The following is a 57671-nucleotide window of genomic DNA, read 5'->3' as shown; positions in this document are numbered from 1 at the left end:
TGATTGCTACAATATCAGTGAATTATGCAAAAGGGAGGAAAGGGCTATGGTAATGGCTGCCGTTTTATCAGAAAATGTTTCTCTAGAAGACTTTATAGCCTGTCCCGCCGATGATATGGAATGGGTGGACGGGCAAATCTCGGAGAAAAATGGCATGACAGCAAAACACAGTCTAATTCAATCCAAACTAGATTATTCTTGGAGAAGTTATAAGATATCTAGCGGACAAGGCGGCGAAGTGTATACAGAAGTTCCTTGCCGTACTGACAGGCGAGTGCGCCGTCCTGATGTAGCTTATCTGACTGCTGAACTTGTTGCTGAATATGGCGATGTTCCTACTTTGCCTCAAAGTCCGCCGTTAATTGCAGAAATAGTTTCTCCTACTGATATTGCGGAAGAAATATTTTTGAAAGCACAAGAATATTTAGATTCGGGTTGTCTGGAAGTTTGGATTGTTTTTCCCGAAAGTCGCTGGATAATGATTGTGACTCAAACTCAAAAGTTAAGTTTTAACTTGGGTTCTATAATCAGCACTCAGCTAGTGTTGGTGGGTTTTAGTGTTGCGGTTGATGAGTTGTTGGCTTGAAGGCAAAAAATTAATTAGGTATAAGTGCTTTGTGGCACAGTTCCGCCGTGAGGCTTGTAATAATTTGTGAAAAAGTCCTTGACAAAATGCCGTAGCTTGCGGGGCGGGACGCCATCGCTCGCCCCAGCCAATTAATAAAAAAAATTATCAATAAAAACAGCAGTTGTAAATTTGCACAAAAGCACAAACAGCGGTAAAATACTCATTGCTTTGTTTGCAAATCTAGCGTAAATTCCGATCGGGAATTAAAACCAATAATCGAAATATGTCTCAAACTTACACCGTTGAATTACTTCACCAAGGCAGCACCTATACCGTAGAAGTGCCGGAAGATAAACCAATTTTGCAAACTGCGATCGCCGCTGGGATTGATTTGCCGAACTCTTGCAATTCGGGGGTTTGTACTACTTGCGCTGCTAAAGTTATTGAGGGTCAAGTTAAGCAAGTTGATTGCATGGGCGTTAGTCCCGAACTTCAGGCCGAAGGTTATGTGTTACTGTGCGTTTCTTTTCCCCGATCGAACTTGAAGATAGAAACCGAAAAAGAAGACATTGTGTACGATCGCCAATTCGGTAAATCCTAGGACTAAGCTAAAATTGAGCTAATTACCGATCACAGTAAAACCACTATGGATCGCCCGATGACTACCCATTTCATTTCCGCAGAAGTTGACCTCCACGATACCGCCGAAGAATTGCACTCGGCGATAGAAATTGAACTGCAAAAGCACGGCGAACCCCTGCGGTGGGCAGTCACAGACGTGGATGTCGATCGGCAAAAGGCTGTGGTAGAAGGCTACGTGCTCGTGGAAGCATCCCCCGCAACATCGTGAACCCCCGCCCTTTGACAGTGGTTTTGATAGTCCCCACAGGCGTAGGAGCCTCGATCGGGGGCTTTGCAGGAGATGCGCTGCCGGTGGCTAGGGCGATCGCCCAAATTTCAGACACCCTGATCACTCACCCCAACGTCCTCAACGGCGCTCAACTTTATTGGCCGATACCTAACGCTCTCTACGTTGAAGGTTACGCCCTTGACAAATTTGCTGCCGGATGCTGGGGCCTGCAACCGGTACATCAAAATCGCATCGGCTTAATTCTCGATGCCGGCATTGAACCAGACTTGCAGTTGCGACACTTGCAAGCGGCTGATGCAGCGAGAGCTACACTGGGTTTGAATATAACTGATTGTGTTTTAACCGATCGCCCTCTGCAAGTAGAATTGCGTATTTCTGAATCAGGGGCATCCTGGGGGACGATCGGCAATCCCGACAGTTTATTGCGCGCTGCGGAAAAATTAATCAAACAAGCAAGAGTAGAGGCGATCGCAGTTGTGGCCAGATTTCCCGATGATGAAGGCAGCCTCGCCCTCGAAAACTACCGCCGCGGCAAAGGAGTTGACCCCCTCGCCGGCGCGGAAGGTGTGATCAGCCACCTCATCGTCAGGACGTTTAAAATCCCCTGCGCCCACGCCCCGGCGCTGTCTCCACTTCCCCTCGATCCGCACCTGTCCCCGCGATCGGCTGCTGAGGAAATCGGCTATACTTTCCTACCTTGCGTGCTTGCCGGCCTGGGCAAAGCTCCCCAATTTGTCACTCCTACTGTGGGACAGGCATCTTGCCTGTCGCAGGTATTGGGCGGGCAAGATGCCCGCACGCAGGTATTGGGCGGGCAAGATGCCCGCACGCAGGTATTGGGCGGGCAAGATGCCCAACCCCTACTCCCCACAAGAGAGAAATTCTATGCAAACAGGCGAGATTTCCAGTCCCAGGATTTGTGGGCCGATCGAGTCGATGCGGTGGTGATACCCGCCACAGCCTGCGGCGGCAGTGCTATTCTGAGTTTGAGTGGGCGATCGTCGGTACAAATCATCGCTGTGGGCGACAACAAAACCCAAATGCAGGCGACTCCAGAAAAACTCGGAATCAAAGCTTTGCAGGTAAACTCATATTTAGAGGCGATCGGAGTTTTGGTCGCTTTGCGAGCCGGCATCAGTCCAGCTTCCTTGGGTGCAGACATCTCCTCCCTGCGTTGTTTGTCTGACTAAACCCAACAAATCTCAAATCTCAAACCTCAAACCTCAAATCTAAAAGTGATTAAGTGGCAGAAAAAATTCCCGAAAATCCTGAAATTGAACCCTTGACGCGCACCCAAGTTTTAGTAGCAATGGGCGTGACAGCAATTATGTTGCTGGCGGTAGCTAAATTGTGGTTGCTATTTGGATCGGTATCGCTTTTGCCAGTCAAATTGATAGGAATCGACTTGCTCAAAGGATGTGCGATCGGACTGGCAATTACAGGCGGTAGTGCGATCGTTTATCACCTCTGGCCGGGTTATCGCCGGAGTGCTGATGTTTACTTGGAAGTAGTGCTCAAACCTTTGTTTTGGCCGGATTTGATTTGGCTGGGACTGCTGCCGGGACTTAGCGAAGAATTGCTATTTCGAGGCGTGATGCTGTCTGCTTTAGGATTGAATGTTACCAGTTTAGTTTTATCGAGTTTTTGTTTCGGCATTCTGCACTTGGGAGCCCTGGATCAGTGGCCTTATGCTGTTTGGGCAACGGCTGTCGGATTGCTGTTGGGTTACAGCGTTTTAGCTACTGGGAATTTGTTAGTGCCAATTACGGCTCATATCTGCACGAATTTGATTTCTAGCTGTGTTTGGAAGTGGGAACACAATCTCGTGAAGCGTTAGCTCGATCGCAATTCCAAAGCGATTGAAATCGCGCCTGCGCGGGATATAGCAATAAATGCCAACGCGCAAGGGGGTTTTTAGATTGAACGAACCGCGAAGAGGCTAAGGGCGCGTTCGGCGAAGCCGTTCCCGTTCCCCGCAGGGGTTCGGTGAAGGGTAGGGTAGGAAGAGAAAGAGTTCACAGAGGTGAAAAGGTTTTAACCGCCGAGTTTTATCTGTGTTAAGGCAGTTTGTAGCTGCTCGATCGCACAATCAATTCACCTTGACTGGGGTTGCGGCTGAAGATAAAAGCTCCTTCTTGAGTTTCGCCGGTTGACAAAAAATCAATTTGTTGATCGCCGGATTCTACAACTTCGCCATTTACGCGCAATTCGGCAATAATTTGCACTGATTCAGCCGTTTCGCCGCCAGTGTTAGTTACTGTAAACGGTACGTAAAATTGCCCTTGATTTTCGCGAATAGGCGTGTTGCGAGTGACAGAAATAACCGGAGGTTCCTGCTTTTTAGTCACCCAGTTGTAGATTACGAGTCCGGTGAGGGTAAAAAGGATGAAGCAGGCGATCGCAAATGTCGCCCATTCAGCAAAAGTTCTTTTTTGCGGCTGTTCTTTGTTATTACTTTCACTCATACCGCCAACCTCCCCGCCGCGCCGCCAATAGTCGCCGGCAATCCCAATACTAACGTATAGTTCAACCAAATCGACCACGGGTCGTCTAAACTGAGTTTTTGGAAGAAAAACATCATAAATGCAGAAGCCACCAGCGACACTAAATAGGCCATGACAGTTTCGCTGAGGGGACGCTGAAAAATCCCTTGCTGCTGCTGCCGTTTTGCTTGATAAGTAAAGCCTGCTACAAATACAATACCGTAGGAAATTAGCAGGGAAGCGGCGATAATTGCTAATTGCCAAGGCGGCGAAATACCTGCCGCTAGCATGGGAATTTCGTCAGTTGGGGCGATGTTGAAAGCAATGATCATCGCGCCGATTAAAGTAGCGCCGATATCTGCTATAGTTGGATTAATAGTAGGTTCCTTTTCGCTGTCTGAGCTTTGATAGCGATCGCCGCTCAAGAAACCGTTGGCCAGGGCTACTCCCAAGGCAAACGGCAGGCCTTCAAAGATGATTTTCCCCAAAGTTTCTTGCAGCGGAGTCTCCAGGGTAATTTCCCTGAGCAAAAACAGGATAAAAGCCGCGCAGACAATGCCAATGGCGATCGCTTCTACGGTATCGATTGCAGCATCTAGCCAGCGGATGTCTTGAGTTTTGCGAAAACCTTCAGTGCGAGTCAGCAAGAAAACGATGACAAAAGTAGTTGCGATCGCGATCGACATTTCCGCTGGTTTAGTATGCGAACCGATCCACCAAACCTCCATCGTATAAAGCAGGGGAATCCCGAATAAAAAGCCACCCGATGCACCTCGAATGATGTCGTTTAGTTCATTTGACCACTGATTTTTACGTTTTTTTGATTTCTTCATTTTTTAGTGAAAACGCACCTCAAAAAAAGCAATCTCTATTTTGACATATTTCAACTGTTATCGTAGATAGCATCTGCACTCAACTTTGTGCATAAGCGATTAAACCTCTCATCGTCGCTTTGATTAATTCCGCAATCTCCTCTTGGGTCTCAACAATATCTACTTGATACATAACTCGTACCTCCTTACTGTTAATTTACAATATCATTCTAACTCAATTATACAACTCCTCTTCCTTCACATAAACAGACTGTAACTGAACCCGTTTAGCCGGACTCGCCGCAATAATTGCATCGATCGCCTTCGCCAAATAAAGGCATGAGTGTCCAACAACAGCCTCATTCCATATACTCCTTAAATTCTTCTAGCGGTTCGTCAAAATCACAGGGCAAACGCATCTAAATTGCCGGGAGAATAGTAGTAGTGTTTTGAGGAATAGCCACCGCTATCGGCAGTCAAATCTCTTTTCAATAAACTACAGCTATCGATAATAGTCGCAACAAGCACGGTAAAATTCCCGCTTGTTGACATGATGCGTTTGCCCTGGTCAAAATCATCGGACATCCAAACCATGCCTTTAGCACTTCCTGCTTGCCGATTCGGTTTAGCTTGTTTGGTAATTCCTACTAATTTTACAACAGGCTGATTATCTTTACTAATCTCAACTTCTTCACCTATCATCGCCGCTTCGATTAATTCCAGAAGCTTCTCTTTAGCCTCAACTATGTCTAATAAATACATAAATTGGGCTTCCTTAATATCAATTTAGGAATGACAATTAAATAACTTCCACAAGTTTGTGTGATGGGCGGGACGCCCGTCTTTTTTGGACGGGCGGGACGCCCATCCCACAATAACAATTAAAATTGTAAGTTATTTAATTCGCGCTCCTTACAACATCACTATTCTAACTCAATTCGATAAATCTTCTGACTCCAAATCCACAGGCTGAAACTCCAAATCACCTGGCTGCAACTGAGCCGGAGTAGCCGGAATCGCTGCAATAATTGCATCAATTACCTTCGCCACCGGAATAATCTCCATTCCTAACTCTGGCACCGGTTGATTCTTAGGAACGATCGCCCTTTTGAACCCCAACTTAGCCGCCTCCCTCAGCCGCAACTCTAATTGCGAAACCGGTCGCACCTGTCCCCCCAAACCAACTTCCCCAAGCAAAACAGTGCGCGCATCGATTACCCGATCGCGAAAACTGGCCACAACGGCGATCGCAACTGACAAATCCGCCGCCGGTTCGTCCACCTTCAACCCGCCCACCGTCGCCAAAATCACATCTAATTTAGATAAAGGAATCCCCACCCTTTTCTCCAAAACAGCTAAAATTTGCTGCAATCTAGCATTGTCCACACCAGTAGTAGTGCGGCGCGGCGAACCGAAACTTGCAGGGCTAACTAACGCCTGAATTTCCACTAAAATCGGTCGAGTTCCTTCGCAAGTAACAGTCGTCGAAGTACCAGGAGAAAATTCATCTCTATTCCCTAAAAATAACTCCGATGGATTATCTACTTCTCGCAAACCGTTGGCTACCATTTCAAAAACACCCATTTCGTGAGTCGCCCCAAAACGGTTTTTCATCGCTCGCAAAAGTCGATGAGAAGCAAAGCGATCGCCCTCAAAATACAGTACAGTATCTACCAAATGTTCCAAAACCCTCGGTCCCGCCAAAGCTCCATCTTTCGTAACGTGACCGACAATAAATAAAGTAATATTTTCCCTTTTCGCAACCTGCATCAAAGCAGATGTACATTCCCGCACCTGAGCCACCGAACCCGGAGCTGATGTTAAACTAGCAAAATAAATAGTTTGGATGCTATCAATTACCGCCACATTCGGTTTCAGCGATTCCAACTCCCGCAAAACAACCTCTAAATCCGTCTCTGGAAGCAAATAGAAATTCTCCGCTGAATTGTCCTCAAAATCTGTTTTAACTTCCCCGTTACTGCCAGATTTATGTCCGCCATTAGTTGACAAATCAACCGGATTAGCTACACCTAAACGCTGCGATCGCAACTTCACCTGCTGGCCGGACTCCTCCGCACTGACATACAGTATCCTATCCTTGCGGGCCAACATATTCGCCACCTGCAACAGCAGCGTCGATTTCCCGATTCCAGGTTCCCCGCCAATCAACACCAGCGAACCCGGAACAATCCCGCCTCCCAAAACTCGATCGAGCTCCCCGTAACCAGAAGGCCAGCGAGACTGAGTTTGGTCGGAAATCTGCGATAATCTGAAAGATACCCTTGGTTGACCCTTCGACTTATCAGGGGGCGAACCGCCCACTGTCTTAGTTGTCACCCCAGTTAAACCAGCCCGCGGCACACCAGCAGTAGGTTGTTCTAACTGCTCGTCAAAAGAATCCCACTTCTGACAGCTCGGACATCTGCCAAAATATTGTGGTGAATCATAGCCGCATTCCCGACAAATATATTGTATTCGAGGCTTAGGCATTGTTTTATGATAAATAGTCACCCTTAAAATTTGGAAAAGTCTGAGTTAAAGCAATTATCAAGCTTTCAGACCGATCCCCACACAGGATTCAATTTGTGTCTTCTATGATAGGGTACAAAAAAATAACATTATCTGAAATGTAACTTAAGGAGTGCTCGGTAACTTGGAAAATCATAAAGAAAAAATTCTGGTAGTCGATGACGAAGCCAGTATCCGCCGCATTCTGGAGACTCGCCTTTCCATGATTGGCTACGATGTCGTCACCGCTGCTGACGGCGAAGAAGCTCTCGAAACATTTCGCAACACCGAACCCGACTTAGTGGTTTTGGACGTGATGATGCCGAAGCTAGACGGTTACGGCGTCTGTCAGGAGTTGCGTAAAGAGTCAGACGTGCCCATCATCATGCTAACTGCTTTAGGAGACGTAGCCGATCGCATCACCGGTTTAGAATTGGGCGCCGACGATTACGTAGTCAAACCTTTCTCTCCCAAAGAACTCGAAGCCCGCATCCGTTCGGTACTGAGGAGGGTTGACAAAAACGGCGCATCGGGAATTCCCAGTTCAGGAGTCATCCACGTCACCAATATTAGGATTGACACCAACAAGCGCCAAGTTTACAAAGGCGACGAACGAATTCGCCTCACGGGCATGGAATTCAGCCTGTTAGAACTGCTTGTCAGCCGTTCGGGAGAGCCTTTTTCGCGATCGGAAATTTTGCAGGAAGTCTGGGGATACACGCCAGAACGCCACGTAGACACCCGCGTAGTGGACGTTCACATCTCGCGGCTTAGGGCAAAGTTGGAAGACGACCCCAGCAATCCCGAATTAATTCTCACCGCCCGCGGCACAGGCTATCTCTTCCAGCGAATTGTTGAAATTGGAGAAGTAGGATAAATTTGGTCAGTAGTCAGTAGTCAGTTGGCAGTTGGCAGTCGGTGAAGTACCAACTACCAATTACCAATGACTAATGACTAATGACTAATGACTCATGATTACTGACTAATGACAAAATCCGATCCAAATAGAGTTTTGCGGCAATTGCCCTTAGTTGCAGGAGGGTTAGCAGGTACGCTGCTAATGGTAAACCGCTTGCTGACAGAGCAAATTACAGATTCTCAAGCTCGATCGGACGCTTTGGGAGTAATTATCAGCGCTTTGCTGATTTTAACAGGTTTGCTGTGGCAGCAGGTGCAAGCGCGATCGCCCGATTCCGTAAAACTTATCGGCGAAGAAGGTTTTGAATTTGCGCCGGATTTGCCGGATGCCGTGAAAATAGAATTAGCCTGGGCGTCGCGTTTGCTGTTGACAAATACCGCCACAAGGTCGATCGTAATTGTGTATCAGGGAAAAGTCCTATTGCGCCGCGGTATTTTAGGCATCAATCCCGAAGTCAAACCAGGGCCGATTTTGCAGCGAGTGCTCGACAAAAACAAACCAATTTATTTAGTAAATCTCAATATTTACCCTGGGCGAATTGAATTTGACTATTTGCCAGAAAATACTCAAGGAGTTATCTGTCAGCCGATCGGCAGCCAAGGCGTTTTAATCTTAGGTGCTAACGCGCCCCGCAGCTACACCAAACAAGATGAAAACTGGATTGAAGGCCTTGCCGACAAACTAGAAAATACCATCAATCAATTTTAGATTTTAGATTTTAGATTTTAGATTGTGGATTTTAGATTGTGGATTTTAGATTGTGGATTTTAGATTGTGGATTGTGGATTGCACAATGCCAGCTCTGTCAAGGTGCGACCCTCTTCGAGGGCTGCGCTAACGACGAATTTGCCCCGTCAGAGGTGTTGGTTATCGGCAATAAACAAGATTTATTACCGATATCTTTTGAAAAGAAGAAGAGGGATCGCTCCCCCAACGAAATTTCCAGAGTTTGAGGGTCTTCTTCACCACTCCAGAGCGGGCTGCGTGCACAGGGGGCATCTTAGTGCTCAACAACGCTCTCCGGGTGCGCTGCATCTTAGTAGCTCCAAACTCTCAACTCAAAACTCAAAACTACTACCGAGCCCAATCAGTACCGCGCCAGATCGTAAAAAACAAAACACTAGAAATCAGCGCGCCCAGCAGCCACTTAACAGCATTTTTAAATAACCCCAAGCGCTGACTTGACCGAACCGCAGCACTTTGCGTCTGTAACTGTTCCTTAGCCGGAGTAATTCTCGAAAGAATTTGCTCTTTCAATTGCTGTGGGTTTTGTGCATCCGCTTGTACCCCCAAACGGGTAAGTTCCCCCGCCAAATTCCTTAAATCTTCAGGACTACCCTTATTCAGCCGTTCTTCCACCTGCTGCAACTGAGCTAATTGTTGGTTTGCTTGAGTAGTAATTTGCTGGTTGTTTTGGTTGTTGACGTAGATAGTGCCAAAAATTCCCAAAGGCAACATCAACAGAAAAACCAGACCTAGCAGCAGACATACCCAAGACAAAACCTTCAAAAAAACCTCTTCCAAACCTCTGCGGTCGTAACCTTCGCCAAAAAATATCAGCGCCATTGCCAGTAAAGGAACGGGCACCCGTTCCACTACTGCCCCAATCGTTTGCAATTCCCAGAGACGATTACCAAAATTGGCTGGTATCAGAACTGCGATCGTATCTAATACAGACAAAATTAATAGACCGTAGCCAATCCAACGCAGTCTGTAGATAGAAAAACCTTGTTCGCCTTGTACGTCATTCATAAAATAATCAGAGTTGTTGTTAAGAAAAATCTCTCTTGACCCCGCCCAAGAACGGATACAAGTCCCCGACAACAGTCGTGGAGAGTCAAAAATTTTAGACTTTTGTTCCAGCTTCCAGATTCACCTGTGGAGTAAATCTAAAAGCTAAAAGCTAAAAGCTAAAATCGACTGAATCGAGTCAAGGCTCAGGGAATCGCGGCTGCCACCACTGATACCAAGAAACCCAAGCATTCTCTAGAATTTTTTTGGCATCTTCTGGAGTTGTTTTATCCAAAGGCACAGACATCTGAGTCCATAAACATCGCCGGTCTTGAATATTTCCTCTACCCAACAACCAAAACAGAATACGGTTTGGCTGCCAATCGCGAGTATTTCGATTATATCTAAACTGTTGGGAAGTTACTGTAGCACTGCCATTAGGATTGATACACGAACTCAAATACAGTCGATCTTGCTGTTGCAAAATTCCGTGAAACCCCGCGCCTTGAATGTTTGCCAATGCTAGTTTACCAGGAGACGACTTGAGAACTGTATGTCCCCTCATCATATTTTCCACTGCCCCAATGGTGTCTACCGCATAGCGCATCTCTATTTCTAGAGCCATGCTATTTTTTTGATATTCATATTTCCTGGCAGCTTTGAATTCTGAATTGTCGCTAAGTTCGATCGGCGCGCTCTTGTTTAGTTTCCAATCGGCTAAAGGCACCGACTCGGGAAACTCAAACGGGGTGGCCACAGGCTTGCCATCCGAGGGATAGAAAACCAATTTTCCGGCAACCAAAAAAACCCCTCCCAAAGTAACAGCCAACAGAGAAAGCCTAAGTGGTTTCCAAGAGGTAATAGCCATTAGCAATTCTGTCCTTCCTTATTTGGGGGTTGGTCTTTCAAAATTGCAAACCAGCAGAATAAACCGAAAATAAATACAGCAATCATCGAAAAGATTACCGAACCAGTTCCTTCGTGCCAGTATTTAAATGCTTCGGGTTGAGATAGCGATACCAGCACGGCCATGAGAGCAACTCGCGCAGCATTCACTACAAATGCACTAATTATTGCCACGAGTGGCACTACAATTTTCTGACCCACCGTTGTTGGAAACATCAGCAAGAAAATCACAGCCATTCCTAACAATTGTAGAATCACAGTCGACCCCGAACAGCCGTGATACACTTCTACGCTTCCCTTTTCCAGGATTAGGAAAACCCCTTTCCGCAAAACTTCAACTCCTAGATAGTGCAGGATAAAAGCTGAAAATTTTGCTGTTAATGTGGCTAGATCAACGAATAATTCGATCAATCCGGGAGGAATACCTGCATAGCCAAGAATTAGAAGTTCCTGCCAATATTGTTTCAGTCCTTTTGTGCCCGAAGCCAGCAATGCGAGACTGATTCCAGACAAAAAAGGCGCTGTTCTGATAAAGAAGTCGTATCCAGATATCGACGAACTTTTGAGCAATATTAAAGCAATTAACGATGCCCCAAAGAAGCTGGCGAAAACTCCGCTTTCAAAAGTTAAGGATTCGTGCCTTTCCCAAATGAGAAATGCCACGACTCCCCAAAACAGTAACATTGTGCCGAATAGGTCAGTGAAGTTTGTTCTAGAAGTCAGAGTTACGTGTATGGCAATCAAACCGGAGGCGATGCCTAACAGCCAGTATTTAGGTTCTTGGACGTGCTTGAGCCAGTTGATTTCGGTCATTGCTACTTTCTGTTTTTAGTAAAAGTTTCTCAAATCCTTACTTAACCTGGTAACTCTATACAAATTATCCGCCAGAAACACTTTAATTTATGCCTTTGGGATGATTGTTAACTAAATCTTCACAAAAATTGACAAAAGTAAATGTTTGTGATATTTACCTCCACCTAATTAAATCAGAAGTTAGGCGCTCATACCAAAGAAAGCGGGTTTTTTAACTCGTGGCGATCGCACTTAACGAAAGATTTTCCTTTCTCTAACCGGGTTTTTGCGCCGGGAGTTTAAATGTAAAGTTTGAAGGCAAGACAGAAACCTTTCTGGACGCACTCTTGAGCTGGAAAACCAGTTTTTTACTGGTTCTGGTTTTTTGTAGCCGGTGCGTCCAGGAGGAGATTAGTTAGAGTAGACTTTCCGGTAGTAAGTTTGATATTCCTCCGAAAGCAGGGGTTCCCACCACTCTCGATGGGCTAAGTACCATTCTACAGTCTGTCGCAAACCTTCTTCAACTGTTACTGAGGGAGTCCAACCTAACTCTGTTTGAATTTTGGTGGCATCAATAGCATAACGCCGATCGTGCCCGGCTCTGTCTTTTACAAATGCGATCAATTGTTCGCAAGGACGGGCGGGTAAATCAGAAGCTAATTCGTCCATTAGCTGACACAGCATTTTTACTAAATCGAGATTTTTTACCTCGTTGTTGCCGCCAACATTGTAGGTTTCCCCAGGCTGACCACGGTGAATAACGGCATCTAAAGCGCGGCAGTGGTCGAGAACGTAGAGCCAATCTCGCACGTTTTGACCGTCGCCGTATACTGGCAGCGGTTTGCCCAATAACATATTGATGCACATTAATGGAATGAGCTTTTCTGGGAAGTGATAGGGGCCGTAATTGTTGGAACAGTTGGTGATAATTGTCGGGACGCCGTAGGTGTGGAAGTAGGCGCGGGCGAGGTGGTCGCTGCCAGCTTTGGAGGCTGAGTAGGGACTGTTGGGCGAGTAGGCAGTTGTTTCTGTGAAGGCTGGGTCATCTGGGCCGAGACTGCCGTAAACTTCGTCGGTAGAAACGTGGAGGAAGCGCATTTGTGCTTTGAGAGATGCCTCATCAATTGCTTCAAAATGCTTGCGGAAGGCTTCTAACAGTGTGAAGGTTCCGACAACGTTTGTTTGAACAAAGGCTGCGGGCCCGATAATTGACCTGTCAACGTGGGATTCTGCGGCAAAGTGCGCGACTGTGATGATGTTTTCTTCTTTGAGCAAGGTATCGACTAAGGTACGATCGCAAATATCCCCCTGCACAAACCGAAAATTTTCGCCTCCTTCCAAAGTTGCCAGGGTTTGTCTGTTTCCGGCGTAGGTTAAAGCATCGAGTACCACTACTCGATCGCCCGGATAGCTTTTGCACCAGTGATGGACAAAATTCGAGCCGATAAATCCAGCCCCCCCCGTCACCAACAATCGGCGAGGGTATCGCTCAATGCCTTGAGTCGCGTTGTCTGTCATAAAAATAAGAGTTATTCCAATAACTAAGCCTTTACAAAAGTAGCCTTAAAAGTAGTTTGTCACCAAGTGTTTGCCGCTCTGTAATTAAATTTTCTACTGTCTCACCTCAGATTTTCTTATTTGGGCGCGATCGAAGTATTGCTTCACAAAACTTGAACTTTTATCAATTTCTGAGCCGAAACGCTTACAGAGCAAGCATTGCAAATTTTTAAGCTGGCAAATTTAAATTTGAATTGCGTGAGGCTATAGCTGACTTTTGCGATCGATCCGCGATATGGGCGGCGTGCTGAGTTGATAGATTTGTAAAGAGCTGTTACCATTAATTTTTTAATTATCCTTTACAATCTCCACAGCACCATGAAGAAGTTTCAAGTGTTAGCTGGCATTGCTTCCGTCGTCGCGATCGGCAGCAGCATCGCCATAGGTGACGCCGCATCTGCTTTCCCCTGTTCCTACAGCAAATCTGGCGCGGCTAAATCTGGTTCTGCGACAACGCTCCTAGGTTCCGGCGGATCGGAGCGCATTAATCCGTGGAAATCGTACAAAACAGCAGCTCTCGGTTTCCTAGGTTTGGCTGGAGTTTTTGGTGGCGGTGCGGCCTACATGAGCTACCGTGCCGGCAAGCGTGCTTCTGCTGCTTGCGCTGCGATGACCGATAATTTTGAAGTTTTTGAAGAGTCGATCGATCCGATGGCAGATGCAGGTGTTTCTGGACACATGGAAGTTCCGGCGTTGCTCGATTTGGCGGCGGCGGGTGCTGTAGCTGAGTCAGCAGATGCGGTTGCAGTCGTTCGCGAACACCCCGAAGCTCCGGGCGGTGAGCTGGATTTGCCGGTTTCGCCAGTTGCTGAGTTGAGTTCTGAAATTGCGATCGAACAAGTCCAAAGCGCGATCGTCAAATAGTTATCTCAAACCAGAGTATTCGCTTAGCGCACCTCCAATCTTGCAAGATTGGAGGTTTTTTGAGTTGAAATTATCTACCCCTACAATTTCTTGTCCGGGCGATCGCGAAGCACTGCAAACAATAGACAGAGGAATCGATCGCACCAATATCATATTCCGGCTCAGCAAACGAGCGCTGAATTAATATCAATTAAAAAAACTCTTGCTACCATCATCAATCTCATAGCAATTATTAAAAGTCGCTGCTCTCCGTCAGGACAAGGCTGTGCGGTTTTCCTACTGTATTTGAACTGTATTTGATCCGATTGAAAACTGCTATAAAATTAGATGAGTCAAAGCGATAGAGTAGGCGGCCGGGGCGATCGCTAAAAATACTCTTCAGATCAATCCGAGGGTAGACGGCAAGAGTTCAAATCCCCTGCTATCGTGGAAAATATAGCCCTACAGATGTTATTATGAATGCTTGGCGCGATCGATTCAATCAATTTACAGGTCAAACTAGATTGGCAGTTTGCCGGGTGTTCGTTCACCTAACAGGCGAAGATGTTGCACCGCTGTTAGGAGTTCTCAACCGCACCGCCAGACAAGCAATTGATGCCGATGGCGACATAGCAGTTTTAGGAGAAGGTCTTGTAGAAATTTGCAATCACCTGTTGCAGTACGACAACTACTGGCAAGCAGCCGCCAATGAAGGCGATGTTTTTTGGAATGAAGGCGAAGCGGGCGATTATGTGGATGAACTTTTCACTGATTCAGCCGATCGCTATCTCAGCGAGCCTCAATACAGTACATCTGTTTATGATAAAAAATCCCCCTTGTCTTTGCCGGTAACTAGAAATATCGTAGTGATGCTGACAGTTGCGTATGAAGGCGAAGTTCCTGCTCTAGAAACTGACCTCGCTGACATCAGCGCGCTGAAAGTCGGTTTAAAAGCCCTGATTAATTTACATTACCAAGAAAGGCTCCGAGCTGTGCAAGTTCACTTTTCTCCCGCACAGTTGGGTGACGAACTTACCAACGACCAAGTGTTGGTCAATTTCCCCGAACTTATTCCCCTTTAAGGAAGGAGTAATTAGTTATTAGTTATTAGTTATTAGTTATTTGCGGTGCCCAGAGCGGAGTCGAAGGGTTATTTGCTACCAATGCGCGATGCCCGATGCCCGATGCCCAATTCCCAATTCCCAATTACTATTTATGATGCTGCGAAAACTGACAATTTATTTAATGGCTTTAACTTTTTTGTGGACGGCAACGGGCTGCGGTTCTCCTCGCACACAAACTTCTACCAATCCTGCTGGCAATCCAAATATTAACACAGTGCGTCCTGCACCAAATAATAACTTGAGTCAAGGTCAATATCCTGTACAGCAAGCTACCTACGACGATGCTGATGGCGAATACAGTTTGATGTTGCTGAATACTCCCCCCGGCAGTCCCCCAGTTTACCGCACTAGGGATTTGCAAATGGCTCGCTTAACAAATGAAGAAATATCGGCAGGCAAGAAAAGTTATCTAAATGTGGATAACAATCAAGCGGTTTTGCATTTGACAGAAGATTTTAAAATTGAGTACGTTCACAACGTTACCGAAACAGTTCCTAATCCTCAAACAGGTCAGCCACAAACCGTAGTAGTGCGGCAGCAATCTGGCTTCTGGGCACCGTTTGCTGGGGCTATAGCCGGTCAGGCGATCGGCAGTTTGTTATTTAGACCACGATATTATATGCCGCCAGTCTATCAGCCGGGGATTATGACAGGATATGGCGGGTATGGTAATACTTACAACCAAGCTGTTCAGCAGTATCAAACTCGCTACCGAACTCCGCCTCCGGCTGTGAGAAACCGTCAAGTTTTAAGGACAACCGGCCGCTTGCGATCGCCCACATATAACCAGCCAGTAAGACCCTCAGTACGTCCCAATGGCAATCGATCGACCGGTTCGGGTTACGGTGGCAGCACTTTGAGGCGATCGCCACAGCCACGTCAAAATCAAAACAAGCGGCAGCCAAGTTTTGGTAGTGGCAGGAATTCTCGTCAACCGAGTCGGAATCGCTCTTTCGGGAGTAGAAGGCGCTGAGTAGAAGATTGCAAAAATCAGCAACTGACATCGCTAAAAGTTGATTTTATCTATCCTCCCGATTCCACGCCGCCGCAGGTATTGAGAGTGAGAACTTTGGAATAATTGATTTAGCCTTCTCTGTTTCCCCCAGACCCAAAAAATATGTGATTTAATTTCTACAGTGATATGTAGGTGACAATATGTCTTCTTCACAACCCCCGTCAGGGGAAAGAAATCCTCTAGGATTGGATGAATTGATTGCTATCTTGGTTGCCTTCGGCACGATGGGAGCAATTTTATTTTGGGTAACAGGTAAAAATCCCGATCGATTGAATGCCAGAAATTGGCAATTTCCAGCCGTTTTCTCTCAGCCTGCTGTTACGCCCGCGAGTCCGGGAATATTAACGCCCGAATCGCCAAGTTCGGATTTGCGATCGCCCGCTACAACCCCCGTTCCGTCAAAACCGGATGTCGCACCTGTGGCACCTTTAGGGCCGATTTTACAGCAAACTCCTCCGGTGGGTGTAATCGTTGTTCCTCCCCAGCCAATTGCGCGATCGACTCCCGATCCAGCAATTACCAAACCGAAAGCCGATAAACCAAAAGCCGATAAACCCAAAGTTGGGCCCGTTAGATTCTCCGATGTTCCAGACAAATATTGGGCGCGTCCGTTCATTGTCGCTTTAGTCGATCGGAAAATCTTTACTGATTTCACTGACAGCAAATTTCGTCCCGACGAACCGATGACGCGAGCCGAACTAGCGCGCTTGATTCAGCGAATGTCCGACGACAAAAAGCCGATCCGAAAACCAATTGATTTTAAAGACGTAAAAGACAAAAGTCCTGTCGCTCCGGCGATCGACCACACCGTCAAAACTGGATATCTTAAAGGATACCCAAACAATGAGTTCCGTCCCGACAAAAATATTCCCCGCGTGGAAGTCATCGCAGCATTGGCGAGCGGTTTGAGGCTGAAACCATCAACAAAAGCAAGCAAAACTTTACAACTTTATACAGACAGGACAAAAGTGCCGAAATGGGCAGTTAACAAAGTAGCAGCAGCCACGGAAGCTGGCATTGTTGTCAACCACCCGAAGCGCGCACTTTTGCAGCCTAATAGAACAGCAACTCGCGCTGAAGTAGCAGCTATGATTTACCAAGCTATGGCCAAAAAAGGTCAAGTGCCTGCTAAGTCTTCTGAGTATGTTGTGCGACAGTAAAACGTAGCAGTCATGTTGAGTGAAGCGAAGCATCTCACATTTTAAACGTAGTTGTCATGCTGAGTGAAGCGAAGCATCTCAGAGATACTTCGCTAACCGAAAGGCCGCCAGGGAATTAATTCCCTGGCTAATATATAAAGTCCTCTGAAGAGGACTAACTAGCTATTCAGTCGTTTTCAAATCACGGGAAAAATATGTTTATTTTGCTCTTTAAAATGTAGGATAATTTTATTATAAAAAAATCTGTAAACAGTGAACCTTTCAGATTGCACATCAATATCCATTAGCTATCCTTTTGAGGCACTTCAAACTACATGAATATAAGAATTTCTACGGTTGTAATTGACAACTTTCGCGGTATCCCTGGCAAACTAACAATAGATTTTGAATCTGGCTCAAACAACCAACCCAAATCACTGATTCTGTTTGGTGATAATGGCACAGGAAAGTCTAGTGTTGTTGATGCTATTCAGTTTGCCATTCAAGGAGAAATAGGTAAAGAAAGAAAACTAACATCTCTAATATCGCTTTCTAGCCAATATTTACCACTTGTGCAAATTACTCTATCAGACGGTCGCATAATTTGCAGAAGTCTTGTATCATCTGTAGACGAAAAGAGCAGAAGTCTTGTATCATCTGTAGACGAAAAGATTAAAATATCTAACAGTAATAGAGACAAAGATTTCTATGTTGCTCCCTTTGTTTTACGTCGATCTGATATTTTAAATTTTTTAAACACGCCTGACGAAAAACGCCAAATTGTATTTTTTGATTATAGATTTACAAAAGACAATATTCAAGATGAAATTCAAAAAAACAGTGGAACATTTGGAGAAGAGAAGCGTGAGCTTCAAGAGCAAAGCCTAGCAAAGAAAAACAAAAGACGAAAATTAGTAGAAAAACTTGCAAAAAAAATAGGATTAATTGTAGAAGACATACCTTTAGAACAAAAAGACTTTAGTGATTTTGTTCGCGCTCAGATTCATGCTGGTTTGACAGCAAAGGAGCGTATCAACCTTAAAAAAGGTGATACTGGCTATGCCGATCCAATAGTTCATAATTTGGTTAAAGAAATACGAGAAGTTACTCAGCAGATAAAAAACATTCAACAAGAAAAAAAGAAAATTCAACAATATGAAGCTAAATTTGCGAGAGAGTCGATTGTTAAAGAGGTAATATCAAAAGCTGAGAGCAGAATTACAGAGTCATTCCAAGCCATATCAAGATGTGATTTCCTAGATAAGATTGAGTTGTTATGTGGAGATATATCAGCTACTTCCCTTTCTATTAACGTTCATTTAAAAAATGGGAGGTGCTGTTCTCCTCATCATATTTTTAGTGAGGCAAATTTAGATCTTTTAGTTCTCCTTGTTTTTCTTTCGCTTGCTAAAGAAGCAGCAGAAAAGACACAAGCGAAATTTTTAATTTTAGATGATGTTTTACAGAGCGTTGATTCTACTATAAGAGTTTCAATTGTTGATTACCTTCTCAAAGAGTTTTCAGATTGGCAATTAATATTTACAGTACATGATAGACTGTGGAGAAGCCAATTATGTGATTTGTTTCGTCGTAATAATCATGAGTTTATAGAAAGTGAGATTGTCAGATGGAATTTTGATAACGGCCCCACTGTATTTAATACATCTAAAGACATTGATTACTTCTTGCTGGAAGCTATTGAAGCGGGTCAAGTTGTTAATATTTGCTCGCAAGCAGGATTATTACTTGAGGAAGTATGTGATAAATTAAGTTCGATTTTACCTACTTCTATTATTCGTAAAAAAGGAGATAAATATACTTTAGGAGATCTTTGGCCTGGTATATACAAAACCCTTAAAAAAACAAATATGAAGGTTGTAGTGGATGAAGTTGACAAATGGCTACATCTTAGAAATCTTGTAGGCGCTCATTATAATGAGTGGGCTAGATCGCTTTCTTTGCAAGAGGCTCAATTATTTGCCGAAGCCGTGCTTCACATTTTCTGGGAGGTACGATGTAACAAGTGTTTTAGATGGATTGAACCTTTAGGTAGTCAAGGTAAGCACTGGGCCTGTCGTTGTAAGAAGTTAAATGTGTCAAAAGAGTAGATAGGCGTACAATTCGCAATTTCAATATGAGTTGGGATGGTTGGGATTGACTCTGTTATATTGGTTTCGGATGCCCGGCCGAATATTATCATAACTACCCAACGCAGTCAGTGTGATCGTCCTCGATCGCGATCCACATCGCGAGTAGCGCATGGGTAGGGTGCATCAGATCGTAAAAACCTGTTGAAATCGAAATAATCAATTTCTGACGCACCCTACTTTCGCTCAGGATGACATAATTTCGTTACACTGCGTAAATCCCAATTAATCTTGAAACACCATAATGCTGCCCGAATAGCAAGCTACCCAAACCTGATTAGTTTCCGGATCGTAAGTAATCCCGATCGGGCTAGAATTAACCTTCACTGTTTGCAGCACTTTCATATCGCTCGTCCTAACTTTGCTAACAGTATTCGAGAAATAATTGACCACATAAAGCAGTTTTCCCTGAGCGGAAATCGTCATGCTGCGAGGTGCTTTTCCCGTCCTAACTTTGTCCACCACTTTACCAGTTTTTAGGTCAATCTTTGCCACATTTCCTTCACCGTTTAAAGTTGCATAAAGATACTTTCCGTTGGGATCTATCGTCAAATGACGCGGCGCATTGCCAATATTCCTCAGCCATTCTACCGAAAAGTCGATGAGATTCACTTTTGCGATATCGGAAGAACCCATGATGGCAACATAGGCATTTTTTGAGTCGGGAGTGACAACAATACCGCGAGGATATGCACCCAGTTTCACGCGCTCGATTTCGATATTTTTATTGATATCAACTACGCTCAAATCCCAACTGCACCAATTGCTAGCAAGCGCGAAGCGATTGTCAGGCGAAACAGCATTGAATTTCGGAACTGCACCGACAGGAATTACCTTTTCTATGTTCAAAGTTTGGGTATTGATGCGGTACAGAAAACTTTGGTCGTGTTTGGCCGCTGGAGAACACCTGTCGGTTCCCGGATTCCTAAACCCCGAACCGTACATTTTGTAGTTGGAGACGTAGGCATATTTGCCATCGGTTGAAAAAGCCGCTTCTACGGGAGAGCCTTTATAATTGCCTTTGAATTTAGAAAAGCCGAACTTCGACAAGTTTACTGTATCGGGAATAGTCTTGACTAATTTAAAGTTCCTGTCATAAACTGTGATTGTGTGGCGGTACATCATGTTTTGAGCAAAAAACAAGCCATCTCCCGAATAAACTATTGATTTGGGCGAGATGTTGCCGTAAATTGTTTTTTTCAAGGTCATTTTTCCTTGAGTGTTGTCGGGAGGATTTACTAGCCTTTGGGGTTGTGATCCACTTTCTTTCTCCTCGGAATTTTCAGTTTTAAAAGGTGGCAGAGATGGTTCTTGAAATAGAGGTTCTTGGGGCTGAGTTTTAGTTTGATCTTCTAGTTCGTTTGTGTTATCTGTGGCGGTAGGAGATGGCGAAGATCGATCGACATTTGGCGCGATTTTTTCCGCAGCTTCCATACTCTCCTCTTCCGGCTTACCTTTCAGCGCTGACAAGGTTTTAGGGCCAACAATTCCGTCAACTTTCAGGTTGTTCTCTGCTTGAAACTTTTTCACAGCAGCCTGGGTGAGAGAACCGTAAAATCCTGTAGCCTTACCGCGAAAATAGCCTGCGTTTTGTAGAGTTTTCTGAAGTTGGGCTACTTGGGGGCCTGAATCACCTTTTTTGATGGCGAGTGCGGGATTGACTAAATTTAAAATTGTGAGAGCGATCGTAAAGAAAAGTAAAGGAGCAGAGGCTAACTTTAGGTGCATTTTTGAGTTAGTTCTTTGAAGCAGACATCTTGTACCATTTTCATGAACAGGCAAGATGCCTGTTCCACAAGAGTTTAAGTTGTTGTTTGTGGGGAGTAGGGGTTGGGCATCTTGCCCGCCCTTGAAAGCCTGATTTGTAGCCGTTTCCCAAGTTTTAGCTAAATGTAGGTAGGCTAGTCCGTCCATAGTTTTTACCGGGTATTTTTGGTGCTATGATACACCAGTTAATACCATTTTAGATTTTAGATTTTAGATTTTAGATTTTAGATGGGGAATGACTTATGGAATATGGGTTTGCAGCTTGCCGACCGTTGCATTCTTTTTTCAAACTTGTATAACATTGATTAAAGGAAAAATCTTATAATCAAACTTAGGGTAAAATATCCTAGCAGTTTTGAGAGCAGTTTTTAATGGTGCAAGCAAGTAGGAGCGATCGACAATGTGGAGTGGGGAACAAACAACCGCAGAATCAACGACAAAAGAATCCCGCCAGACTTTGCTGTGGGAAGGTGACGGGGGACTATGCCAGCGGGCTTGGGTAGAAATCGATTTAGCAGCTTTAACTCACAATGTAAAACAGCTTAAAAAGCTCTTATCTCCCCACACGGAACTGATGGCAGTTGTGAAAGCCGATGCTTACGGGCATGGTGCTGTTGCAGTCAGTCACACAGCATTGCAAGCAGGTGCTAGTTGGCTGGGAGTGGCGACAATTCCCGAAGGAATAGAATTGCGAGAAGCTGGGATAGAAGCGCCGATTTTGCTGTTGGGGGCAACCCATACAGCCCAACAGGTAAAGGCGATCGCCCATTGGCACTTGCAACCGACTATTTGTACTGCCAAACAAGCCCTAATTTTTTCGGAAGTTCTCGCTGGTCTTAACCAATCTTTGCCAGTTCACGCTAAGTTGGATACGGGAATGTCTCGCTTGGGTACGCCCTGGCAGGAAGCAACAGAATTTGTGCAATTAGTCAAGCGGTTGCCAAATTTAAAATTAGCCAGTATTTACTCTCACTTGGCGACTGCAGACAGTCCCGACCCCACAGTTATGAGAGAGCAGCACCAGCGGTTTCAACAGGCTATCGAGCAAATTAAAATAGCAGGAATTAACCCCCCTCGCCTCCACTTAGCAAACTCTGCTGCCGCCCTCGCTGACCCGGATTTGCACTACGATTTAGTGCGAGTCGGTTTAGCTACCTATGGTCTTTATCCAGCTCCTCACTTGCAGTCGAGATCCAATTTGAAGCCCGCAATGCAGGTAAAAGCTAGAGTAACCCAGGTGAAAACAATTGAAGCAGGAACCGGGGTAAGTTACGGCTATCAATTTATAGCTCAGCGGCAGACACAGATTGCCGTAATTGGTATCGGCTATGCAGATGGTATTCCGCGCAATCTTTCTAATAAAATGCAGGTTTTAGTCAGGGGTCAGTTCGTGCGGCAAGTGGGCGCGGTGACGATGGATCAATTAATGCTGGATGTAACTGATATTCCCGATTTAGAAGTCGGCGAAGTGGTGACGCTGTTGGGCAAAGATGGGGAATATCACATTAGTGCTGACGATTGGGCCTCGACTTTAGGAACTATTTCGTGGGAAATTCTCTGCGGTTTTAAACACCGATTGCCCCGCGTAGCAGTACACTATTAACAATAGTCCGGCAGGGGTTTAAACCCCTGCCTCATAGCTAAAGTCGGTTTAAACCGACTCAAGAGTTTGAAGGATAAAATTATCGACTTTACGAATGAAAAATAAATAAGGTGACTAATAGAGCAATAGTTTACCTTGGCTCAAGGCTTCAGGGGTTTAATTGTGCAAGTTATTGATTTTTCATTCCTTAGTCCTATTTTAGAGGACTTCCGCTATGAGACAGGGGTTTTCAACCCCTGTCGGACTCTCGTAATAAACGATAAAAATGAGACTGCAATTCTCAATTTTCCATTCCCAATTCCCAATTAACATGACAGTTATTCAGACGTTTTTACCAATAGCCCAAACATTCTATTCTCAGCTAAATGCAGAAAGAACACAAGCCTTGGAAGTAGCCCAAGAATTCTCGAAAAAATTCGTAGAATTGGGGTTTAAAATTGTACCTCAACTGCTGTGGGCGATCGGCATTTTGTTAATTACGCGATTTGCGATCGGCTTTGCGGGCCGCGTGACTCGCCGTGCACTGAGTCGCACCGAAGCCACGCTGCGGAAATTTTTAGTTCAAGCTGCTGAAATTACGATTTTGGTAGTGGGAGTAGTCGCCGCTTTGAGTCAGTTGGGAATTCAAACTACCAGTGTGGTTGCGGTGGTGGGCGCAGCGGGTTTGGCGATCGGTTTGGCGTGGCAAAATACTTTGTCGCACTTTGCTGCTGGGGTAATGTTGATTAGTTTGCGGCCCTTTGAAGTCGGGGATGGGATTGAAGCTGGCGATGTTAAGGGAGTGGTGGACAGCATCGGGATTTTTTCAACAACGGTGGTGACAGACGATCGCATAAAAATTATTGTCCCGAACAATCAGTTGTTTAACGGTACACTGAAAAATACAACGGCAATGGGAACGAGGCGAGTAGACTTGAAGATTGATATTGGCGATCGGCCCATTCGTCCAACTGTAGCTGAGTTATTAGAAATTGCCCACTCTCACCCCCTGGTGTTGGAGAATCCGCCCCCGACTTGTTTGGTAGCTGAGATTACTCCCGATACAACTATTTTATCTCTCCGACCTTGGTGCGCGTCGGTGGCCTACGAACAAGTGCGATCGCAAGTTCAACAATACGTCAAAGAGGCAATGGATGCCGACAAAAATCAAGAACAATAGATATAAATCTCAAATCTAAAACCCAAAATTGATCCGAGGTATTTCCCATGAGCAAGTGGTATCCGCAGCAAATTTTGCAAGAACCCGGTGTCAGAATCACCGCAACGGAGAAACAAACAATTCTCAGCAAATTTCCGCCTCCCGACGAAAACGGTCAAATCTATGGCGACGGAGTTTTTGAAGGCGGCGGCGTGCGCGGAGTTGCGTTTTTAGGAGCACTCAGATGCTGTAGCGATTTAGGCATCCGCTGGCGAAAATTGGCCGGCACTTCGGCAGGTGCAATTACTGCAGCAGTATTGGCAACCGACTTGTCAATTGATGATTTAGAGGAAATTTTAGGACAGCTCGATTACAGCATATTTTTAACTAAAAAAAACAGTCCTCTAATTTTAAACGGCGACCCCGCAGACGACTTGCAATCTCCTGCTTGGACGCTGCTTTTCCTAACAGTTAGCCGTCAGATGGGAGAATATTCGGCGCAACCGTTCCGGCAGTGGCTGGAAACAATGCTGGGTCGAGGTAACTTGCACACTTTTGCCGATGTCAAACAAATTGTAAAAGAGCGGGAATTAAAAGTAGTAGTATCCAACCTCAGTCGCGGTGAAATGTTGGTGCTGCCCGACGACTTACACCGACGTGAATCGACGGATTCCGATCCTTTGTACGAGCAGTTGCGACTCCAAAGTGCTGAAGATTTTAGCGTGGCTGAAGCCGTTCGGTTGTCGATGAGTATTCCCCTATTTTTTGAACCTGGAAAACTCGGCGATGACTTAATTGTAGATGGCGGAATTTTGAGCAATTTCCCCCTGTGGATTTATGACAAACAATCCGTCGGTGCGACTCCTGCTATGCCGCGCTGGTTTACCTTTGGGTTTCGATTAGTCGATACCGGAATTGAGACTAAAGTTAAGATTGATACTCCGCTGTCGATGCTGGCGGCGATGTTCCGAACGATGATGAAAGCAAGAGACCGCTATCACCAGCGGGAAATGGATAAAGGCAGGGTGATTAATATTGATGTGACTGAAGCTGGGGTGACGACGACGGACTTTAATCTTGATGGCGATCGCAAGGCTCACCTGTACCGCTTGGGGTATTTGTATACTAAGAGGTTCTTTTTGAGTTCCAATTTTAGTTGGGAAAAGCACTTGAAGGCGAGGGGCTTTGGGGAATAGGCTGGAGGTTGAGGTCGCGAAAAGTATACAGAGTAAGGGATTGAGGAATTTTTAAATTAGGGGTTGGCAAAAATAAGATGTGTGTGCTATAGTTAGTTACTGTCATCTTGGAGAGGTGGCTGAGTGGTCGAAAGCGGCAGATTGCTAATCTGTTAAGGGTGTTAACATCCTTCGAGGGTTCAAATCCCTCCCTCTCCGTTTTAGAGCTTCTAGGAAAAAATTCCTTTTAATCAAATTTTGGGACGGGCTAGAAGCCCATCCAACAAAATTTTATTGTGGGATGGGCTTCTAGCCCGTCCCAATTATTTTTGCAGTTCAAGTCTAGTCTAGCCGCAATAATCAACTACTAAATCTAATTCAATGTCTTCATCGCTTCGACAAATTGCCGCGAGATAAATGGCAAAATTTCTTCATTCTTGCTATTCTCTTTCCCCTCGGTAAATACAACTAACAAATACGGCCGCAAACCCGATATTTCAATATAAGCAGCATCGTGACGCACTTGACTTGTCAGTCCCGCTTTTGACCACAATTTTGCTGATTCTGGCAATCCGCCACCTAAAAAACCCGTTACTTGATTTTCGGGATCTGCCTCTAATTCTGCTGGGTCTAAACTGCGTTTCATTAAACCCATCATTTCTTGTGATGCTTGGGCAGAAACAGCTACGCCGCCGATTATAGTGTGCAGCAAACGCGCCGCTGCATTTGTGGTCAGCATATTTCTATTTTCCATTAATTCTCCCAGAACTGCTCGCTCGCGACCGTAGGGGCCGTCACACCAGGTTTTCTGATTGACGTTAATATTTTCTAATTCTGGCCAATCCAATGATTGAAAGTAACGGTTGACGATGTTTCGCTGCTGTTTCCAAGTTTCAAAGGGGCCTGGTGATAATTCTGGGCCGCTGGTGGTGCCGGTGAGGGCGTCTACTACTAAACCGGTGGCGTCGTTGCTGGAATCAACTATCATATCTCGGACGGCGCGTTCTAATTCTGGCGATGTTTGAATCATGCCTTTTTGCGCCCATTCCCAGATGGCAACGAGGTAGAATAATTTGACGATGCTGGCTGGATAAATTCGTTCGGAAGCCCTGGCGCTAAAACCTCGCGGTTGATATTTCCAAAATTCTTCTGGACTGAGGGCGCCGCCTGTATTGACTCGCACCGGCGGATCGTAGACTATCCACGTAATGGCGATACGATCGCCACTTAATCCTGTAAATTCTGACAATGCGGAGTTTATAATGCTACTGCCGAGGGTTTCTAATTGTTCGTCTTTGTGAAAAAATGTCATGGTTAATGGCTGACGCTTAACGGTTAACGGCTAGCAGCTAATGGCAATCTATCGTTAAATGCGAACAATAAATGCGAACAATTAACAGCAAACAATGAGCAATTAGCAATGGCCAATTATCAATTATCTGATGTTGTGGAGTACCGGGCGCGATCGCACATAAATATTTACGATTCCCCAAAGTGCGATCGATTGGCAACTCAAGCAGCGCTGGGGCGACATTTGCGCGTTGTTGACCCCCCCCAGCCCCCCCTTATCAAGGGGGGGAGAAATGCCATAGACTCGGTTGTTGAGGGGGATACAACGGCTGTGATGGTGCGACTGTGCGAAGACGATTATCCGGGATGGCTGGATATTCGAGATGTTGAGTTGCTCGATGTGGCAGAAACATTATATCATCCTCTGGTGCTTTCTGAGGCAGAAGTTAGGGAAAAATTGCCACTTGCAATTACTTTTGCTCGTGAGGCTATGAACCAATCCAATTATTATCTTTGGGGCGGTACAGTTGGACCAAATTATGATTGTTCGGGATTGATGCAAGCGGCTTTTGTGGCCGCCGGCATCTGGTTGCCTAGGGATGCTTATCAGCAGGAAGCTTTTACTAAACCTATTAGTATCAGTGCTTTAGATACATCTTGCACCCTTCTTAGCAACGGGCAAGATGCCCGTTCCACAACACATCAAGTTTCTTGTGGGGTGGGCATCTTGCCCGCCCATGAAAAACCTATTGACAATGGTGCAAGATGTCAGTTAGAACCGGGAAATTTAGTGTTTTTTGGTACGCCAGAAAAAGCAACTCATGTAGGATTGTATCTCGGAGATAATCGCTACATTCACAGTTCGGGGAAAGCACAAGGTCGCAACGGTATCGGTATCGATGTTTTGTCGGAGGATGGCGATCGAGTCAGTCAAGCTTATTACCAGCAATTGCGGGGATATGGTAAAGTCGTGGCAAGTTATCAACCTAGTTAGTTGTTAACGGTTGACTGTTGATATTATCGAATAAAAAAATGGACGCTGCATTATTTTTGGAAAAATTGGCGAGACAGCAAGCTGAGGCTGAGGTTGTTCTCGATGTTTCGGTGGTGGTGCCGGTGTATAATGAGGTGGAAAGTTTGCCTCATTTGATTGAGGCGATCGCCTCTTCTATCCAACCATCTGGCCTCAGCTATCAAATTATTTGTGTAGATGACGGTTCTAAGGACGGTTCGGGTGCACTTCTCCAGCAGTTAGCCAGCACTCGCGATGACCTTTGTGCTGTAATTTTGCGCCGCAATTACGGGCAAACTGCGGCCATGTCGGCAGGTTTCGATCGCGCTCGCGGTCGTGCTATTGTTACCCTAGACGGCGATTTGCAAAATGACCCGGCTGATATTCCGCTGTTGTTGGCCAAGTTAAATGACGGCTACGATTTAGTGAGTGGCTGGCGGAAAAATAGGCAGGACAATACTATCAGCCGCCTGATTCCTTCTAAAATTGCCAACTGGCTGATTGGTCGCGTTACAGGCGTGACTTTGCATGACTACGGCTGTTCTTTGAAAGCTTATAAATCCGAGTTGGTAGCAGACTTGAATCTCTACGGGGAATTGCACCGCTTTTTGCCTGCTTTGGCGTTTATTGAAGGGGCGAGAATTGCAGAAATGCCTGTGCGGCATCACGCCCGCCGTTTCGGTCAAAGTAAGTACGGGATTTGGCGGACTTTTCGGGTGTTGATGGATTTGTTAACTATTTCTTTTATGAAAAAGTTCCTGACTCGACCGATGCACGTTTTTGGACTTTTGGGACTGAGTTCTATGACGTTGGGAACGGTTTTAGGAATTTATTTGACAGTCTTAAAATTGGGTTTTGGTCAAATTATTGGAAATCGTCCTTTGCTGATTTTGGCGGTGGTTTTGCTGTTGACTGGCGTGCAGTTATTTTGTTTTGGCTTGCTGGCGGAAGTGATGATGCGGACTTATCACGAGTCCCAGGGAAAGCCGATTTATCGAGTGCGCGAGGTATTTGGTTCTAAGTAAGGGGTTGATAAGCTGTGTTGCATCTAGATTGCCTATGGTATTAGAGAGGGAGAGGGGGAGAAGAGGAGAGGGGGAGAGGATTTGACGATTTTTGAGCGGGACTCGAAATATACAATTTAAATGCACAACAGCTTACCAATTATACTCGGCGATTGAAATCGCTACTACACAAACAAAGTCCGCGCAACGCGAGACTGAAGAAATAGGAAAGTTTTAATACCAAATCAGGGTTTAAAACCTGCTTTATCTCTTAGTCCGCGGAGGCGGACTTCGTTTGTGTAGACGCGGTTTCAACCGCCGAATGATCTTTCTAACTCATCACTTTTTGAGCTTGTCGGAGAGATGTAATAGTTGCGATCGCGTGTTGGGAGACAGCATCTATTTCAGCAGCGGTATTGAACCTCCCAATGCCAAAGCGAATTGAAGCGTAGGCTAATTTGTCCGATCGCCCGATCGCTGCTAAAACATGAGATGGAGATATTTTCGCCGAAGTGCAAGCAGATCCCGAAGAAACTGCCGCCGCCGGTTGCAAACCCAACATCAACGCTTGACCGTCAACCCCGGCTACACTAATATTGAGATTCCCCGGCAATCTCTTAGTAGCGTGACCGTTGAGAAAAACATCGCCCAATTCACTCAATTTTTCCCACAAACGCTGCCGCAAATTAACCACTCGTTCTGTTTCCGACTCCATTTCCGCAATGGCTAATTCTACTGCTTTGGCAAACCCAACTATTTGCGGCGGGTAGAGAGTTCCAGATCGCATTCCCCTTTCGTGGCCTCCTCCGTGCATTTGTGGCGCTAGCTGCACTCTCGGTTTGTTGCGGCGCACGTAGAGAGCACCGATCCCTTTTGGCCCGTAGATTTTGTGGGCTGTCAAGGACATTAGATCGATATTCATCTCCTCTACGTCGAGGGGAATTTTGCCGATCGCCTGTGCCGCATCTGTGTGGAAAAGAATGTCATTTCCCCGACAAATTGCTGCAATTTCTGCGATCGGCTGAATGACGCCTATTTCGTTGTTAGCCGTCATCACTGAAACTAAAATTGTCTCGGCGCGAATCGCTTTGATCAAATCGCCTATATCAATCAGCCCGTCGCTTTTCACCGGTAAAACCGTGATGTCAAACCCCAATTTTTGCAAATAGGTACAGGGGTCGAGAATTGCATTGTGTTCGGTTTTTACTGTGATAATGTGCTTTCCTTTACTGAAATAAGCTTCGGCGATACCTTTGATCGCTAAGTTATTTGCTTCGGTTGCACCGCTGGTAAAAACAATTTCTTCGGGAGAAGCATTGATCGCTTCTGCTATGATTTGTCGTGACTGTTTTACCGCTGCTTCTGCTTCCCAGCCGTAGACGTGGCTGATGCTGGCTGCGTTGCCGAATTGTTCGGTGAAATACGGCAGCATCGCATCAAGTACCCGTGGATCTACGGGGGTTGTGGCGTGGTTGTCGAGGTATATAGGACGTGCGGACATAGTGCAGTTTTCGCTGAAAAAAGTGTTAGGTTTATTGTAGACGAGCCCCTTGTTCTACTACAAAACTTTATAATTAACATATATTTGTAAAGATTTATGCGAGCTGACATTCAGGGATTAGAAATTACTGTAGGTGAGCTCAAGCACCTCACAGGCGCCGGGCCCGATCGCGTATACCGGCCGCCGACAGCGACTAAGTTTGCCCGCGAAGCTTTGAAAACTGTCGGTTTAATTGTTTTGGTTCTAATCAGTTGTTGGCTGCTGGTTGCGATATTTCCTAGGGCGTATGTGTGGTGGTTCGTCCTTCACTTCGCTGCGATAGTTGGTTTAATCTTGGAGGATGCCTGGAAAATTTGGTGCAGTCGGCAAAACCAACATTTAATCAATCTTTTTGATGATGTCGATCGCTATAATGGTATAATCAAAGCGATTGAAATTAATGACAAGATAGAAGATGCTGGCAATGCGGAAGTCAAAATCGGCGATCGGGCAAAAGTCATTCAAGCCTTGCAGCTAATCAGAGACGATTTAGTTCGAGCTTTGAAAACCGAAAGAATTCTCAGGGAAAACAAAAAATTTGTCGCTACTAACTCCGAATTGTTTGCCAATAATTTGAGAACTTTGAATGCCCTGCAAATTAGCGATAAATCGAGCCAGCCGGGGCGATTGCTCAACGAAGCTTTGCAAGTAGCCGTGGGAGTTCAAGCAGAAATGAAAAAGTTGCAAGATCGAAACGCTGCTAATTTTAAAAATGGCAAAAGTTAGTAGCGTGCACTGCTGCGTGCGCCTCTTACCCAGTAGCAATATGCAGCTTACTGAACCGCAACAGGCAGGATGCCTGTTCCACTCGAACTCAAAGACATTTTTAAAATTATGAATTAGGAGAATTGTTGAAAAAATATCATAATTATTGTAAATTTTTACCTATTACGTAACAGGTAAGGATATCTTGGAAAGGTGACGTTAACAACCAGGTCAGTATGTCTTCTGCCAAACCCAAGATTATAGTTCTCGACGACGATCCGACAGGTTCTCAAACCGTGCACAGTTGCTTGCTGCTGACACGTTGGGACGAAGACACCCTGCGTTTGGGGCTGCGGGACAAGTGCCCGATTTTCTTCATACTGACAAATACTCGATCGCTAACTCCCGAAAAAGCAGCCTCCGTCACCCGCGAAGTGTGCCAAAATTTAAAAAAGGCGATCGCCAGCGAAAAAATCGAAGACTTCCTAATAGTTAGCCGTTCCGATTCTACCCTGCGCGGTCACTATCCCATCGAAACCGACGCGATCGCCGAAGAACTCGGCCCCTTCGACGCCCATTTTCTAATTCCCGCCTTTTTTGAAGGAGGCAGAATTACCCGCCACAGCGTGCACTACCTAATAGTTAACAGCGTCCCGACACCAGTACACGAAACCGAATTTGCCAAAGATTCAGTCTTCGGGTACAGTCACAGTTACCTGCCAGACTATGTAGAAGAAAAAACCAAAGGTCGCATCCCCGCTGATGCAGTCGATCGCATTTTACTCGGAGACATTCGCTACGGAAGTTTAGATCGACTGATGGATATGACAGACAACCAATGTGCGGTTGTTGACGGCCAAAGCCAAGGTGATTTAGACAAATTTGCCACACACATTCTCAATGCAGTCAGTCAAGGAAAAAAGTTTTTATTCCGCAGCGCGGCGAGTATTTTAACATCCTTAGCTGACCTCGGCCCGCAGCCAGTAGCAGCCGACGAAATGGCAAAATATGTGAGGGATGGCAAACCGGGTGCAGTAATAGTTGGTTCCCACGTTAAAAAAACTACTGAACAATTGGAGCGCTTGTTAAAAGAACCCAATATAGTTAGCATTGAGATAGATGTATCTCACTTGTTAGAAGATTCACCAGAGTATCGCACCCAAATGCTCGATGAAATTCTCGAAAAAGCCCGCACTTCTCATGCCGATGGTAAAACGCCTGTAATTTATACCAGCCGCAAGGAACTCGAATTTGACAATGCAGAAATTAGGTTAAAATTTGGAGAGGCGGTTTCTGCTTTATTGATGGATATCGTGCGGGGACTGCCTGCCGATATCGGGTTTTTGATTAGCAAGGGCGGTATTACTTCTAATGATGTTTTGAGTACAGGTTTGTCGCTGAAAAGTGTCAGGCAAATCGGTCAAATTATTGCCGGTTGTTCGGTGGTAAAAACCGAGGCAGAGCATCCTCTGTTTCCCAATTTACCTGTTGTTTTGTTTCCGGGAAATGTGGGGGATAGCCATGCTTTGGCTACGGTTTACAAGCGGCTGAGCAAGTAGTAGAGCTCGTTGAATCTGAGATGTTGCACCATTCTCAATTACTTGTTTAGGAACAGGCTTTTCGGCCTGTTCCACAAGAAAATTCACTCTTTGTGGAACAGGCCGGACAGCCTGTTAAGCGAGAATGGTGCAAGATGTGAGTTGAATGGCAGATTAACGCAGATGAATGTAGCTTCAAGTCAGGGAGACTGTTCATCTGCGGTTCGTCGATGGGGTTCAATGCTCGATCGAACTTTATGGCAACTGCCACTGCACGACCACTTCAAAAAAAATCTCTAGCCTTCTTTTTCCTTGCCAAATCCACCCAACTATGATATGATAGAGAGTCGGTCTGTAACTCAAGCCGATCGCCCCATCTCCAAATCCCCCCTCAGCAGTCGCTCTCCAAAAAATCAAATTTAGGAAAAAAATTTAAGGCTGAACTCTACATATAGAGCCAATAGCACCAGAGCTACTGCTATCAGTAGCGTTTCCAGCTTGTATCAGCCTAAATTTTAAAATTAAGTAGAAATTTTCACATAGTAATTTTTAGCTCAAAGGATTAGCATATAAGGGTGACAGAACATTATCATCCCCTAAACTCATTAAAAGATGGCCATTGGTTCAAGCTGATCTGTGGGGCGAGCTTTCAACACCTGCCTGCTGTACGGAATCTCACCTTGGCTTACACCTTAGCAGGCGCTGACTGTATCGATGTCGCGGCAGATCCCGCCGCCGTCGCCGCAGCGAAAGAAGCCCTACAAGTGGCCAGCGACTTACAGGCAAGAACCCAAAACCGCAGGTTTGGCGGCAAAGGGTTGCCGTTGCTGATGGTGAGTTTAAACGATGGGGAAGACCCGCATTTTCGCAAAGCCGAATTCAACCCAGCCGATTGTCCGGCGGACTGCTGGCGGCCGTGCGAAAAAATATGTCCAGCCGAAGCAATAGTTTTTCAGAGTGCTGGCAGTGGTTTTTCCGGGGTGATAGACCAGCAATGCTATGGCTGCGGTCGCTGTCTGCCGATTTGTCCGAGCCAACTGATTTATACTCGTTCTTACGTGTCTGCTCCCGCCGCGATCGCACCTTTAATATTGCAATCAGGTGCGGATGCCCTAGAAATCCACACGCAAGTAGGCAGAGAGGCAGATTTTGCGCGACTTTGGTCGAGTATAGCTCCCTGGGTCGCTCAACTCAAGGTAATAGCAATTAGTTGCCCCGATGGAGACGGTTTGATTGATTATTTGCGGACACTCTATCAAATAATTTCCCCCCTTCCTTGTCCCCTAATTTGGCAAACGGACGGTAGACCAATGAGCGGAGATATCGGAACAGGAACTACTAGAGCCGCAGTCAAACTCGGTCAAAAAGTTTTGGCGGCCCAGTTGCCGGGATACGTGCAACTTGCAGGCGGCACTAATGCTCACACTGTCAGCAAGTTGAGAGCCGAGGGACTGATGAAGGATGGCGGGAAAAATTTGTCAGTTCCCCCTGTCCCATACATTGCAGGTGTAGCTTACGGTAGCTATGCCAGGGTTTTGCTATCGCCAATTTTAGAACAGTTAGAAACAATGCAGACCGATCGAGCCTATGCCGTTCCGGTGGCAGTCGCGCTGCCAGCAGCCGGAGTTCCAACATCTCGGCTACCTCAGCTCGAAGCCGTCCCAGAACTTCTCTCAGAGGCCGTGAGTTTAGCTTGTTCTCTAGTTTCCCAGATCAAAGAATTTTAGTCATTGGGAATTGGGAATTGGGAATTGGGAATTGGGAATTGGGAATTGGTACTAATGACTAATGACTAATGACTAATGACTAATGACTAATGACTAATGACTAAAAAGTTGAAAACGTCACCGAACACATCGAGGCGAATGCAGATTACAGACGACCTCAACAGATTATTAGACATCGTGCCAGATGAGATCCGGCAGCCCTTAGAGCAGCACCCGCAGCGCAACAATCTCATTGAGATTGTCATGGATTTGGGCCGCCAACCAGAAGCTCGTTTTCCATCCTTGGCCGAACCTCTTTCCCAAACGCCGGTTTCCAAGGCACACATCAACTATTGCATCGAGCGAGTCGGCCACTTCGGCGGCGACAACCGAGCCGGTATCGAGCAAACCCTGCACCGAATTAGCGCCCTTCGCAACCGCAGCGGCGAGATTATCGGCTTGACGTTGAGGGTGGGCCGCGCTGTGTTCGGGACGATCGGCATTATCCGCGATTTGGTGGAAACCGGTCAGTCAATTTTGATGCTCGGCCGCCCCGGGGTTGGCAAAACCACGGCCCTGCGCGAAATAGCCCGCGTGCTCGCCGATGACTTGGAAAAACGGGTGGTAATCATCGACACCTCCAACGAAATTGCCGGAGATGGAGATATTCCCCACCCAGCGATCGGCAGAGCTCGCAGAATGCAAGTTTCCCGCCCCGAGCTGCAGCACCAAGTCATGATCGAAGCAGTGGAAAACCATATGCCGGAAGTGATCGTGATTGATGAAATCGGCACGGAGCTCGAAGCTTTGGCGGCTCGGACGATCGCCGAAAGGGGCGTGCAGTTGGTCGGTACCGCCCACGGGAATCGGCTCGAAAACTTGATGAAAAACCCGACTCTGGCAGATTTAATTGGGGGCATCCAAGCGGTGACGCTGGGAGATGACGAAGCAAGGCGGCGCGGTTCTCAAAAGACGGTTTTGGAGCGCAAATCACCGCCAACTTTTGAAATAGCCGTCGAAATGCTGGAACGCCAGCGCTGGGTAATACACGAGCGAGTTGCAGATTCGATCGACACTCTGCTGCGGGGACGCGAACCCAACCAGCAAATCAGAAGTGTCAGCGAGACGGGAGAAGTAATTATCGAGCGCGACTCAGCCGCTCCCCCCGCCCGGTTTCCGGGGATGCCAGCTTCCGGTGGCCCGGCTGCGGTATCGGCAATCCGGCCCGTCACACCGATCTCTGGGTGGCGGAGTGCTGGCAAAATGGTGCCGATGCCCGCTCCAGGCGAGAAATTTGCTGCTGCTACTAACAGCGCGCCGGTTGCTGAAACTCGGTATTTCGAGCAACTGCTCGAAGAATCGCTGTCCCTGGAACCAGTACCCCAGCAGCGCGGACGTTATTCCCAAAACGTCGGCCCTAACGGCGAAGATTTGCCCCTCCACGTTTATCCTTACGGCATACCTCGCCACCAGCTCGAACAGGTGATTTCGACGCTGAACCTGCCGGTGCTGCTGACGAAGGATATTGAGAGTGCTGACGTGGTTTTGGCTTTGCGATCGAACGTTCGGAACCAGTCGAAATTGAGGCACTTGGCCAAAACTCGCCAAGTTCCCCTGCACACAATTAAGGCCGCCACTATTCCCCACGTAGCGAGAGCTTTGCGGCGCCTGTTGGACATGGATGACCCAGCTACCCCGGAAGTGGCAGACCTCGCCTTATTCGCCCGCAGCGGTTCTTCTGACGAGCTCGAAGCTCTCGAAGAAACGCGCTTAGCAGTCGAGCAAATTGTCATTCCGAAGGGACAGCCGGTGGAACTCCTGCCCCGTTCTCCCAACGTCCGCAAAATGCAGCACGAACTTGTGGAACACTATCACCTGAAATCCCACAGTTTTGGGGAAGAACCTAATCGCCGCCTGCGGATATATCCAGCTTAAATTGGGAGATTAGTGCCTTTGAAGGCAGAAGGTGGAAGGCAGAAGGGATAATTTTTTCCTGGGTTCTGTCTTTGACCTTTTGCCTTTTTCCTTTAAGTAGCTGGCAAGTTTCTGATATGATGTGGTGTGACAGTGTTCTTTTTCAGGCGAGCGGCTAAATTCTCAATTTCTAATTTCCAATTCCCCAATTTCCCATTACCAATACTTCGACTACACGAGCTTACAAGTACCCCAATTCCCAATAGTTCAGCTACGCACTTCCCTTCAGCTCCCTTCGGCTTTACGAACGGACGAGCTGCTGGCTAGCAACTATGCTCAGCACAAACTCAGCACCAGATCACTAAAAGTTGCCACTTCCCAAATTATTAAATTAATCTACCTGAGTTGACATGAATGATTCCATAGTTCAGCTATTTATCAACTTAATTACTACGGAGATTGGGGTGCGAATTAGGTCCCAAGATCGATCGGGTTTGTCTCATAAAGTCCTGACTCGGATGAGAGCCAAAAAAATTGCAGAACCCGAAAAATATTATAAACTTTTAACCGCCCAAACTTGGGAAAGTAAAAATGAATGGGCAGAATTAGTATTGCTATTAACAACAATTGAAAGTTATTTTATGCGAGATAAAGGACAGTTTGCTCTGTTAAAAAGAGTAATTTTTCCTGAATTGATAGAGCAGAAAAGAAACTTGCACAAGACCTTGGGAATGCAGCCGACACTGCGAATTTGGAGTGCGGGCTGCTCCACAGGTGAAGAACCTTATTCTTTAGCTATTGTTTTAAAACAGTTGATTCCCGATTGGGAGCAATGGAAAATATTAATTTTAGGTACAGATATCAATGAAAAAGTAATCAAAAAAGCGCCCCAGGGAGTTTACAGTCATTGGTCGTTTCGCTTGGTTGAACCGGAGATACAAAAGCAGTATTTTCATCAGAGGCAAAATGATTGGGAAATTAATCTAGAATTGCGCGAAAGTGTCAACTTTAGCTGTTTAAATTTAATCACAGATGACTTTCCTAATATTTACCAAAATCTTTATAACATAGACTTAATTTTGTGTAGAAACGTTTTTGTGTATTTTGAACATAAGTATATTTCACTGGTACTGAAAAAATTTTCCAAGACCCTGAGACCGGGAGGATATTTAATGACCGGTCACGCTGAAGTTTACGGTCAAATTATGAACGAGTTTCAGCCTAAGATTTTCCCGGAGTCGGTGGTGTATCAGCGTCGGGATGCAGTACAGGAGGAAGGCTGTCAAATAGAGTCTAGGGTTGCGACGGTAGGGGAAGCCAACTCGGTATTTCGGGAATTCCCCAAAGCAGATACTATGGGCGATGATAGTGGTGAGTTGCTAACAGGGCAAACAATGCCACCTAGTTTTACTACTAACAGCAATTTTTCCGAGATTCCGCCCGTATTAAACATAAGTAATCCGCTGGGGAAGATGCTGCCCTCTCCCTATCTGGAGGACGGCTTGAGGAACAATGCGGTGTCAGTTACACAAAAAATAATAGCAGAAACTACTCCAAATAAAACGCCTCAAATGCTAATTTTAGAGGCTAAACAATTATTTAAAAATCAAGATTATGCTGAGGCTATCAACAAGGCACAAGAGGCAATAGACTTGCAGGGGCCTAATTTTGATGCTTATTTTTTAATCGCTCAAGTTCAGGCAAATTCCGGCAATTATTCTCAGGCAATAGAATACTGTAATAGAGCTAGGAAAGTAGAGCCTGGATCAGTATATACTGATTATTTACAAGCTCAAATTGCTGAAGAACAGGGGCAATTGGAAACTGCAAAAAATTTATTAAAGAGGACTATTTATATGTGTCCATCTTTTGTTTCAGCTTATATAGAACTAGGGAATATATACAATAAAGAAGGTCAAGTAAAAAGAGCTCTTAAAATGTACAATTCATCTTGTGAAATCCTGAAAGCACTACCGCCCAACACTCCCATAGCTTCACAGGGTAAAATGACAGCTAGTCAAGTGCTGATGAATGTAAAAAAAAAATTGTTAAACTTATACAGTAAAGAAACTGTACACTAAAATATGGAAACTAAACCGTATCTTATCTTTGAACAGAACGGTTTTCTCTGCGGTATAGAAGCCTGCTACGTTCGGGAAATTTTCTTTCTGCCGGAGTTGACAGCAATTGCAGAAGCACCTCAAGATATTGTTGGGGCGATCGACCTTCGGGGCGAAATTCTGCCCGTGATGGATCTGAATCTTCGTTTTGGATACGTTTGGCAAGAGTATTCTGTGACAGATAGTACGATCGTCATAGAGTGGCAAGAATCGAAACTCGGTATAATTGTCAATCAAGTTCGCGAAGTTAAGGAACTCTCAGAAGATGCCATCACTCTGCAGCTATCTTACGGACGAGAGAATTCAGAAGCCTCTCATCATTTTGTAGCTGGACTGGCCCGCTGCGAAGACGATATTATCATGCTGCTGAATCTCGATCACTTAATTCGATATTCTCCCGAAAAGTCAGAGGAAAGCTGGCCTGTTTCTCCAAGCAATGCAGGTAATGAAGAAAGAGGAGGTGAGGCAGACAGGGAAAATTTACAGTGGCAAATAAATGCAAAATTGTTAGGCGCAAATCCTAAAATTTTGAGCAAGAGTCAAGTTTTTTGTCCACAGGCTACGCCGGAAGAAAAGGAAATTTTTAAATCGCGGGCTAATAATTTGAGGCGGCGAGGCGAGGAGGAAAATGATGCTGCAATTAATATGTCTTTGGCAGTGTTTGCTTTGAATGGCGAATACTTTGGTATTCATTTGGATCTAGTCCGCGAATTTACTGACATTGGTCAAGTAACTCCGGTTCCTTGCACTCCAGATCGCATAGTGGGAAATATAAATTTGCGGGGAGAAATTGTGACGCTAATTGATATTCGCAGTGCTTTAAATATGTCTTTCAATATGTCGGAGGCTGCCAATTATCTCTCTAAGGCGATCGTTGTTGAAGTGGCGGATTTGGTCGCTGGTATAGTTGTTGACGAAATATTAGATATTATATACTTAAATGTGTCGGAAATTGCTGCTGTTCCGGCAGCGCTGCATTCTGCCAACCGCGAATATCTACGGGGGACAGCTATTTACGGGGAAAAAATGATGGCTATTCTGAACTTGCAAAAACTGCTGACAAAAGGAGGAGTAGTTGTTGATGAAGAGGTTTGAATCCAGTAAAGGACTTACGCAAAGCAGATGTGTCATGAGTCAAGTGAAGCATCTGGCTTGATAGTTCATTTCCTTCGCAATCGCAATCCAACGCAGAGATCAGGACTGATAAGGATTGGGACTCAGCATGAGAGAATTATCTTGAAATGCGTCCAGGACTAAAGAAGTTAGTTATACCACAATACGGTTGAGTTAAGCTCGATCCCTCCTAGCCCTCCTTCTCAAGGGAGGGACAAGAACTTACTCAAAGTCTCCGTAACGATGCGGGGGATGCGAGGGGGATCTCTGAGGAACACATAGTTTTAACCAAACCGTATTGAGTTATACTAAATGCGCTTTTCAAGCGAGATTTGACTAAGCAATCTAATGCGTGTATGCACGTGCTTAAATTAAGGAGAAAAATATGTTTTCTAAGTTAATCAAATTAAATATTAGAAATAGAATGCTGCTTGCATATGTAGCACCAGCAACTATATACTTGGGTTTTCCTCTGCTAGTTTATACAACTACTAATCAGGTATTGAATAATTTTCAAGAAGTAGAAAGAATCGAAAATGTTATCAGATACGCAAATGATATGTCCACAGGTGCTGAACAAATGGTACGGGGAATGCGGGGGTATTTCATTAATAAAAATCCGAACTTTTTACAAGATTTTCAGAGCGGGAGAGAATTAGCTCTTCAGTCGGGTAAGAGTGCGGATTTGAAAATCGAAAATCCTGAACAGAGAAGTCGTTTAGACAGGATGTTAGATCTCTGCCAAGAATATTATGATGGTTCTAACCAAATAGTTGTTTTAGTACAACAAAATAAGAGAGCCGAAGCATTGGCTATATTTAACACAGGAAAACAGACAAAATTTGTGGAAGAATTTGTGACCCTAAATAAGCAATTTCGCGACATAGAAGTAAAAGCCATTAATCAAGCTACAGAAAGAACGAAGCAATCTTTAGTTTTCTTGCTCTCGGCATTGGTATTTGGTTCTGTGTTTTTATTGGTGTTAGGTGCGGTTATAGCTTGGCTGATTTCGTCAGGCATTGCCCAAACTATCGATCGCGCAATTAGCTCGATCGCCGCTTCTTCCACTGAGATTGCAGCCACCGTGGAAGAACAGGAACGCATGGCAAGTCAGCAAGCAGCTTCAGTAAATCAAACTACTACTACAATGGACGAATTGGGAGCCTCTTCCAGGGCAACATCACAGCAGATAGAAACAGCAGTGGTTCAAGCAATGCAAGCTTTGAATTTAGCTGGAGGTGGCACAAAAGCTGTAGAACAAACTTTAGAAGCAATGGCAACTCTAAAAACTAAAGTTCAGGATATCCAAGGACAAATTATAGAGTTGAGCGAACAAACAGATCACATTGGTAATATCTCAACTGTAGTTAGCGATTTGGCCAATCAAACTAATATGTTAGCACTCAATGCTGCTGTTGAGGCAGTGCGGGCGGGAGAACACGGCAAGGGTTTTGGCGTGGTGGCGTCAGAAATTCGCAAACTTGCCGATCGCAGTAAAAAGTCAGGAGCGCAAATTAATCTATTAGTTGCTGATATTCAAAAGGCGATTAACTCAACAGTAATGGTGACAGACGAAGGGACTAAAACAGTGGAATCGGGCGTGAATATTGCCTCAGAAACCGCAGCGGCATTTGCAGGAGTTGCCAATGCCATTAACAATGTGGTTTTGAGCTCTCAGCAAATTTCGCTGAACGCCAAACAGCAATCGATCGCGATCGAACAGGTAGTGCAAGCTATGAACTCTCTCAATCAAGCCGCAGCCCAAACCGCTTGCGGTATCAGTCAAACTAAAGTAGGTACTCAAAAATTGAATGAAGCAGCCTTAGATTTGAAGGCAGTTTTGTAGGAGAGCAATGAATTATGAGGAGTTCCCAAAAAAGGCGAAATATATCCTTAAAAATTAAATCAATTGCTTTGGCGATCGGCATCGCTACAATTCCAGCCATACTAACGGGAGTAATAACTTATTTCTGGGCAAATCCCAAGCTAATCTCAAATCAGCAGTGTAGTTAGTTGTGATTTGTGAGTTATTATTTGGGAGTTGGTATTTTTTATTTACTACCAATTCCCAATTTCCTATACTTCGGCTAAGCGAGGGTACAATTTCCCAATTCCCTATACTTAGACTATGCGAGCTTACAATTTCCCAATTCCCTATACTTAGACTATGCGAGCTTACAATTTCCCAGTAACCACTTCCCCGTAACCAATGATGAACAAATTTTTCCAGAAAATGCAGAACCGACTGCTCCTCCTCCTAATTTTAAGTACATTGATTCCAGTATCTATTGTTGGTTGGTATGGAATTTCTTCTTCAACAGAAGCACTACAAAATTTAGCATTAATAACCCTTAGTGACAGTGTTAATTCTACCGCTAATCAAATGATTAACAAATTTGAAAATCTGAGAGCAGATATTTTGTTTCTCCGAAAAACTCCCCCAGTTCAGGGAATGATTAGAGCTCGAGAAGGAAATGGAGTAGACAAACAAACGAATTCAACTTATAAAGATTGGGTTTATCGAATGCAACTCACATTTTTATCCATGATGGAAGCTAAGCCATATTATATGCAATTGCGTTACATAGATAATAGCGGTAAGGAGATCGTGCGCGTAGATTCTGACGGCACAAATATCAAAGTTATTCCAGATTCTCAACTACAAAATAAAGCAGACACAGATTACTTCTCGGCAACTATGAAGCTAAAACCAGGAGAAGTCTACGTGTCTTCCTTAAATCTGAATAAGGAAAGGGGGAAAATAGAAATTCCTTACAAGCCAACAATTCGCTACGCAACTCCAATTTTTAATCCCAAAGGAGAAAGACAAGGCTTTGTCATTACTAATGCTTTGGCTAGCACTCTGATCAATATGGTTGAAAATTTCAATCCTGAAATATCAGACCAATCTTTTATCTTAAATCAAGATGGGTATTATCTGGCTCATCCCAATCCTAACAAAGCATGGGGATTTGAACTCAAAACTAAGGAAAATGTCAAAAATGATTATTCAGGAGACATTGTTGCTAAAATACTCTCAGGTGGTCAGGGAAATATTGATGAGAGGGATCTAGTGATTAGCTATAATACAGTTTTTCCGAGCAAAGAAACTACAAATAAATTTTTAGTAATTGTGGATACTTCCCCAAAAAAGTTGCTCTTTTATTCTATTGATTCTCTTCAAAAAATAGCTGCGGTAATTACTATTGTTTCCCTGGCTGTGGTGCTGGGATTTGGATGGTTTTTTTTGCAAAAAATTGTGGCTTTGATTCGGGGGCTGATTTACCAAATATCATCATTTTCACTGCAAATAGAATCTAATATGAACAGGCAAGACGAAATAGCAAATAGGCAATTTGTATCGGTTAATCAAACAACTATAACTCTAGAAAATTTGGCCAGATCTTCTCAGCAAACAGCCGAGCAAGCTGAGTCTGTTGCCGTTGCCGCTCGCCAAGCTTTAAATCTAGCCGAAGAAGGTACTAAAAAGGTAGATCAAACTCTCAATCAAATGCTGAATCTTAGAGAAGCTGTGGTGGCAATTTCTAAGCAAAATCATCGACTCGACGACAGCACGAGTCAGATTGGCAATATATCGACTCTCGCAAGTTTGGTTAGCGATTTAGCCAGCCAAACTAATATGCTGGCTCTCAACGCCGCTGTTGAAGCAGTCAGAGCCGGCGAGTACGGTAAAGGTTTTGGGGTGGTAGCCAGCGAAATTCGTAAGTTAGCCGATGAAAGCCAACAAGCAGCACAAAAAATTAATGGTATTATTCCAGAAATTAAGGGCGCGATCGACTCAACGTTGAAAGCAACTGAAGATAGTCGCAAAACGGTTGCAGAAGGGGTGAAAACAGCACAAGATACGGCAGAAGCTTTTACGGGTGTGAGGGAAGCTTGCAATCTGGTGTTTGCTAGCAACCAGCAAATTTCATTTAATGTTAAACACCAGGCGATCGCAATTCAGCAAGTAGGTGATGCCATGAGTTCTATGAAGGAATCTGCGTCTCAAACAGTCAGCGGCATTAATCAAGTTAAAATCGGTACTCAACAACTCACAGAAGCTGCCTTTAATCTTAAAGAAGTCGTGTAGTCATTAGTCATTAGTCATTAGTCATTAGTCATTAGCTATCGACTGAGTATTCAACTGAATTATCATTACCAATTACCCATGAGCCATGCTCGCTTACCTATTACTCAACAACATATATGATGATTGAAGATCAAGAACTTCGAGATGTATTTAAAGTCGCTAGTCAAGAACACTTACAGAAACTCGATGACGGATTGCTGTACTTAGAACAACATCCAGACGACTTAGCTAAGTTAGAACAATTGTTGCGGGAAACCCATTCTCTTAAAGGTGATGCTGGGATGCTGGGAGTAAAAAATATAGCATCTTTAGCTCATCAAATGGAGCATATTTTGGGAGGTGTCAAGCGGGGAGAAACTCCACTAAATTCAGATATTAGCGATCGACTTTCGCAAGGTTTAGAGGCCATGCGAAAACTCGTTAACGAAGCCGTTACCGGCGAAGATTCCGGCGTTAATACTTTTTACATCCTTGCTAGCATGATGGGTGCTTCTAGTCAGTTACAGCCACAGGCTGCCGCCTCAATAGTAGATACCTCATCTTCACAAATACCAGAACAACCGTTGGTAGAAGCGCAATTTACTGAGCCTTCTACCAAAGAACTAGAAACAATTGTTGAAACTTCTGAAGTCCTTAACTCAGAGAAAAATTTATCTTTTTTACCCCTACAATCCAAGCCAGAATTTCTACTGCAAGCTCAAAACTTGCCTGCACCTTCTGGGCCCGCCACTGAGTCGGCTTCGCAGTCGGCAGTTAGTGCATCATCAACCTCATATTACCGCATTGAAACCATTCGCGTTGCTACTCAAAATTTAGACGATTTAATGACTCAAGCTGGGGAACTTACTGTCACAAAAACTCGGTTAGGACACCGAGTTGCAGAGCTCGAACAAATTACAACTTTGTGGGAAGAGTGGAGCCGAGAATATTTTGTAACGAGCTTGACTGTTGATCGGATGCAAATAGATGAAAACGGTATTAAAGCCAACGGTAAATTTAGCCAATTGCAGGATTACTATCAACGTACAGAAGAACGTTTAGAACGTCTAGGAACTTTAGTAAACCGCTTGAGAAATCGAGTTTATGAAGATACTGCCAGACTCGAATTAATCGCTGAGGCATTAGAATCAGGAATTCGAACTCTGAGACTGCTGCCTTTGTCTACTATTTTTAATTTATTTCCTCGAACTGTACGAGACTTAGCGAAACGGGAAGGCAAAGAAGTTGCATTAGTGATTGAAGGAGGCGAAACTACAGCAGATAAACGCATTTTAGAGGAAATGAAAGACCCTTTAATGCACATGATTAGAAATGCGATCGACCACGGTATTGAAACTGTTGAGGAGCGGAAAAAACTAGGTAAACCTCCCGTGGCTACTCTCCGAATCAAAGGCTATAATATTGCCAGCAATATTATTATTGAAGTTGCTGATGATGGCCGGGGACTAAATCTAGAGAGCATTAAACAAACGGCTATAAAACGTAATATTTGTACGCTTGAACAACTGGCAGAAATGACCGAAACTCAAGTACAATATTTGATTTTTACTCCGGGCTTTTCGACCAAAAAATTTGTTACCGAAGTATCGGGGCGCGGGGTGGGGTTAGATGTAGTTCGCACTAATGTTGAAGCCCTAAAAGGTAGTATTCAAGTAGAGTCTTTACCGGGAAAAGGATGCACTTTGAGGCTGCAAATAAGCACATCCTTAGCTACAGCAAATGTATTAATTGTCGTAGTTGAAGACATTCCTTATGCTCTGCCAGTCGAGTTTGTAGACACAGCACAACAGGTGTCTCAGTCTGAGATATTTGCTATAGAAGGCAAGGAAACTATACTTTCAAAGGGTCAGCCTCTGTCAGTTGCTCATCTGACAGATTTACTAGAATTAAACAATAGACAAGGGTGGCACAAAACTCGGTCTTTGAGACAGGAAACCGGGAGCGAAATTCTGATAATAAATCAAAAATACTTACAAAATTCAACTTCAAAAATGCCTTGTATTGTTTTGAAAGTAGGGGAGGAAAGATTGGGATTATTTGTAGATGCTTTGATAGATGAACAGGATGTGGTGATGAAACCTCAAAGTCAATTGCTGAAACGGGTGCGAAATGTTTCGGGTGCCACAATTCTCGCTACGGGAGAAGTTTGTATGGTACTCAATCCCCACGATTTGATAAAATCGGTACGCCAGCAAGTTTCGTCTCGTGGGGTTGGGATTGCGCGATCGCAACTTGAGACTGCCAGCCGAAAACAAGTTATACTATTAGCAGAAGACTCGATCGCCACGCGCACTCAAGAAAAGCGCATCCTGGAAGGTGCGGGTTACGAAGTTGTGACTGCGGTAGACGGATTGGATGCTTTCCATAAATTGAAAACTCGCGATTTTGATGCTGTGATTTCTGACATACAAATGCCAAATTTAGACGGTTTGGCCCTGACTATTAAGATTCGGGAGCAAAAAGAATACAGTGAGTTGCCGATAATTTTAGTGACATCTTTGGCATCGGATGAAGATAAAAAAAGAGGGGCTGATGCGGGGGCAAATGCTTATATTCCTAAAGGTACTTTCAATCAAGATGTGCTGGTAGAGACACTAAAAAGGTTAGTTTAGTCATTAGTCATTACTCCTTGGTTATTAGGCATTTGTTATTTACTACCAATTAGCAAGGCCCAATGCCCAGTGCCCCGTGCACAATTACCAGTGCATCGATGCCCAATGCCCAATACTTTGACTACGCGGTTACTGAGCGACTCGTGCTGAGCTTAGCCACTCGCCCTGCGCGGTTTGCCCGCTCAGCTTCGCCAAAGGGAGTAAGTCGAAGGGCAGTACAAGTGCCCTATTCCCCATTCCCCATTCCCGATTTTCCATTCCCCATTTCCCATTCCCCATTTCCCAGCAAACTGATGTTATCGCCCATTAAACTATTGTTAGTTGAAGATTCTCCAGTAGTTACGCTCGTCCTCAAACGAATTTTTGAGTCCTCGCCAGAAATCCAAGTTGTAGGAACCGCTTGCAACGGATTAGAAGGACTAGAATTAATCCCCAAACTTCAGCCCCAAGTAATCTGTACGGATTTGAACATGGCACCAATGAACGGGTTAGAATTTACCGAAGAAGTAATGAAGAAATATCCGCTACCAATTTTAGTAATTAGTGCTTCAGTGCAAGCGAATGATACTCAGAATGTATTTCAAGTGTTAAATGCTGGTGCATTAGATGTTTTTCCGAAACCGATTGGCGGGTTGGTATCTGATTATGCTCGCCTAGCCAGTCAATTAATAGCTAAAGTAAAAATCCTCTCAGGAGTTAAAGTATTTACACGGCATCAAAAAAAGATGCCAACAGAAGATAATAATCAAATTGTAAAAATCAACCAAGCACCAGTTCCTAATTACAAATTCTCCAAGGAAAATGTTAAAACTCCAACTATTAAAGTATTGGCTATAGGGGCTTCGACAGGGGGGCCACAAGCACTGTACGCGATTATTTCTAAACTTCCGGCTAGTTTTCCAGTGCCTATAATTTGTGTCCAGCACATCAGTGAAGGTTTTTTGCAAGGATTAGTTGATTGGCTGGGTTATGAATCGAAACTGCCTGTTAAGATAGCTTCTTTTGGGGAATTGCCACAAGCAGGGACTGTTTATTTCCCGCCAGAAAAACGTCATTTAGAATTAGACTCTCAAGGGCGATTTGTTTATTCAGAAGCGGCTCATGCTGCGGGACACTGCCCTTCTGTAACGGTGACATTTAAGTCGGTAGCTAATTTTTATAGTCGGGCAGCAGCGGGGGTTTTGCTGACAGGAATGGGTAGAGATGGTGCTGACGGAATGTTGGCTATCGCCAGACAAGGGGGGTTGACAATCGCCCAAGACGAAGCTAGCTGCATTGTCTTCGGAATGCCCAAGGAGGCGATCGCCCTCGGTGCCGCCCAATATGTTCTACCTGTCAGTGCGATCGCTCCCCTACTCCTGGCAAAATTAAAAATTTAGGACTTACCTCGCAAATAGTGCAGAATACCCCGCCCCCCGACTTGTTAAAGAAGTCGAGGATAAGAGAGCGCGATCGCAACTTTTTAGTTCATTAATTACTCAAATTACTTAATTAATTACTCAAAACTGATTTTTTTTCCTAACTCCGATTATTTGATTTTGATAAACTTACCAATTACCTCGCGCAACTTATCAGCATCAAACGGCTTAGTTAAATACTCTGTTGCTCCCGCCAAACGCCCCTGTACCTTATCAAATGCTCCATCTCGCGCTGTCAGCATTACGATCGGCAAATTCTGAAACTGAGGCAAGCTCCGCACCGTGCGGCAGAGTTCCAATCCGTCAATACCAGGCATCGAAACATCCAGCAACAAAACCGAAATTTGTTCGTGATAAATCGTTGACAAAGCATCCACTGCATTGTCGGTAACGAGAACTCGAAACTCTTTGCTTAAGGCCTGTTTAACAAGTCCTTGCATCACGACGCTATCATCAACTGCCAAAATAGTTGGTACTTGACTGCTACTTGCAGACATATTCTTCTCCCTGTTTATTTATAGTTCTTGAAAATACAAAACATACTTCCTGCAGTTATTTTTTTAGAGTTGCCTCTACGCAATTGTCAACCCCGTTGGAGCGTTAGTTGAAACTTTACCCCTGTTTTTTTACGTCAAACTCGAAAAAAGGGATTGGGAGAGTGGTCGATCGGCAATTACAACAGTTGCAAAATGTGCATTCGGGCCCAGAAACCCTATACGGTCGAGTTTGACCAACTCTTGTTACAAAGTTTAACATCTTAGCAATCTTTTGTAGTTTATCTCCTAACTGTAGTTGAACTCCCGGCTAAGGCACAGCTCGGTAAAGGACACTGGTATTGTGCCACAAACCCATGATTTAAATCTACCAGCAAGTCAGCTACCCACGATTAGACAAGTCTGTTAAAATACAATTAAACTGATAAAAAAATTCTAGGTAAGCAATCGTCATATATTTGGGAAAGGTGCTTCCTGCCAACAGAGGCTCTTAGATTTAGAGAGCCGGAGGTATTCAAAAGCATAGTCAACTGGAAGTATAATTTATATAGTCTTAGATCTGGGGTGCTCTAACTCCCATAACCCAAAAGTTTCCAGATCAGTCAAGAGGTTAGTCTGAATTCGGCGCAAGCAGCCTGCGCCGAATTTGCGCCCACAGTCTCACATCACACAATTCATAGCTTGTTTTTCTCGAAAGTATTGAGAAGGGCGGTTGCCAGCAACTAGACGGGCAGTTACACATGATGAAAGCACCCTTGCCTCTTGGTAAAAAAGTGTTCAAGCTCCATAACATTGACTTGTATCAGCTTCTGGGATCTGCTCCAGAGGCTTGCTTGGACAATTTGGTCGGTTTGGCAGCTCAGATCGGCCGAACTCCTATTGCTTTCTTGAGCTTGATTGACGGTAATCGCCACTGGTTGAAGTCGCAGTTAGGTATCGATCAAACTTTGACCCACCGTTACCTGAATTTTTGCGCTCGCGCCCTGGAGCCAACTCCCGAAGATTTCGCCCAGAGTTCAAACTCAAACTCGGAATTTGACCGGGTAATTTCCCTGCAACAACCGCCAGTTGCTCCCGAATTTGCGATCGAACTCCCTATAAATTCCTTTAAAGAACAGCCTGCGGCCATTGTTCGAGACGCTTCCACAGATGTGAGATTTGGCGAGCATCCGCTGATCGTTTTCTACCCCTTCGTGAAATTTTACGCCGGAATCCCAGTTGTTAGCTCAGATGGGCAGGTGCTGGGAGTGCTATGCGTCATGGACTCGGTGCCGCGAGACTTGACCAAAGAAACGATAGAAGCTCTGCAAGCTTTGAGTCGGCAAGTTGCGAGTTTGGTGGAGCTACGCTGGCAATTAGTCAAAGCCCAGAAACAGTTGCCAGAGGTAGAAGATATCACCTCGGACAGCCCGCAAATCTTGGAGTTAGTTCCTGGCTCGACCCGATCGAGCTTGTGTGCGGTACATACGCCACAGAGTAGCAGGACAATATACGGAACAAAAAAGCTCCCGACGCTGGGGGAAACAGGCAAATCTCAATATGGGTGGGAAGCTTCAGCGGGCATCGGGCGCGCGGACGATACCCAACAAATCCGAGAAATCGTTGCCGGCCCCGGCGACACCTCCGATCGCCAACTAACGGCAGCGTCCCTACAAGAGCGATCGCGCTTGGGAACCCTGCAAGCTCAAGTCGGTGCAGCCCTCGGACAAGGCGGGAAAATATCGGTCATCCTCAACCGCTGCACCGAGGCAATGGTAGAGTACCTCGACGCCACAGGGGCGAGCATCTGGACTTTCAGCCAGCAGACAGAGCGGTTAGAATTGCAGGCCAATTCAGGACTTAGCAGCCAAGAGTGGGCACGGGAAATAGAAGATTGGGTGCGAACAGAAGCGGGAAAACTCCAAACTGCTCCTGTGTGCCTACTGTCGAACCCGTCTCTGTGCACCATTGCCTATCCGCTGATTGTGGAGGAGCGGTTGGTGGGAGTGATGGCTCTGTGCAGTAGCGCTTTGGCAAGCGAGGGAGCGCTAGAAGTTCTGGGTTGCATGGCGATCGCCATCGCCGTGGCGATCGATCGCGTCACTGCCCGAGAAGAATTGTTGAGCCGCCGGGAAGGCCTGATCTTCGGCCTCGCCAGCCAGATGCGGAATTCCCTCGACCTCGACAAAATTTTAGATACGGCTGTCAACGAAATTCGCAGCTTGTTGCAGGTTGACCAGTGCTACTTTTTGTGGTATTCCATCTCGCGAGACGGGCAGCCAAGCTTTGCAATCACCCACGAAGCGGCAAATCCCGAACTGAAAGACCGGCTTACAGAATACCCGATCGAACAAGTAACCCTGCTGGCCCAGAAAATTTGCCACCGCCAAACGCTCCGGATCGGCGACGCTGCAACAGCACTCTGCATAGAATCGCCCACGCGAGCTTTTTTGAGCAGTATCGGGATTGTTTCTAACCTGCTGCTGCCGCTCAAGACTCGCTCTGGTCAAATGGGTGCTGTAGTTTGCAACCATTACAGCAGCCACCGTTCGTGGACGACGAGCGAAGTGGAATTGCTGCAAGCGGTGGTGGATCAACTGGCGATCGCGATCGACCAAGCCGAACTCTACGCCCAAACCCGGGCGGCAGCCTTAGCCGCTCAAACTCAAGCTCGTCAACTGACGGAAACTTTGCAGCAGTTGCAGCAGAAAGAAGCTCAGCTCATCCAAAACGAAAAAATGTCCTCTCTCGGTCAAATGGTCGCCGGCGTCGCCCACGAAATTAACAATCCGGTTAATTTTATTTACGGCAACTTGACTTATTGCAAGCAGTACATGAAAAATCTGCTGGATTTACTGCACTTGTATCAAAAGCATTACCCCGATCCTTGCCCTGAAATTCTCGACAAAAGCGAAGAAATCGATGTTGATTTCATAGTGCCGGATTTGCTGAAAATTCTGTCTTCAATAGAGATGGGAACTGAACGCATCCGCCAAATTGTCCTGTCTCTGCGGAACTTCGCGCGCCACGACGAAGCCGAGATGAAGCTGGTGGACATTCACGAAGGGATTGACAGCACGCTGCTGATTTTGCAGAGTCGCTTGAAGTCCAATGGGCTAATACCGGGAATTGAGGTAATTAAAGACTACGGCAACTTGCCGAAGGTAGAGTGCTATCCCGGACAGCTCAACCAAGTATTTATGAATATTTTGGCGAATGCGATCGACTCTTTGGAAAATCAGCCTCCACCCAAAACGATCAAAATCTCGACGGCGGTGGTGAACCCAGACTCGGAGTATGATCAGTCAGGAAAGTCGAGCGGTCAAGTTGTGGTGATTCGGATTCAAGACAGCGGGCCCGGATTGGCCGAAAAAGCTAAATGCCACTTGTTTGACCCTTTCTTTACCACTAAACCTGTGGGCAAGGGTACGGGACTCGGCTTGTCTATCAGCTACCAGATTGTGGTGGAAAAACACGGAGGAAGCTTGAACTGTATCTCGAAACCGGGACAGGGAGCGGATTTCAGGATTGAAATCCCGGTAGCTCGCCCCCGTGCGATCAAAGCATAAACCTGCGGGCGATCGGTTCCAAAAACATTTTTTAAATTTTATTGTCAAAATGCTTGACAGATTCCCGTGGCTGGGTGTTACTATATTAAATGTTGAGACGTTGGGGCGTCGCCAAGTGGTAAGGCAGCTGGTTTTGGTCCAGCCATTCAGAGGTTCGAATCCTTTCGCCCCAGTTAAATTGTGTCCGGTCAATCAATTGTTGAACTGATTGTTTAGAGTTAGCGCTTGGCAGACGAGAGACAAACAACTTCATTACTACTCACATCTTGCACCATTCTCAGGAACGGGCTCTCCGGCCCGTTCCACAAAGACTAGATTTTCTTGTGGAACAGGCCGGAAAGCCTGTTCCTAAAAGACTAATTGAGAAGGGTGCAAGATATAAGTTACCAAAAAATTGGGTCTAAAGCCCCGTCCTTATAGGACGGCTTTAATTCATCAAACTATGAAGAATTGTTGAGTATACGAATTTGTAATTAAAAGTTTTTGTAAAAGTGGTATCATATGAGAGTTTTAGAGTTTAAATTAAAAGGCAAAGCGGAGCAGTATCGGGTCATCGACGAGATGATCAGAACGGCTCAATTTGTCCGAAACAAGACTCTAAAATACTGGACAGAAAATCAAGGAGTTAAGCTGGTAGACTTATACAAACAATGCGCCATCATGGCAAAAGAGTTTGAATGGGCAGGCAAGCTTAACTCAATGGCACGTAAGGCTTTGGCGGAACGTGCCATTTTTGCTATCCAACGTTTCTTTGCTAATTGCCAAGCCAAGAAACCAGGAAAAAAGGGATATCCACAGTTCAAGAAATATACTCGATCGGTCGAATACAAGACCTCGGGTTGGGAACTTTCTCCCGACAAAAGATAGTTGACATTTAAAGACGGTTTTGCCGCTGGAAAGTTCAAGTTACTCGGTAGCCGGGACTTGCATTTCTATGCGCCCGCTGAGATTAAGCGAGTCATGGTTGTACGTTGTGCCGATGGATACTACGCCCAATTCTGTATCAATATGGAGCGAAAAGAGGAGGCTGTTTCTAATGGCAAAGCTATTGGAATAGACGTTGGACTAAACCACTTTTATACTGATAAGCTGTTACGCATTTAAATTGGAAATTCCGGACAGGCTAGAAGCCCGTCCCACAAGAGTTGTATTGATTTTTGACAGACAGTTTAAATGTAGAACAGCTTAGCGATGGCGAAACAGTTGCCAACCCTCGATATCTCCGAAAGAGTGAAAAAGCTTTGAAAAGATTGCAGAAACGTGTTTCAAGGGAAGAAGAAAGGTTCGGGCAATCGGAAAAAAGCAATCAATAAGTTGGGAAGAAAACACCTGAAAGTAACGAGGCAGCGTCAAGACTTCGCCATAAAAACGGCGCCCGGCGCGGTAAAGTCTAACGATTTTGTAGCCTACGAAGAGCTTCAGGTCAAAAATATGGTGAAAAACCATAAGCTTGCTAAATCAATTAGCGATGCAGCATGGTCACAATTTGCTCAGTGGTTGGAGTATGTTGGAAAAGTGTACGGCAAAACAATATGTGCTGTAGCCCCTCAATACACATCGCAAGAGTGTTCAAATTGCAGCAGTCTAGTCAAGAAAACCCTGTCAACTCGAACCCATATTTGTGATTGCGGGACGGTACTAGATCGCGATCATAATGCCGCGCTGAATATTTGGGCAAAAGGCTTGAAACAGGTAGGAATCAATTTAAATACGGTGGGACACACCGAAATTAACGCTTGCGGACAGACCGTGCGAATCGTTGGCTAGAAACCAGTCCTATAAAGGATTAGGGGGATTAGCCGCCAGGAATAGAACCTTGACAACTGAATGACCATGTAGGTGAGAATCAGTACCCTAGAACACTCAAATCCTACCCCGCAGGTGCAGCGGTGAAAGCATCTCCCCTACGGTAGCGACTAGCCATCAATCCGTAAAGCGGGGAGAAAAGGTGTTATTACTGACAGCCTAAATCGGTAAGCATCGAGCAAAATACCCATGAGTAAAAGCAACTGCTTGAAGATACGCCTGAATCGTCGTGACTCAAAACCAGCGAAATAAGGCTTTTTGCGCTGGAGCCAAAAGGCAAAGGATAAGGAATTGGCAAATGATCTGTTGACCAATCAGCACTTCCTATAAACCCGGCGAACAGTATCACTCTAAAGGTACATAGTAAGTAGGTCGGCGAAAAAAAACAAAACTATGTTAAGATACATAAAGAAAGGTATAGCTTTAGTGAGGTAATTAATATATGGGCGCTCGATTAAGAGTATTTCTGACTCAAAAGCAAGACAAAACCCTATTTAATCTGAGAACGGCGCTCATTACCACAAAAAGTCAAAGATCGAGCAGAAGTAATCAGGTTAAACGCAAATGGCTGGTATGTTGAGAAAATAGCTACTCACTTTAACTGGGCTTCACAAACAGTGAGAGCAGTCTTACATAAATGGGAAGAATTTGGTAGAGAAAGCCTTTGGGAAAAACCAGGTCGAGGGGTAAAAGCCAAATGGAAAGAAGAAGATATAGAGTTTTTAGAAGAATGCTTAAAAAAAGAACCACGTACATATAACAGTTTTCAATTAGCTGATAAATTAGAAAAAGAGCGCTCTGTTAAATTAAGTCCCGACCGACTAAGACGGGTACTAAAAAAAAAGGAATCATTTGGAAAAGAGCTAGTCCAAGTCATAAAGGAAAACAAGACCCCAAACAACGAGAAATAAAGCAATCCGATCTAGATATGCTGGAATTAGCAGCGGCCGCCGGAGAAATCGACTTAAAATATTTAGATGAATCAGGATTTTGTGCGTGGAGTAAACCAAGTTATACATATTACAAAAAAGGTCAACAAAAACGGATACAGCAAACTAAAAATCGAGGTCGTAGATTAAGTATTGTTGGGCTTTTTGAACCTTTAAGTAGCTTTGTATATGGTTTGGTAATTGGAGGTGTTGATCGAAAAGCTTATATTCAGATGATGGAGAAAGAAGCAGAAGAAGTGGCCCAAATGAAACGGATGAGAATTATTGTACAAGACAACGGTCCAATACACCGATGTCAGGAGGTTAAACAGTTGTGGTCAAAGTGGGAAGCTCAGGGTTTATATATTTTTTTCTTGCCTAAATATTGTTCCGAAATGAACCCAATTGAATTGGAGTGGCAACACATTAAAGAAGATGAATTAGCCGGACAAATGTTTGAGGATGAATTAGAACTCGCCTACGCCGTAATTCATGGAGTAGAAGTTAGAGGAAAAAGAGGAGATTACCCTACACAACGTATTAAATTCAAGTCCAGTCACCCGACTTAATATTTTGTTACATACTTATGGATTTTCCCGCCGACCTACTTAGAGTCAGAAATGACATCGGAACGAAGGGACAACTTCAAAGCTGGACTGACATAGATTGGAAGCTAGCTTTGAAGCGCGTCAGAAACCTAAGACAGCGGATTTATCGTGCCGCTCAGAAAAATCAGTGGAACATGGTTCGTAGCCTTATGAAACTGATGTTACGCAGTTACTCCAACCTGCTGCTTTCAGTGCGACGAGTAACCCAAGAAAATCAAGGTAAGCAGACGGCTGGAATAGACGGTCAGACAGCTTTAACCAACGATGAACGGGTGAAACTGGTCACACAGATGAAGGAACATTCTTTATGGAAAGTTCGCCCAACTAAAAGGGTATATATTCCCAAAGCAAACGGGAAAAGAAGACCATTAGGAATTCCAACTATCAAAGACCGCGTAGCACAAGCGATTGTCAAAAATGCACTCGAGCCTCGCTTTGAACCTCACTTTGAGGCACACAGTTACGGCTTTAGACCTGGTAGAAGCACACACGATGCCATCGCCCAATGCTTTTGCCGAATGGGTGGAGGCAGTGACACTTGGATTCTAGATGCCGATATCAAAGGAGCATTTGACAACATCAGCCATGAATACATCCTCAGCACAATTGGGAATACCCCAAGCAGAGAAATCGTCAAACAATGGCTGAAGGCAGGGTATATAGAAGCCGAGATGTTCCACAAAACAGAAAGCGGTACACCACAAGGAGGGATAATCAGCCCTCTGCTAGCCAATATTGCCTTAAACGGTATAGAGGCACTACTGAGCCAGTTTTACAAGGTCAACACCTACACCCTGAAAAGCGGGAAACAAGCTGGCAACAAGAAAAAGAAGAAGGATGCAACCTACGGATTCATCCGATATGCAGACGACTTCATCATCACCGCCAAATCTAGAGAGGACATTGAGGCAATAATTCCCACTCTTCAGGAATGGCTTAAAGAAAGAGGATTAGAACTGAGTCAGGAGAAAACCAACATCTCTCATGTAGAAGAAGGATTCAATTTCCTGGGGTTCAATATCCGCCAGTTCAAAGGCAAATGCCTGATAAAGCCTCAGAAAGAAAAAGTCAAAATCTTCCTGAAGAACATCCGTAAATGGCTTAAGGAACACAAACAGGCTTCACCAGAGGCAGTCATAGAATACCTTAACCCAGTATTAAGAGGATGGGGAAACTACTACAGGCACGGGGTCAGCAAACAAGTGTTTAGCTACGTTGACCACCAAATCAGGAAACTTCTCTGGAAATGGTCACTGAGGCGACACCCGAATAAAAGTAAGAAATGGGTAGCCAGAAAATACTTCAAAACCCTCCAAGGGCGAAAATGGGTATTTTCTGCAACAGTCAATGACTTGCGTGGAAATAAAGAGATAGCCCTTTTCCGCCTATCTAGTATTCCAATTGAACGTCACGTTAAAGTCAAAGGCACCGCTTCCCCCGATGACCCCGAACTCACCAAATATTGGCAAGACCGCATGACCCGATACGGTAAAACCTATTGGGAAAAAGGTACGAAGCTCTACAAAGTAGCGACTAATCAAAACTGGTCTTGTCCGATATGCGGTGACCACCTGCTCAACGGAGAAAAACTGCACACCCACCACATCGTACAAAGGAAGAATGGCGGAACGGATAATGAGGAAAACCTTATACACCTCCATCAAGCCTGTCATAGGCACGTCCATTCAAAGGGTGATACTGAGAGGTTGAAGGCATGAGCCGGATGATGGGAAACTGTCAAGTCCGGTTCTTGGGGGAGGAGGACACGGCGACGTGTGCCTCCTTACCCGCCATCGACCAGGAAGCACTGCTCAGAAAATTAAATACATTCCCCACCATACGCCGACAAATTCGAGCCTGGTTAAAAGCGGGAGTGATGGACGGTAAGCAGTTGTTTCCAACATCTGAGGGTACACCGCAGGGTGGGGTCATTTCCCCATTGTTAGCAAATATCGCCCTCCACGGGATGGAAAAACGAATCAAACAGTATGCAGATACTCTGCCTACCAAAAGAGGAAAAAACAGACTTGCCAATTTCAGAAGTCTCAATCTGATTCGTTACGCCGACGATTTCGTGATTCTCCACGAAGATATAGCCGTTGTCCAAAGATGCAAGGAAATAATTTCCGAATGGTTAGAAGGCATGGGTTTGGAATTAAAACCTAGCAAAACGAGGCTTACCCATACCCTTAAACGGTATGAGCAAGAAGAACCAGGATTTGATTTCCTAGGTTTCACGATACGACAATTCCCTGTAGGAAAGTATCACTCGAAACAAGGTTTTAAGACAATCATCACCCCAAGTAAGCAGAAGCAAAAGGTACACTACGACCAAATCGCTAGTGTCATTGAAGCCCATAAGGCAGCACCGCAAGCGGCGCTAATTAGCCATTTAAACCCAATTATCCGGGGATGGGCTAACTACTATGCGACTGTAGTAAGTAAGGTGGTTTACTCAGATATTGATAACCTCGTGTACCAAAAGTTAAGAGCTTGGGCAAAACACCGCCACCTCAACAAGAATGGGGAATGGGTATCAAAAAGATATTGGCACCCAATAAACGGTGATAACTGGGTATTCGCAACCAAGAAAGAAGGGTTAAACCCTCTTCGGTTACTGAATCATGCCGACACTCCAATAGTGCGTCATGTGAAAGTTAAAGGCGAATTGTCTCCATACGACGGCAACCTGGTTTACTGGAGTACAAGAATGGGTAATAACCCAGAAATGCCAAATAGGGTAGCTAAACTCCTGAAAAAGCAAAAAGGGAAGTGTATCCACTGTGGCTTGTTTTTCCGTGAAAACGATGTGATGGAAATTGACCACAGAATCCCTAAATCGCAAGGTGGAAAGGATTCTTACGATAATTGGCAACTCCTTCACAGACATTGCCACGAGACAAAGACAGCTATCGATGGCAGTCTCGGCAACCAATCTGGCTGCAATAGTGCCAAGCCTAAGCCCACCAGAAGACTTGAAAAAGTTGATGATAAATGGGCAATGAGGTATGCGTAACAAGCACCAAAACATTGAGGAGCCGTGTGAGGTGAAGCGCGACGTGCAAAGTCGCATTTGATGAGTAGAGAGCCGTCTCTCTCTGGGGTACTTCTCCTCAGTCCTCG

44 protein-coding genes, 2 tRNA genes and 2 pseudogenes are annotated in these 57671 nt (G+C 45.1%); 36 read left to right on the top strand and 12 right to left on the bottom strand.

What is annotated here, in order from left to right; translation table 11 throughout:
- Window positions 1-46: 46 nt before the first annotated feature.
- From QUB08_RS13885 to QUB08_RS13865, 5 genes are all read left to right on the top strand, one after another.
- Window positions 47-586 (top strand): Uma2 family endonuclease, encoded by a 540-nt coding sequence (locus QUB08_RS13885; protein ID WP_333225246.1) that lies wholly within the window; start codon window positions 47-49, stop codon window positions 584-586.
- 265 nt (window positions 587-851) lie between these two features.
- Complete coding sequence (locus QUB08_RS13880; protein ID WP_333121996.1) at window positions 852-1169, top strand: 2Fe-2S iron-sulfur cluster-binding protein; 318 nt, start codon at window positions 852-854, stop codon at window positions 1167-1169.
- Between the two features lie 57 nt (window positions 1170-1226).
- Complete coding sequence (locus QUB08_RS13875; RefSeq protein ID WP_190657364.1) at window positions 1227-1418, top strand: hypothetical protein; 192 nt, start codon at window positions 1227-1229, stop codon at window positions 1416-1418.
- A complete protein-coding gene (locus QUB08_RS13870) occupies window positions 1415-2629 on the top strand; it encodes a DUF3326 domain-containing protein (RefSeq protein WP_333225245.1) in 1215 nt (404 codons plus the stop codon). The genes QUB08_RS13875 and QUB08_RS13870 overlap by 4 nt, the downstream gene beginning before the upstream one ends.
- A gap of 53 nt (window positions 2630-2682) precedes the next feature.
- Complete coding sequence (locus QUB08_RS13865) at window positions 2683-3276, top strand: CPBP family intramembrane glutamic endopeptidase (protein ID WP_333225244.1); 594 nt, start codon at window positions 2683-2685, stop codon at window positions 3274-3276.
- Window positions 3277-3496: 220 nt separating this feature from the next.
- Here the strand turns inward: QUB08_RS13865 and QUB08_RS13860 are convergent, their stop codons facing one another.
- The 4 genes from QUB08_RS13860 to radA all read right to left on the bottom strand — a co-directional run bounded on the left by QUB08_RS13860 (window position 3497) and on the right by radA (window position 7224).
- Entirely contained in the window at window positions 3497-3904 is a 408-nt protein-coding gene (locus tag QUB08_RS13860; protein ID WP_333225243.1) for a TIGR02588 family protein, read from the bottom strand.
- Window positions 3901-4755: a TIGR02587 family membrane protein gene (locus tag QUB08_RS13855; RefSeq protein WP_333225242.1), complete on the bottom strand. Its 855-nt coding sequence runs from the start codon at window positions 4753-4755 to the stop codon at window positions 3901-3903. The genes QUB08_RS13860 and QUB08_RS13855 overlap by 4 nt, the downstream gene beginning before the upstream one ends.
- 381 nt (window positions 4756-5136) lie before the next feature.
- Entirely contained in the window at window positions 5137-5496 is a 360-nt protein-coding gene (locus QUB08_RS13850; RefSeq protein ID WP_333225241.1) for a type II toxin-antitoxin system prevent-host-death family antitoxin, read from the bottom strand.
- Window positions 5497-5667: 171 nt separating this feature from the next.
- On the bottom strand, window positions 5668-7224 hold the full coding sequence (radA, locus tag QUB08_RS13845) for a DNA repair protein RadA (RefSeq protein ID WP_333225240.1): 1557 nt from the start codon (window positions 7222-7224) through the stop codon (window positions 5668-5670).
- Between the two features lie 163 nt (window positions 7225-7387).
- Between radA and rpaB the strand changes: the two genes are divergently transcribed.
- On the top strand, window positions 7388-8119 hold the full coding sequence (gene rpaB, locus QUB08_RS13840) for a response regulator transcription factor RpaB (RefSeq protein ID WP_071587789.1): 732 nt from the start codon (window positions 7388-7390) through the stop codon (window positions 8117-8119).
- Window positions 8120-8227: 108 nt separating this feature from the next.
- A complete protein-coding gene (locus QUB08_RS13835; protein ID WP_333225239.1) occupies window positions 8228-8869 on the top strand; it encodes a cofactor assembly of complex C subunit B in 642 nt (213 codons plus the stop codon).
- Window positions 8870-9235: 366 nt separating this feature from the next.
- Here QUB08_RS13835 and hpsJ-A read toward each other — a convergent pair whose 3' ends face one another.
- The 4 genes from hpsJ-A to rfbB form a co-directional block, all read right to left on the bottom strand.
- Window positions 9236-9913, bottom strand: coding sequence for an HpsJ-like protein, cyanoexosortase A-associated (gene hpsJ-A / locus QUB08_RS13830; RefSeq protein WP_333225238.1), 678 nt, complete (start codon window positions 9911-9913; stop codon window positions 9236-9238).
- Window positions 9914-10091: 178 nt separating this feature from the next.
- Complete coding sequence (locus tag QUB08_RS13825) at window positions 10092-10760, bottom strand: cyanoexosortase A system-associated protein (RefSeq protein WP_333225237.1); 669 nt, start codon at window positions 10758-10760, stop codon at window positions 10092-10094.
- On the bottom strand, window positions 10760-11611 hold the full coding sequence (gene crtA / locus QUB08_RS13820; RefSeq protein ID WP_333225236.1) for a cyanoexosortase A: 852 nt from the start codon (window positions 11609-11611) through the stop codon (window positions 10760-10762). The genes QUB08_RS13825 and crtA overlap by 1 nt, the downstream gene beginning before the upstream one ends.
- Window positions 11612-12001: 390 nt before the next feature.
- Entirely contained in the window at window positions 12002-13108 is a 1107-nt protein-coding gene (rfbB, locus tag QUB08_RS13815) for a dTDP-glucose 4,6-dehydratase (RefSeq protein ID WP_333225235.1), read from the bottom strand.
- Window positions 13109-13465: 357 nt separating this feature from the next.
- Here rfbB and QUB08_RS13810 point away from each other — a divergent pair, with 357 nt between their 5' ends.
- From QUB08_RS13810 to QUB08_RS13785, 6 genes are all read left to right on the top strand, one after another.
- A complete protein-coding gene (locus tag QUB08_RS13810; protein WP_333225234.1) occupies window positions 13466-14011 on the top strand; it encodes a hypothetical protein in 546 nt (181 codons plus the stop codon).
- A 455-nt stretch (window positions 14012-14466) separates the two neighbouring features.
- A complete protein-coding gene (locus QUB08_RS13805) occupies window positions 14467-15072 on the top strand; it encodes a DUF1517 domain-containing protein (RefSeq protein WP_333225233.1) in 606 nt (201 codons plus the stop codon).
- A 133-nt stretch (window positions 15073-15205) separates the two neighbouring features.
- Complete coding sequence (locus tag QUB08_RS13800) at window positions 15206-16087, top strand: hypothetical protein (RefSeq protein WP_333225232.1); 882 nt, start codon at window positions 15206-15208, stop codon at window positions 16085-16087.
- A gap of 24 nt (window positions 16088-16111) precedes the next feature.
- The gene (locus tag QUB08_RS13795; protein ID WP_333225284.1) at window positions 16112-16192 is read left to right on the top strand and encodes a DUF3370 family protein; all 81 of its coding nucleotides are present in this window, start codon (window positions 16112-16114) and stop codon (window positions 16190-16192) included.
- Between the two features lie 77 nt (window positions 16193-16269).
- Window positions 16270-17289: an S-layer homology domain-containing protein gene (locus QUB08_RS13790; RefSeq protein ID WP_333225231.1), complete on the top strand. Its 1020-nt coding sequence runs from the start codon at window positions 16270-16272 to the stop codon at window positions 17287-17289.
- Between the two features lie 314 nt (window positions 17290-17603).
- The gene (locus tag QUB08_RS13785) at window positions 17604-19376 is read left to right on the top strand and encodes an ATP-binding protein (RefSeq protein ID WP_333225230.1); all 1773 of its coding nucleotides are present in this window, start codon (window positions 17604-17606) and stop codon (window positions 19374-19376) included.
- A 264-nt stretch (window positions 19377-19640) separates the two neighbouring features.
- Here QUB08_RS13785 and QUB08_RS13780 read toward each other — a convergent pair whose 3' ends face one another.
- On the bottom strand, window positions 19641-21329 hold the full coding sequence (locus QUB08_RS13780) for a peptidoglycan-binding protein (protein ID WP_333225229.1): 1689 nt from the start codon (window positions 21327-21329) through the stop codon (window positions 19641-19643).
- Window positions 21330-21582: 253 nt separating this feature from the next.
- Between QUB08_RS13780 and alr the strand changes: the two genes are divergently transcribed.
- The 4 genes from alr (at window position 21583) to QUB08_RS13760 (ending at window position 25317) form a co-directional block, all read left to right on the top strand.
- Window positions 21583-22785, top strand: a complete 1203-nt coding sequence (gene alr, locus QUB08_RS13775) for an alanine racemase (protein WP_333225228.1) — start codon at window positions 21583-21585, stop codon at window positions 22783-22785.
- A gap of 310 nt (window positions 22786-23095) precedes the next feature.
- Window positions 23096-23944 (top strand): mechanosensitive ion channel family protein, encoded by an 849-nt coding sequence (locus tag QUB08_RS13770; protein WP_333225227.1) that lies wholly within the window; start codon window positions 23096-23098, stop codon window positions 23942-23944.
- A gap of 47 nt (window positions 23945-23991) precedes the next feature.
- Complete coding sequence (locus QUB08_RS13765; RefSeq protein WP_333225226.1) at window positions 23992-25119, top strand: patatin-like phospholipase family protein; 1128 nt, start codon at window positions 23992-23994, stop codon at window positions 25117-25119.
- Between the two features lie 109 nt (window positions 25120-25228).
- Window positions 25229-25317: transfer RNA gene (locus QUB08_RS13760), tRNA-Ser, on the top strand.
- Window positions 25318-25471: 154 nt separating this feature from the next.
- Here QUB08_RS13760 and QUB08_RS13755 read toward each other — a convergent pair.
- Entirely contained in the window at window positions 25472-26410 is a 939-nt protein-coding gene (locus QUB08_RS13755; protein ID WP_333225225.1) for a serine hydrolase, read from the bottom strand.
- 108 nt (window positions 26411-26518) lie between these two features.
- Between QUB08_RS13755 and QUB08_RS13750 the strand changes: the two genes are divergently transcribed.
- Window positions 26519-27382, top strand: a complete 864-nt coding sequence (locus QUB08_RS13750; RefSeq protein ID WP_333225224.1) for a C40 family peptidase — start codon at window positions 26519-26521, stop codon at window positions 27380-27382.
- A gap of 38 nt (window positions 27383-27420) precedes the next feature.
- Window positions 27421-28425: a glycosyltransferase family 2 protein gene (locus QUB08_RS13745; RefSeq protein WP_333225223.1), complete on the top strand. Its 1005-nt coding sequence runs from the start codon at window positions 27421-27423 to the stop codon at window positions 28423-28425.
- A 310-nt stretch (window positions 28426-28735) separates the two neighbouring features.
- Here QUB08_RS13745 and QUB08_RS13740 read toward each other — a convergent pair whose 3' ends face one another.
- On the bottom strand, window positions 28736-29905 hold the full coding sequence (locus tag QUB08_RS13740; RefSeq protein ID WP_333225222.1) for an IscS subfamily cysteine desulfurase: 1170 nt from the start codon (window positions 29903-29905) through the stop codon (window positions 28736-28738).
- 96 nt (window positions 29906-30001) lie between these two features.
- On the opposite strand from QUB08_RS13740, the gene QUB08_RS13735 reads away from it, so the two are divergent.
- The 10 genes from QUB08_RS13735 to cheB all read left to right on the top strand — a co-directional run bounded on the left by QUB08_RS13735 (window position 30002) and on the right by cheB (window position 47124).
- Complete coding sequence (locus QUB08_RS13735) at window positions 30002-30670, top strand: hypothetical protein (RefSeq protein WP_333225221.1); 669 nt, start codon at window positions 30002-30004, stop codon at window positions 30668-30670.
- A 215-nt stretch (window positions 30671-30885) separates the two neighbouring features.
- The gene (locus QUB08_RS13730) at window positions 30886-32208 is read left to right on the top strand and encodes a four-carbon acid sugar kinase family protein (protein WP_333225220.1); all 1323 of its coding nucleotides are present in this window, start codon (window positions 30886-30888) and stop codon (window positions 32206-32208) included.
- Window positions 32209-32762: 554 nt separating this feature from the next.
- Window positions 32763-33914: a circadian clock protein LdpA gene (gene ldpA / locus QUB08_RS13725; protein WP_333225219.1), complete on the top strand. Its 1152-nt coding sequence runs from the start codon at window positions 32763-32765 to the stop codon at window positions 33912-33914.
- 138 nt (window positions 33915-34052) lie between these two features.
- On the top strand, window positions 34053-35828 hold the full coding sequence (locus QUB08_RS13720; protein WP_333225218.1) for a R3H domain-containing nucleic acid-binding protein: 1776 nt from the start codon (window positions 34053-34055) through the stop codon (window positions 35826-35828).
- 389 nt (window positions 35829-36217) lie between these two features.
- Entirely contained in the window at window positions 36218-37888 is a 1671-nt protein-coding gene (locus QUB08_RS13715; protein WP_333225217.1) for a CheR family methyltransferase, read from the top strand.
- A 3-nt stretch (window positions 37889-37891) separates the two neighbouring features.
- The gene (locus QUB08_RS13710) at window positions 37892-39022 is read left to right on the top strand and encodes a chemotaxis protein CheW (protein ID WP_333225216.1); all 1131 of its coding nucleotides are present in this window, start codon (window positions 37892-37894) and stop codon (window positions 39020-39022) included.
- Window positions 39023-39464: 442 nt separating this feature from the next.
- On the top strand, window positions 39465-40886 hold the full coding sequence (locus tag QUB08_RS13705) for a methyl-accepting chemotaxis protein (protein WP_333225215.1): 1422 nt from the start codon (window positions 39465-39467) through the stop codon (window positions 40884-40886).
- Window positions 40887-41492: 606 nt separating this feature from the next.
- Window positions 41493-43133 (top strand): methyl-accepting chemotaxis protein, encoded by a 1641-nt coding sequence (locus QUB08_RS13700; protein WP_333225214.1) that lies wholly within the window; start codon window positions 41493-41495, stop codon window positions 43131-43133.
- A gap of 119 nt (window positions 43134-43252) precedes the next feature.
- Window positions 43253-45745, top strand: a complete 2493-nt coding sequence (locus tag QUB08_RS13695) for a hybrid sensor histidine kinase/response regulator (protein WP_333225283.1) — start codon at window positions 43253-43255, stop codon at window positions 45743-45745.
- Window positions 45746-46038: 293 nt separating this feature from the next.
- Window positions 46039-47124, top strand: coding sequence for a chemotaxis-specific protein-glutamate methyltransferase CheB (gene cheB, locus QUB08_RS13690; RefSeq protein ID WP_333225282.1), 1086 nt, complete (start codon window positions 46039-46041; stop codon window positions 47122-47124).
- Between the two features lie 149 nt (window positions 47125-47273).
- Here the strand turns inward: cheB and QUB08_RS13685 are convergent, their stop codons facing one another.
- Entirely contained in the window at window positions 47274-47660 is a 387-nt protein-coding gene (locus tag QUB08_RS13685) for a response regulator (protein WP_015175702.1), read from the bottom strand.
- A gap of 737 nt (window positions 47661-48397) precedes the next feature.
- Here QUB08_RS13685 and QUB08_RS13680 point away from each other — a divergent pair.
- From QUB08_RS13680 to QUB08_RS13650, 7 genes and pseudogenes are all read left to right on the top strand, one after another.
- On the top strand, window positions 48398-51205 hold the full coding sequence (locus tag QUB08_RS13680) for a GAF domain-containing protein (protein ID WP_333225213.1): 2808 nt from the start codon (window positions 48398-48400) through the stop codon (window positions 51203-51205).
- Window positions 51206-51306: 101 nt separating this feature from the next.
- A tRNA-Gln gene (locus QUB08_RS13675) sits at window positions 51307-51378 on the top strand.
- Between the two features lie 328 nt (window positions 51379-51706).
- Window positions 51707-52072, top strand: a complete 366-nt coding sequence (locus QUB08_RS13670) for a hypothetical protein (RefSeq protein ID WP_333225212.1) — start codon at window positions 51707-51709, stop codon at window positions 52070-52072.
- A gap of 393 nt (window positions 52073-52465) precedes the next feature.
- On the top strand, window positions 52466-52972 hold the full coding sequence (locus QUB08_RS13665) for an RNA-guided endonuclease InsQ/TnpB family protein (protein ID WP_445300917.1): 507 nt from the start codon (window positions 52466-52468) through the stop codon (window positions 52970-52972).
- 481 nt (window positions 52973-53453) lie between these two features.
- Window positions 53454-54509: pseudogene (locus QUB08_RS13660) on the top strand (IS630 family transposase).
- A gap of 17 nt (window positions 54510-54526) precedes the next feature.
- Window positions 54527-56266: a group II intron reverse transcriptase/maturase gene (ltrA, locus tag QUB08_RS13655; RefSeq protein WP_333225211.1), complete on the top strand. Its 1740-nt coding sequence runs from the start codon at window positions 54527-54529 to the stop codon at window positions 56264-56266.
- 74 nt (window positions 56267-56340) lie between these two features.
- A pseudogene (locus tag QUB08_RS13650) lies at window positions 56341-57564 on the top strand (group II intron reverse transcriptase); the annotation flags it as partial.
- Window positions 57565-57671: the final 107 nt, after the last annotated feature.

The organism is Microcoleus sp. BR0-C5 (genome assembly GCF_036705045.1).
In the GTDB taxonomy this organism is placed as follows: domain Bacteria; phylum Cyanobacteriota; class Cyanobacteriia; order Cyanobacteriales; family Microcoleaceae; genus Microcoleus.
This window is presented reverse-complemented; position numbering and strand designations above follow the sequence as displayed.

Coding starts and splice junctions, on each gene's coding strand:
- QUB08_RS13700 (WP_333225214.1), top strand. CDS start 41,493: ATGATTAGAGCTCGAGAAGGAAATGGAGTAGACAAACAAACGAATTCA.
- QUB08_RS13880 (WP_333121996.1), top strand. CDS start 852: ATGTCTCAAACTTACACCGTTGAATTACTTCACCAAGGCAGCACCTAT.
- QUB08_RS13730 (WP_333225220.1), top strand. CDS start 30,886: ATGTCTTCTGCCAAACCCAAGATTATAGTTCTCGACGACGATCCGACA.
- QUB08_RS13685 (WP_015175702.1), bottom strand. CDS start 47,660: ATGTCTGCAAGTAGCAGTCAAGTACCAACTATTTTGGCAGTTGATGAT.
- ltrA (WP_333225211.1), top strand. CDS start 54,527: ATGGATTTTCCCGCCGACCTACTTAGAGTCAGAAATGACATCGGAACG.
- QUB08_RS13705 (WP_333225215.1), top strand. CDS start 39,465: ATGCTGCTTGCATATGTAGCACCAGCAACTATATACTTGGGTTTTCCT.
- QUB08_RS13765 (WP_333225226.1), top strand. CDS start 23,992: ATGAGCAAGTGGTATCCGCAGCAAATTTTGCAAGAACCCGGTGTCAGA.
- QUB08_RS13740 (WP_333225222.1), bottom strand. CDS start 29,905: ATGTCCGCACGTCCTATATACCTCGACAACCACGCCACAACCCCCGTA.
- QUB08_RS13755 (WP_333225225.1), bottom strand. CDS start 26,410: ATGACATTTTTTCACAAAGACGAACAATTAGAAACCCTCGGCAGTAGC.
- QUB08_RS13770 (WP_333225227.1), top strand. CDS start 23,096: ATGACAGTTATTCAGACGTTTTTACCAATAGCCCAAACATTCTATTCT.
- QUB08_RS13800 (WP_333225232.1), top strand. CDS start 15,206: ATGATGCTGCGAAAACTGACAATTTATTTAATGGCTTTAACTTTTTTG.
- rfbB (WP_333225235.1), bottom strand. CDS start 13,108: ATGACAGACAACGCGACTCAAGGCATTGAGCGATACCCTCGCCGATTG.
- QUB08_RS13885 (WP_333225246.1), top strand. CDS start 47: ATGGTAATGGCTGCCGTTTTATCAGAAAATGTTTCTCTAGAAGACTTT.
- QUB08_RS13790 (WP_333225231.1), top strand. CDS start 16,270: ATGTCTTCTTCACAACCCCCGTCAGGGGAAAGAAATCCTCTAGGATTG.
- QUB08_RS13810 (WP_333225234.1), top strand. CDS start 13,466: ATGAAGAAGTTTCAAGTGTTAGCTGGCATTGCTTCCGTCGTCGCGATC.
- QUB08_RS13680 (WP_333225213.1), top strand. CDS start 48,398: ATGATGAAAGCACCCTTGCCTCTTGGTAAAAAAGTGTTCAAGCTCCAT.
- QUB08_RS13670 (WP_333225212.1), top strand. CDS start 51,707: ATGAGAGTTTTAGAGTTTAAATTAAAAGGCAAAGCGGAGCAGTATCGG.
- alr (WP_333225228.1), top strand. CDS start 21,583: ATGTGGAGTGGGGAACAAACAACCGCAGAATCAACGACAAAAGAATCC.
- QUB08_RS13805 (WP_333225233.1), top strand. CDS start 14,467: ATGAATGCTTGGCGCGATCGATTCAATCAATTTACAGGTCAAACTAGA.
- QUB08_RS13715 (WP_333225217.1), top strand. CDS start 36,218: ATGAATGATTCCATAGTTCAGCTATTTATCAACTTAATTACTACGGAG.
- QUB08_RS13785 (WP_333225230.1), top strand. CDS start 17,604: ATGAATATAAGAATTTCTACGGTTGTAATTGACAACTTTCGCGGTATC.
- QUB08_RS13750 (WP_333225224.1), top strand. CDS start 26,519: ATGGCCAATTATCAATTATCTGATGTTGTGGAGTACCGGGCGCGATCG.
- QUB08_RS13720 (WP_333225218.1), top strand. CDS start 34,053: ATGCAGATTACAGACGACCTCAACAGATTATTAGACATCGTGCCAGAT.
- QUB08_RS13875 (WP_190657364.1), top strand. CDS start 1,227: ATGACTACCCATTTCATTTCCGCAGAAGTTGACCTCCACGATACCGCC.
- QUB08_RS13780 (WP_333225229.1), bottom strand. CDS start 21,329: ATGGACGGACTAGCCTACCTACATTTAGCTAAAACTTGGGAAACGGCT.
- QUB08_RS13855 (WP_333225242.1), bottom strand. CDS start 4,755: ATGAAGAAATCAAAAAAACGTAAAAATCAGTGGTCAAATGAACTAAAC.
- QUB08_RS13695 (WP_333225283.1), top strand. CDS start 43,253: ATGATTGAAGATCAAGAACTTCGAGATGTATTTAAAGTCGCTAGTCAA.
- QUB08_RS13735 (WP_333225221.1), top strand. CDS start 30,002: ATGCGAGCTGACATTCAGGGATTAGAAATTACTGTAGGTGAGCTCAAG.
- QUB08_RS13825 (WP_333225237.1), bottom strand. CDS start 10,760: ATGGCTATTACCTCTTGGAAACCACTTAGGCTTTCTCTGTTGGCTGTT.
- QUB08_RS13850 (WP_333225241.1), bottom strand. CDS start 5,496: ATGTATTTATTAGACATAGTTGAGGCTAAAGAGAAGCTTCTGGAATTA.
- cheB (WP_333225282.1), top strand. CDS start 46,039: ATGTTATCGCCCATTAAACTATTGTTAGTTGAAGATTCTCCAGTAGTT.
- QUB08_RS13710 (WP_333225216.1), top strand. CDS start 37,892: ATGGAAACTAAACCGTATCTTATCTTTGAACAGAACGGTTTTCTCTGC.
- hpsJ-A (WP_333225238.1), bottom strand. CDS start 9,913: ATGAATGACGTACAAGGCGAACAAGGTTTTTCTATCTACAGACTGCGT.
- QUB08_RS13835 (WP_333225239.1), top strand. CDS start 8,228: ATGACAAAATCCGATCCAAATAGAGTTTTGCGGCAATTGCCCTTAGTT.
- crtA (WP_333225236.1), bottom strand. CDS start 11,611: ATGACCGAAATCAACTGGCTCAAGCACGTCCAAGAACCTAAATACTGG.
- QUB08_RS13745 (WP_333225223.1), top strand. CDS start 27,421: ATGGACGCTGCATTATTTTTGGAAAAATTGGCGAGACAGCAAGCTGAG.
- radA (WP_333225240.1), bottom strand. CDS start 7,224: ATGCCTAAGCCTCGAATACAATATATTTGTCGGGAATGCGGCTATGAT.
- QUB08_RS13860 (WP_333225243.1), bottom strand. CDS start 3,904: ATGAGTGAAAGTAATAACAAAGAACAGCCGCAAAAAAGAACTTTTGCT.